At 39.7% G+C, this 56526-nt stretch carries 69 protein-coding genes and 2 other annotated features (1 of these 71 only partly in view); of the genes, 67 read left to right on the top strand and 2 right to left on the bottom strand.

The genetic code is table 11. The features are described 5' to 3' along the window. The 9 genes from radA to ACFP65_RS02610 all read left to right on the top strand — a co-directional run. Positions 1-1169, top strand: partial view of a DNA repair protein RadA gene (radA, locus tag ACFP65_RS02650; protein WP_379915635.1) — the 3' portion only. 202 nt of this gene lie to the left of the window's left edge; only the last 1169 of its 1371 coding nucleotides appear in the window; its start codon lies beyond the left edge, outside the window; its stop codon occupies positions 1167-1169. Positions 1170-1187: 18 nt separating this feature from the next. Beyond that, the gene (locus ACFP65_RS02645; RefSeq protein ID WP_379915633.1) at positions 1188-2297 is read left to right on the top strand and encodes a PIN/TRAM domain-containing protein; all 1110 of its coding nucleotides are present in this window, start codon (positions 1188-1190) and stop codon (positions 2295-2297) included. After that, positions 2279-2989 carry a 2-C-methyl-D-erythritol 4-phosphate cytidylyltransferase gene (gene ispD, locus ACFP65_RS02640; protein ID WP_379915632.1) on the top strand — a complete coding sequence of 237 codons (711 nt, stop codon included), beginning with the start codon at positions 2279-2281 and terminating at the stop codon, positions 2987-2989. The genes ACFP65_RS02645 and ispD overlap by 19 nt, the downstream gene beginning before the upstream one ends. A gap of 133 nt (positions 2990-3122) precedes the next feature. Beyond that, entirely contained in the window at positions 3123-4598 is a 1476-nt protein-coding gene (gene gltX / locus ACFP65_RS02635; RefSeq protein WP_379915630.1) for a glutamate--tRNA ligase, read from the top strand. Positions 4599-4604: 6 nt separating this feature from the next. Then, positions 4605-4832, top strand: a binding site (T-box leader). Between the two features lie 71 nt (positions 4833-4903). Continuing rightward, positions 4904-6325 carry a cysteine--tRNA ligase gene (gene cysS, locus ACFP65_RS02630; RefSeq protein ID WP_379915628.1) on the top strand — a complete coding sequence of 474 codons (1422 nt, stop codon included), beginning with the start codon at positions 4904-4906 and terminating at the stop codon, positions 6323-6325. Then, a complete protein-coding gene (locus ACFP65_RS02625) occupies positions 6325-6726 on the top strand; it encodes a Mini-ribonuclease 3 (RefSeq protein ID WP_379915626.1) in 402 nt (133 codons plus the stop codon). Before cysS ends, ACFP65_RS02625 begins: the two co-directional genes overlap by 1 nt. Before the next feature lie 207 nt (positions 6727-6933). Further along, complete coding sequence (rlmB, locus tag ACFP65_RS02620) at positions 6934-7659, top strand: 23S rRNA (guanosine(2251)-2'-O)-methyltransferase RlmB (protein WP_225744969.1); 726 nt, start codon at positions 6934-6936, stop codon at positions 7657-7659. A gap of 32 nt (positions 7660-7691) precedes the next feature. Continuing rightward, positions 7692-8237: an NYN domain-containing protein gene (locus tag ACFP65_RS02615; RefSeq protein WP_379915624.1), complete on the top strand. Its 546-nt coding sequence runs from the start codon at positions 7692-7694 to the stop codon at positions 8235-8237. A gap of 246 nt (positions 8238-8483) precedes the next feature. Then, positions 8484-9113 carry a sigma-70 family RNA polymerase sigma factor gene (locus ACFP65_RS02610; protein WP_379915622.1) on the top strand — a complete coding sequence of 210 codons (630 nt, stop codon included), beginning with the start codon at positions 8484-8486 and terminating at the stop codon, positions 9111-9113. A gap of 25 nt (positions 9114-9138) precedes the next feature. On the opposite strand, the gene ACFP65_RS02605 is transcribed toward ACFP65_RS02610, so the two are convergent. Beyond that, positions 9139-9666, bottom strand: coding sequence for a Gx transporter family protein (locus tag ACFP65_RS02605; protein ID WP_379915620.1), 528 nt, complete (start codon positions 9664-9666; stop codon positions 9139-9141). Between the two features lie 289 nt (positions 9667-9955). On the opposite strand from ACFP65_RS02605, the gene rpmG reads away from it, so the two are divergent. The 55 genes from rpmG (at position 9956) to ACFP65_RS02330 (ending at position 54397) form a co-directional block, all read left to right on the top strand. After that, positions 9956-10105, top strand: coding sequence for a 50S ribosomal protein L33 (gene rpmG, locus ACFP65_RS02600; RefSeq protein ID WP_225744946.1), 150 nt, complete (start codon positions 9956-9958; stop codon positions 10103-10105). A gap of 46 nt (positions 10106-10151) precedes the next feature. After that, entirely contained in the window at positions 10152-10328 is a 177-nt protein-coding gene (gene secE, locus ACFP65_RS02595; RefSeq protein WP_225744945.1) for a preprotein translocase subunit SecE, read from the top strand. A gap of 171 nt (positions 10329-10499) precedes the next feature. Further along, positions 10500-11054, top strand: a complete 555-nt coding sequence (gene nusG / locus ACFP65_RS02590; RefSeq protein WP_379915618.1) for a transcription termination/antitermination protein NusG — start codon at positions 10500-10502, stop codon at positions 11052-11054. Between the two features lie 150 nt (positions 11055-11204). Beyond that, complete coding sequence (gene rplK, locus ACFP65_RS02585) at positions 11205-11630, top strand: 50S ribosomal protein L11 (protein ID WP_225744943.1); 426 nt, start codon at positions 11205-11207, stop codon at positions 11628-11630. A gap of 137 nt (positions 11631-11767) precedes the next feature. Further along, positions 11768-12460 carry a 50S ribosomal protein L1 gene (gene rplA, locus ACFP65_RS02580; RefSeq protein WP_225744942.1) on the top strand — a complete coding sequence of 231 codons (693 nt, stop codon included), beginning with the start codon at positions 11768-11770 and terminating at the stop codon, positions 12458-12460. Between the two features lie 135 nt (positions 12461-12595). Beyond that, positions 12596-12733, top strand: a sequence feature (ribosomal protein L10 leader region). Between the two features lie 29 nt (positions 12734-12762). After that, positions 12763-13269 (top strand): 50S ribosomal protein L10, encoded by a 507-nt coding sequence (rplJ, locus tag ACFP65_RS02575; protein WP_225744941.1) that lies wholly within the window; start codon positions 12763-12765, stop codon positions 13267-13269. A 94-nt stretch (positions 13270-13363) separates the two neighbouring features. Continuing rightward, positions 13364-13729 carry a 50S ribosomal protein L7/L12 gene (gene rplL / locus ACFP65_RS02570; protein ID WP_225744940.1) on the top strand — a complete coding sequence of 122 codons (366 nt, stop codon included), beginning with the start codon at positions 13364-13366 and terminating at the stop codon, positions 13727-13729. Positions 13730-14002: 273 nt separating this feature from the next. Then, positions 14003-15187 carry an FtsW/RodA/SpoVE family cell cycle protein gene (locus tag ACFP65_RS02565; protein ID WP_379915615.1) on the top strand — a complete coding sequence of 395 codons (1185 nt, stop codon included), beginning with the start codon at positions 14003-14005 and terminating at the stop codon, positions 15185-15187. A gap of 311 nt (positions 15188-15498) precedes the next feature. After that, positions 15499-16641: an FtsW/RodA/SpoVE family cell cycle protein gene (locus ACFP65_RS02560; protein WP_379915613.1), complete on the top strand. Its 1143-nt coding sequence runs from the start codon at positions 15499-15501 to the stop codon at positions 16639-16641. A gap of 94 nt (positions 16642-16735) precedes the next feature. Beyond that, positions 16736-17221, top strand: a complete 486-nt coding sequence (locus ACFP65_RS02555; RefSeq protein WP_379915611.1) for an LURP-one-related/scramblase family protein — start codon at positions 16736-16738, stop codon at positions 17219-17221. Positions 17222-17536: 315 nt separating this feature from the next. Next, on the top strand, positions 17537-18829 hold the full coding sequence (locus tag ACFP65_RS02550; RefSeq protein WP_379915609.1) for a uracil-xanthine permease family protein: 1293 nt from the start codon (positions 17537-17539) through the stop codon (positions 18827-18829). 208 nt (positions 18830-19037) lie between these two features. Beyond that, entirely contained in the window at positions 19038-20402 is a 1365-nt protein-coding gene (gene fumC / locus ACFP65_RS02545) for a class II fumarate hydratase (RefSeq protein WP_379915607.1), read from the top strand. A 2-nt stretch (positions 20403-20404) separates the two neighbouring features. Then, positions 20405-21016, top strand: a complete 612-nt coding sequence (locus ACFP65_RS02540; protein ID WP_379915605.1) for a class I SAM-dependent methyltransferase — start codon at positions 20405-20407, stop codon at positions 21014-21016. A gap of 329 nt (positions 21017-21345) precedes the next feature. Further along, positions 21346-24951 carry a DNA-directed RNA polymerase subunit beta gene (rpoB, locus tag ACFP65_RS02535; protein ID WP_379915603.1) on the top strand — a complete coding sequence of 1202 codons (3606 nt, stop codon included), beginning with the start codon at positions 21346-21348 and terminating at the stop codon, positions 24949-24951. A 183-nt stretch (positions 24952-25134) separates the two neighbouring features. Next, positions 25135-28767, top strand: a complete 3633-nt coding sequence (rpoC, locus tag ACFP65_RS02530) for a DNA-directed RNA polymerase subunit beta' (protein WP_379915601.1) — start codon at positions 25135-25137, stop codon at positions 28765-28767. Positions 28768-29150: 383 nt separating this feature from the next. Continuing rightward, positions 29151-29561, top strand: coding sequence for a 30S ribosomal protein S12 (rpsL, locus tag ACFP65_RS02525; RefSeq protein ID WP_225744931.1), 411 nt, complete (start codon positions 29151-29153; stop codon positions 29559-29561). Between the two features lie 58 nt (positions 29562-29619). Then, positions 29620-30090 carry a 30S ribosomal protein S7 gene (rpsG, locus tag ACFP65_RS02520; RefSeq protein ID WP_225744930.1) on the top strand — a complete coding sequence of 157 codons (471 nt, stop codon included), beginning with the start codon at positions 29620-29622 and terminating at the stop codon, positions 30088-30090. Positions 30091-30227: 137 nt separating this feature from the next. Next, entirely contained in the window at positions 30228-32321 is a 2094-nt protein-coding gene (gene fusA, locus ACFP65_RS02515) for an elongation factor G (protein WP_379915598.1), read from the top strand. 133 nt (positions 32322-32454) lie between these two features. Beyond that, positions 32455-33639, top strand: a complete 1185-nt coding sequence (gene tuf / locus ACFP65_RS02510; RefSeq protein WP_225744928.1) for an elongation factor Tu — start codon at positions 32455-32457, stop codon at positions 33637-33639. Positions 33640-34060: 421 nt separating this feature from the next. After that, on the top strand, positions 34061-34369 hold the full coding sequence (gene rpsJ, locus ACFP65_RS02505; protein WP_072693478.1) for a 30S ribosomal protein S10: 309 nt from the start codon (positions 34061-34063) through the stop codon (positions 34367-34369). A gap of 32 nt (positions 34370-34401) precedes the next feature. Next, a complete protein-coding gene (gene rplC / locus ACFP65_RS02500; RefSeq protein ID WP_225744927.1) occupies positions 34402-35040 on the top strand; it encodes a 50S ribosomal protein L3 in 639 nt (212 codons plus the stop codon). A 26-nt stretch (positions 35041-35066) separates the two neighbouring features. After that, positions 35067-35690: a 50S ribosomal protein L4 gene (gene rplD, locus ACFP65_RS02495; RefSeq protein WP_379915595.1), complete on the top strand. Its 624-nt coding sequence runs from the start codon at positions 35067-35069 to the stop codon at positions 35688-35690. Then, a complete protein-coding gene (rplW, locus tag ACFP65_RS02490) occupies positions 35690-35983 on the top strand; it encodes a 50S ribosomal protein L23 (protein ID WP_225744925.1) in 294 nt (97 codons plus the stop codon). The genes rplD and rplW overlap by 1 nt, the downstream gene beginning before the upstream one ends. Before the next feature lie 53 nt (positions 35984-36036). Continuing rightward, positions 36037-36867, top strand: coding sequence for a 50S ribosomal protein L2 (gene rplB, locus ACFP65_RS02485; RefSeq protein ID WP_225744924.1), 831 nt, complete (start codon positions 36037-36039; stop codon positions 36865-36867). Between the two features lie 53 nt (positions 36868-36920). After that, the gene (gene rpsS, locus ACFP65_RS02480) at positions 36921-37196 is read left to right on the top strand and encodes a 30S ribosomal protein S19 (protein WP_225744923.1); all 276 of its coding nucleotides are present in this window, start codon (positions 36921-36923) and stop codon (positions 37194-37196) included. 21 nt (positions 37197-37217) lie between these two features. After that, positions 37218-37574 carry a 50S ribosomal protein L22 gene (rplV, locus tag ACFP65_RS02475; RefSeq protein ID WP_208559786.1) on the top strand — a complete coding sequence of 119 codons (357 nt, stop codon included), beginning with the start codon at positions 37218-37220 and terminating at the stop codon, positions 37572-37574. Positions 37575-37577: 3 nt separating this feature from the next. Then, entirely contained in the window at positions 37578-38234 is a 657-nt protein-coding gene (gene rpsC, locus ACFP65_RS02470; RefSeq protein WP_225744922.1) for a 30S ribosomal protein S3, read from the top strand. Positions 38235-38237: 3 nt separating this feature from the next. Further along, entirely contained in the window at positions 38238-38669 is a 432-nt protein-coding gene (gene rplP, locus ACFP65_RS02465) for a 50S ribosomal protein L16 (RefSeq protein ID WP_225744921.1), read from the top strand. Beyond that, positions 38659-38853 carry a 50S ribosomal protein L29 gene (gene rpmC, locus ACFP65_RS02460; RefSeq protein ID WP_208559780.1) on the top strand — a complete coding sequence of 65 codons (195 nt, stop codon included), beginning with the start codon at positions 38659-38661 and terminating at the stop codon, positions 38851-38853. The genes rplP and rpmC overlap by 11 nt, the downstream gene beginning before the upstream one ends. Positions 38854-38887: 34 nt before the next feature. Further along, entirely contained in the window at positions 38888-39151 is a 264-nt protein-coding gene (rpsQ, locus tag ACFP65_RS02455) for a 30S ribosomal protein S17 (RefSeq protein WP_379915591.1), read from the top strand. A gap of 77 nt (positions 39152-39228) precedes the next feature. Next, positions 39229-39597, top strand: a complete 369-nt coding sequence (gene rplN / locus ACFP65_RS02450; RefSeq protein ID WP_225744919.1) for a 50S ribosomal protein L14 — start codon at positions 39229-39231, stop codon at positions 39595-39597. 34 nt (positions 39598-39631) lie between these two features. After that, the gene (rplX, locus tag ACFP65_RS02445) at positions 39632-39937 is read left to right on the top strand and encodes a 50S ribosomal protein L24 (RefSeq protein ID WP_225744918.1); all 306 of its coding nucleotides are present in this window, start codon (positions 39632-39634) and stop codon (positions 39935-39937) included. Positions 39938-39964: 27 nt separating this feature from the next. Then, positions 39965-40504 carry a 50S ribosomal protein L5 gene (gene rplE, locus ACFP65_RS02440; protein ID WP_225744917.1) on the top strand — a complete coding sequence of 180 codons (540 nt, stop codon included), beginning with the start codon at positions 39965-39967 and terminating at the stop codon, positions 40502-40504. Between the two features lie 33 nt (positions 40505-40537). Further along, entirely contained in the window at positions 40538-40723 is a 186-nt protein-coding gene (locus ACFP65_RS02435) for a type Z 30S ribosomal protein S14 (protein WP_208559775.1), read from the top strand. Between the two features lie 35 nt (positions 40724-40758). Continuing rightward, positions 40759-41157 carry a 30S ribosomal protein S8 gene (gene rpsH, locus ACFP65_RS02430; protein ID WP_225744916.1) on the top strand — a complete coding sequence of 133 codons (399 nt, stop codon included), beginning with the start codon at positions 40759-40761 and terminating at the stop codon, positions 41155-41157. 31 nt (positions 41158-41188) lie between these two features. Beyond that, the gene (rplF, locus tag ACFP65_RS02425; protein WP_379915588.1) at positions 41189-41725 is read left to right on the top strand and encodes a 50S ribosomal protein L6; all 537 of its coding nucleotides are present in this window, start codon (positions 41189-41191) and stop codon (positions 41723-41725) included. A 205-nt stretch (positions 41726-41930) separates the two neighbouring features. Beyond that, on the top strand, positions 41931-42296 hold the full coding sequence (gene rplR / locus ACFP65_RS02420; RefSeq protein WP_379915585.1) for a 50S ribosomal protein L18: 366 nt from the start codon (positions 41931-41933) through the stop codon (positions 42294-42296). 22 nt (positions 42297-42318) lie between these two features. Beyond that, positions 42319-42822, top strand: coding sequence for a 30S ribosomal protein S5 (gene rpsE, locus ACFP65_RS02415; protein WP_225744913.1), 504 nt, complete (start codon positions 42319-42321; stop codon positions 42820-42822). A gap of 14 nt (positions 42823-42836) precedes the next feature. Next, complete coding sequence (gene rpmD, locus ACFP65_RS02410) at positions 42837-43016, top strand: 50S ribosomal protein L30 (protein ID WP_208559770.1); 180 nt, start codon at positions 42837-42839, stop codon at positions 43014-43016. 36 nt (positions 43017-43052) lie between these two features. Next, positions 43053-43493: a 50S ribosomal protein L15 gene (gene rplO / locus ACFP65_RS02405; RefSeq protein ID WP_225744912.1), complete on the top strand. Its 441-nt coding sequence runs from the start codon at positions 43053-43055 to the stop codon at positions 43491-43493. 3 nt (positions 43494-43496) lie between these two features. After that, a complete protein-coding gene (gene secY, locus ACFP65_RS02400) occupies positions 43497-44792 on the top strand; it encodes a preprotein translocase subunit SecY (RefSeq protein ID WP_379915582.1) in 1296 nt (431 codons plus the stop codon). A 132-nt stretch (positions 44793-44924) separates the two neighbouring features. Next, positions 44925-45569, top strand: coding sequence for an adenylate kinase (locus tag ACFP65_RS02395; protein WP_379915580.1), 645 nt, complete (start codon positions 44925-44927; stop codon positions 45567-45569). Positions 45570-45735: 166 nt separating this feature from the next. Next, entirely contained in the window at positions 45736-45954 is a 219-nt protein-coding gene (gene infA, locus ACFP65_RS02390; protein ID WP_072693455.1) for a translation initiation factor IF-1, read from the top strand. A 35-nt stretch (positions 45955-45989) separates the two neighbouring features. After that, complete coding sequence (gene rpmJ, locus ACFP65_RS02385; protein ID WP_034299928.1) at positions 45990-46103, top strand: 50S ribosomal protein L36; 114 nt, start codon at positions 45990-45992, stop codon at positions 46101-46103. A gap of 21 nt (positions 46104-46124) precedes the next feature. After that, positions 46125-46490, top strand: coding sequence for a 30S ribosomal protein S13 (gene rpsM, locus ACFP65_RS02380; protein ID WP_220727144.1), 366 nt, complete (start codon positions 46125-46127; stop codon positions 46488-46490). Positions 46491-46519: 29 nt separating this feature from the next. Beyond that, positions 46520-46921, top strand: a complete 402-nt coding sequence (rpsK, locus tag ACFP65_RS02375) for a 30S ribosomal protein S11 (protein ID WP_225744909.1) — start codon at positions 46520-46522, stop codon at positions 46919-46921. A gap of 61 nt (positions 46922-46982) precedes the next feature. Then, entirely contained in the window at positions 46983-47927 is a 945-nt protein-coding gene (locus ACFP65_RS02370) for a DNA-directed RNA polymerase subunit alpha (RefSeq protein WP_225744908.1), read from the top strand. Between the two features lie 27 nt (positions 47928-47954). After that, on the top strand, positions 47955-48374 hold the full coding sequence (gene rplQ / locus ACFP65_RS02365; protein ID WP_379915576.1) for a 50S ribosomal protein L17: 420 nt from the start codon (positions 47955-47957) through the stop codon (positions 48372-48374). 388 nt (positions 48375-48762) lie between these two features. Beyond that, positions 48763-49602, top strand: coding sequence for an energy-coupling factor ABC transporter ATP-binding protein (locus tag ACFP65_RS02360; protein ID WP_379915574.1), 840 nt, complete (start codon positions 48763-48765; stop codon positions 49600-49602). After that, positions 49578-50453 carry an energy-coupling factor ABC transporter ATP-binding protein gene (locus ACFP65_RS02355; RefSeq protein WP_379915572.1) on the top strand — a complete coding sequence of 292 codons (876 nt, stop codon included), beginning with the start codon at positions 49578-49580 and terminating at the stop codon, positions 50451-50453. Before ACFP65_RS02360 ends, ACFP65_RS02355 begins: the two co-directional genes overlap by 25 nt. Then, on the top strand, positions 50450-51247 hold the full coding sequence (locus tag ACFP65_RS02350; RefSeq protein ID WP_379915570.1) for an energy-coupling factor transporter transmembrane component T family protein: 798 nt from the start codon (positions 50450-50452) through the stop codon (positions 51245-51247). The genes ACFP65_RS02355 and ACFP65_RS02350 overlap by 4 nt, the downstream gene beginning before the upstream one ends. A 75-nt stretch (positions 51248-51322) precedes the next feature. Further along, positions 51323-52069, top strand: coding sequence for a tRNA pseudouridine(38-40) synthase TruA (truA, locus tag ACFP65_RS02345; protein ID WP_379915644.1), 747 nt, complete (start codon positions 51323-51325; stop codon positions 52067-52069). 30 nt (positions 52070-52099) lie between these two features. Next, the gene (locus tag ACFP65_RS02340) at positions 52100-52831 is read left to right on the top strand and encodes a nucleoside/nucleotide kinase family protein (protein ID WP_379915568.1); all 732 of its coding nucleotides are present in this window, start codon (positions 52100-52102) and stop codon (positions 52829-52831) included. Positions 52832-52920: 89 nt separating this feature from the next. After that, positions 52921-53823 (top strand): mechanosensitive ion channel family protein, encoded by a 903-nt coding sequence (locus tag ACFP65_RS02335; protein WP_379915566.1) that lies wholly within the window; start codon positions 52921-52923, stop codon positions 53821-53823. Between the two features lie 244 nt (positions 53824-54067). After that, positions 54068-54397: a hypothetical protein gene (locus ACFP65_RS02330; protein ID WP_379915564.1), complete on the top strand. Its 330-nt coding sequence runs from the start codon at positions 54068-54070 to the stop codon at positions 54395-54397. Between the two features lies 1 nt (position 54398). Here ACFP65_RS02330 and ACFP65_RS02325 read toward each other — a convergent pair whose 3' ends face one another. Next, a complete protein-coding gene (locus ACFP65_RS02325; RefSeq protein WP_379915562.1) occupies positions 54399-54701 on the bottom strand; it encodes a hypothetical protein in 303 nt (100 codons plus the stop codon). Between the two features lie 573 nt (positions 54702-55274). On the opposite strand from ACFP65_RS02325, the gene rplM reads away from it, so the two are divergent. The 3 genes from rplM to ACFP65_RS02310 all read left to right on the top strand — a co-directional run bounded on the left by rplM (position 55275) and on the right by ACFP65_RS02310 (position 56365). Then, a complete protein-coding gene (gene rplM / locus ACFP65_RS02320; RefSeq protein WP_379915560.1) occupies positions 55275-55718 on the top strand; it encodes a 50S ribosomal protein L13 in 444 nt (147 codons plus the stop codon). A 13-nt stretch (positions 55719-55731) separates the two neighbouring features. Then, entirely contained in the window at positions 55732-56124 is a 393-nt protein-coding gene (gene rpsI, locus ACFP65_RS02315; protein WP_208559754.1) for a 30S ribosomal protein S9, read from the top strand. 112 nt (positions 56125-56236) lie between these two features. Beyond that, positions 56237-56365 (top strand): hypothetical protein, encoded by a 129-nt coding sequence (locus ACFP65_RS02310; protein WP_379915557.1) that lies wholly within the window; start codon positions 56237-56239, stop codon positions 56363-56365. The last annotated feature ends 161 nt before the right edge of the window (positions 56366-56526 follow it).

Raw genomic sequence — 56526 nt, 5'->3', positions numbered from 1 at the left:
AAGAAGAACGCGTTAAAACGAAATTAGCTGAATTTAACAGAGTACTTGGTGGCGGTGTAGTGCCGGGATCACTGGTTTTGATCGGTGGAGATCCTGGGATTGGAAAGTCTACATTGCTACTGCAAGTTGCTGCACAATTGAATAACGGTGGAGGAACAGTTCTTTATGTATCTGGAGAAGAAAGTGCAAGTCAAATCAAGATGCGCGCAGAGCGATTAGAACTTCGAGGGACAGACTTTTATCTTTATGCAGAGACAGATTTGAGTATGATTCAAGATACGATTGAAAATATCAAGCCAGATTATGTAGTAATAGACTCCATCCAAACGATGCATCATCCTAAAATTGATAGTGCTTCGGGAAGCGTCTCTCAAGTTAGAGAGTCAACAGCTACACTCTTGCAGCTGGCTAAAATGAACAACATTGCGATTTTTATCGTTGGACACGTAACAAAAGAAGGAAATATTGCCGGGCCAAGAATGCTTGAACATATGGTGGATACGGTTTTGTATTTTGAAGGAGAACGGCACCATACTTTCCGTATCTTGAGAGCTGTGAAAAACCGGTTTGGATCTACCAACGAGATTGGGATATTTGAGATGAGAAATGGCGGTCTTGAAGAAGTACTGAATCCTTCTCAACTGTTCTTGGAGGAAAGATTAGCAGGCGCGACGGGGTCATCAGTCGTAGCTGCAATGGAAGGAACCAGACCTATACTGGTGGAGATTCAATCACTGATCTCGCCTACAGTATTCGGTAATGCTAAGCGAACAGCTAGCGGACTGGATTACTCTAGAGTCTCACTAATTATGGCTGTTTTAGAAAAAAGAGCTGGATTACTACTTCAAAATCAAGATGCTTACTTGAAAGCAGCTGGTGGTGTGAAATTAGATGAGCCAGCGATTGACCTTTCAATTGCGGTAAGTATCGCTTCTAGTTACAAAGAAAAAGAAACGCGAGCAACAGATTGTTTTATCGGTGAAATTGGCTTGACTGGAGAGGTCAGAAGAGTTTCTAAGATTGAACAGCGTGTTAACGAAGCCGCAAAACTCGGTTTTAAAAGAATTTTTGTTCCTAAAAACAATTTAGATGGATGGACTTTCCCTAAAGGGATTGAACTCATTGGATGCTCGACCATTTCAGAAGTCATAAAAAAAGCATTCAATTAACGATGAAAGGAGGATTTGATGATTACAAATTTGATTATATTAACACTCGTTTTAGTTGGAGGAAGTCTAGGCTATAATCTCTTTCCAGAGCTTATGGATTTTATTCCTTCGGTACCTGCATGGATCGCAAATCCTATTGTTGGGTTAATTCTTGGTGCAGCTATTTTTTACCTGTTATCTTTCCAAGTAATCAAACCGATTGAACGTTCAATTAAGAAAGTTGAGAGTTTTTTCAGCAAACTAAGTGTTGCTTATTTAATTTTTGGAAGCGTGGGTGCGATTATCGGACTTATTCTTGCTATTTTAATTAGTATTCCCCTCGCTGCACTGAATATGATTTTTGTTAGTAATGTTTTGCCGTTAATCCTGGCAGTTTTTTCGGCTTATTTTTGTTTCCAGATTGCTACATCCAGACGAGAAGAAATTCGCCGTCTCTTTACTAGAACTCAGAAACAAGAAGATAATGGGGTACTGGAGCGTAAAGAAGGCGATCCCTTTAGAAAATATAAAATTCTTGATACAAGCACCATTATAGATGGTCGAATTCTTGATGTTACAAAAGCAGGATTTTTAGAAGGTACCTTTGTGATTTCACAACATGTTTTGCAAGAGTTACAGTATATCGCAGATTCTTCAGATAGTCTGAAAAGAGTCCGAGGAAGAAGAGGACTAGATATTTTAAATGCTTTGCAAAAAGAAGAGAAGATTGAAGTGCAAATGGATGATAGTACCTTACCTGAATCAGATGAAGTGGATATGAAGCTTGTCCACTTAGCGAAGAAGATGGATGGCGTCGTTGTAACCAATGATTATAATCTAAATAAAGTAGCAGAATTTCAGAAAGTACCTGTATTAAATATTAATGAACTTGCCAATGCTGTAAAACCAGTTGTTATACCTGGTGAAACGATGCGCGTGATGGTCGTAAAGAATGGTACCGAAAGAAGTCAAGGTGTTGCTTATCTGGACGATGGGACGATGGTCGTGGTAGAAGAAGGACAACATTATATGAACAAATCTGTCAATGTTGTGGTTACAAGTGCCTTACAGACAAATGCCGGACGAATGATTTTTGCGAAAATGGAACATAGTCAAAAAGGAATCGATGATTGGAAAGAAACAAAATGAGAGAAACGTATGAAGTCATCTTACTAGGTGCTGGTTCAGGAGTGCGATTTGGAAGTCCAGAAAATAAAATTGTAGTGGAACTGAATCAGCGTCCAATATATGATTATTCGCTGAACCTTTTTCTAAAAGATCATCGATGTGAACACGTCTTATTTGTGATACAAGCTGAAGAACAAGTAGCAATGGAGAAACAGATCAAACAGCTCTATGGACAGTTACCTGAAAAACTTTCGTTTGTACAAGGTGGTTCCCAGCGACAATATAGTGTAGAAAAAGGATTAGCAGCATTACGTTTTCCTGAAGAAGGATATGTTTTTGTGCATGATGCAGCCAGACCGTTTATCGACTCAGAAATGATAGATCAGTTGTTTGAGACTGTGAAAGTGGATGAAGCCGTTCTGCTGGCGGTCCCTGCTAAAGATACAATCAAAGTTATTCGACATGGAGAAGTTCACCAAACACTTCATCGTCCAGTCATCTGGCAAGTTCAAACACCGCAAGCCTATAAAAGTGAATTGTTGATTCGTGCCTACCAGCAAGCAGCACAGGACGAATATCTTGGAAATGAAGAAGGCGAACTGGTTGAGAGAATCAATCACCCGGTAAAGGCGCTAGAAGGTAAAGATCATAATTTGAAAATTACAACTTCGACAGATTTTTTGATAGCAGAGGCGTTACTCAAGTATTTGTAGTAAAATAAGATAGATTAGGCTTGAATCATGAAAAGATACTGGGATTTAGCTTCTGAATGTAGCAATTTTTATCTAATCATGTTAAGTTTTAAAGAAGGAACAGCTAGTAGAGCTTTTAAAAAGGAGAGTCTATATGGATAAAAAAGTTCGTGTAAGATATGCACCAAGTCCAACAGGGCATTTGCATATAGGGAATGCGCGTACAGCATTATTTAATTACTTATTTGCCCGTCATCATGGCGGAGAAATGGTCATCAGAATTGAAGATACAGACACCAAAAGAAACGTAACAAATGGAGAACAAAGCCAATTAGATAACTTGAAGTGGTTAGGAATTGACTGGGATGAAAGTGCAGATGTAGGTGGACCTTACGCACCGTACCGCCAATCTGAACGTAAAGATATTTATGATCCACTGATTGAACAGTTACTTGCAAGCAACCATGCTTATAAATGTTATTGTACATCTGAAGAGTTGGAAGCAGAACGTGAAGCTCAACGTGCGCGTGGAGAAATGCCTCACTATAGTGGGAAATGTGCAAACCTTACCCCAAGTGAGCAAAAAGCCAAAGAAGATGAAGGGATCGTACCTGTCGTCCGTCTACGTGTTCCTAAAGGAAGCACATACACATTCGATGACATGGTAAAAGGGGACATCACATTTGAATCAGATTCAATCGGAGGAGATTGGGTTATTCGTAAGCGTGATGGTATGCCGACTTATAACTTTGCGGTTGCAGTGGATGATCACTATATGGAAATCTCTCATGTGTTAAGAGGAGATGACCACATTGCGAATACGCCAAAACAAATGATGGTTTATGAAGCGTTTGGCTGGGAGCCACCTGTTTTTGGTCACATGACTTTAATTATCAATAGTGAAACAGGTAAGAAACTAAGTAAACGTGATGAAACGATCTTGCAGTTTATTGAGCAGTATCGCGATTTAGGATATTTGCCAGAAGCTTTGTTCAACTTTATTACATTGCTTGGCTGGTCTCCTGTGGGTGAAGATGAATTGTTCTCACGCCAAGAATTTATTGATATGTTTGATCACAAACGCCTGGGAACTTCTCCGGCTGCTTTTGATTCCAAAAAATTGGAATGGATCAGTAATCAGTATTTCAAACAAGAAGACTTGGAGGAAGTGACACTTAAAGCTGTTCCTCATCTAGTTAAAGCAGGTTACCTTGAAGAGAACCCAACACCAGAAAAAAGTGAGTGGGTTAAGAAACTCATTGGTTTATATCACGAACAAATGAGCTATGCAGCTGAAATTACTCAACTTGCTACGCTGTTCTTTGAAGAAGATATTGAGTGGGATGAAGCGTCAAAAAAAGTATTGCAAGGTGAGGGCGTCTCTCAAGTTCTTGAGTCTTTCGTTAACCAGTTAAAAGAGGTTGAACCGTTCGAAGCAGATGAGATCAAAAAAGCAATTAAAGCTGTTCAGAAAGAAACCGGTATAAAAGGGAAGAACTTATTTATGCCTATTCGTGTTGCAGCAACAGGACAACAACACGGTCCTCAATTGAACGATGCGATTGAACTACTTGGAAGAGACCGTTCTATTGAACATGTTGAAAAAGCAAAAAGCTTACTATCAGAATAAATACAGCCAAAAATCAAGATAAGAAAAGTAGTTTGGAAGTAGTCCTCAGAAAGCCTGAATAGATGGGAACAGGTGGCGGACTTTCAAATGAAGTGCCTCTTTGAATTAAATCATCGAATCTGACTATTTAAGTAGATGATTTCGATTTATCTCCGTTAAAAGATAGAAAGGGAAAGGTCTTTTTCAAAGAGGCTTTCTGAAAAAAAGTGGAACCACGTATTTGGCGTCTTTTATAGAAGCTGAATGCGTGGTTTTTTGATAGACTGAATAGGAAATAAACAAGTAGGTTGGGAGGAGCCAGATAGATGATTGAGTTATATAACACATTGTCAAATCAGAAAGAACGGTTTGAGCCGCTTCAGGAAAATAAAGTAAGCATGTATGTTTGTGGACCCACTGTCTACAATTACATTCATATCGGAAATGCAAGAAGCACGGTTGCTTTCGACACGATCAGAAGATACTTTGAATACCGAGGATATGAAGTTAACTACGTATCGAACTTTACAGATGTTGACGATAAAATCATAAAAGCTGCTGAAGAGCTTAAGTTGACCGCTCCAGAAGTAGCGGATCGATTTATTGAAGCGTACTATGAAGATACAGAAGCATTACATGTGAAAAGAGCTACACATGCACCAAGAGTAATGGATAATATCCAGGAAATCATTCAATTTATTGAAGTGTTGATTGAAAAAGGATTTGCTTATCAAACAGGGGGAGATGTCTATTACCGGACAAGAAAGTTTGAAGGATATGGAAAATTGAGCGGTATATCAGTAGATGATTTGGAATTAGGTGCCAGTAATAGATTAGAAGAAGCAGAAAATATGAAAAAAGAAGATCCCCTTGATTTTGCGCTATGGAAATCAGTTAAAGGGGAAGAAATTAGTTGGACATCCCCATGGGGAAAAGGTCGTCCAGGTTGGCATATCGAATGCTCCGTGATGGCTACAAAATATCTTGGAAATACAATTGATATTCACGCAGGTGGACAGGATCTGACATTCCCGCATCACGAAAACGAAATTGCACAATCAGAAGCGAAAACTGGAGAACCTTTCGCGAAGTACTGGTTACACAATGGTTTCGTGACGATGAACGAAGAAAAAATGAGTAAATCACTTGGGAACTTTGTTTTGGTGCATGATCTTAAGAAAATTCATGATCCACAAGTATTGAGATTTTTCTTATCTACCGTACACTACCGTCATCCAATCAACTATACGGATGAGACAATTCATGAAGCGAAGTCTAATTTAACAAGAATTCAAACGGCTTATGCGAATGCCAGTCACCGTATTGAACAAGCAGAAGAATCTTTAGAAGATGATGCAAGCCAGATTCAAAAATGGAAAGACCTAGTTCAACAGTTTGAAAAACATATGGATGACGATTTCCAGGCACAAAATGGTATCACAGATGTCTATGAAATGATCAGAAACTTAAATGTCTACCTTGAACAAAAGCGAGTATCCAAAGAAGTTTTGACATTTGTTATGAAGCATTTAGAAGAAATTTTAGCTATATTTGGGATACAATTAGACTTAGTGATTGATACAGAACTTCTGGATAAAGAAGTTGAAGAGTTGATTGAAGAAAGAAATCAGTCTAGGAAAGATAGAAATTTTGCTAGAGCAGATGAAATCAGAGACTTGTTACAAGAAAAAGGCATTTTACTTGAAGATACACCGCAAGGCATTCGCTGGAAAAGGAAGGAATCCTAATGAAGGCGAAGGATGCAGAGTTACTGAACGGCCTGGCGCTTGCGTACATGGGAGATGCTGCGTACGAACAGTCGATAAGAGAGCATTTACTGACAAATGGCCAGACGAAACCAAATCAATTGCACCGCTTGGCAACGAATTATGTATCGGCCAAAGCCCAAGCTTGGTTGATTGATGAATTGATCGAAGAAGATCGTTTGAATGAAGTTGAAATAGAGTTTTACAAAAGAGGGCGTAATGCAAAAAGTTATTCCAAAGCCAAAAATACAGATGGATCAACTTATAATAAGTCTTCTGGATTTGAAGCTGTGATGGGATACTTGTATCTGACAAAACAAGAAGACAGATTACACGAATTAATAGAAGTATGTATAAAGAAAGTCGACAAGGCACTCGCTTAGTAAGGTGTCTTGAAAGGAGGAAGTCGCTTGCCTAAAAAACAAGGTGGTAAAAGACCAGATAGAAATAGATCTGATAAGAATAGACCCGACAGAAATAAGTTCGATAGAAATAAAGTAAAAGGATCTGGTGAACGTAAGCAGAACCGCATTCAGCCTAAGGTAGAACCAAAATCAGAAGTGATTGAGCAAGATATTGCTCAAGACGAAATGGTGATTGGAAGAATCCCGGCATTGGAAACCATCAAGTCAAATCGCGATATCAACAAAGTGTTTTTACAAGAAGGTTTATCAGGTGGTAAACTAAAAGACATTCAAGAAGAAGCTAAAAAACGTAAGATACAATTGAGTTTTGTTCCGAAAAGTAAATTAGATTTATTGAGTGATGGTGAGAACCATCAAGGCGTTCTTGTAGCAGCGAGTCCAGTCGCTTATGCTGAAATCGATGACTTATTCGCAGCTGCAGAAGCAAAAGACGAAGTACCGTTTTTCGTATTACTGGATGGAATTGAAGATCCACATAACTTAGGATCCATCATGAGAACCGCGGATGCCGCAGGGGTTCACGGGATTATAATTCCTAAACGCCGTGCAGTCGGGTTAACTTCTACTGTTGCAAAAGCAGCGACCGGAGCCATCGAACACGTACCAGTCGTACGTGTAACTAATCTTGTTCAAACCATTGAAGAATTAAAAGAACGCGGGTTGTGGATTTTCGGAACAGATATGGACGGAACGGATTATAGACGTTGGGAAGTAGATGCGCCGATTGGACTAGTCATCGGAAATGAAGGGAAAGGGCTGTCTCGTCTGGTCAAGGAAAAAGTAGACGAAACACTTACGATTCCTATGACAGGTCATGTGCAGAGTTTGAATGCAAGTGTGGCTTCCAGCTTATTGATGTATGAAGTATTCCGTAAAAGAAACGCCTTGTAAAGAAAGTTGAATCAGAGGAAGGGAGGCGCGCGATGAAAAAAGAACTGCTTTACGTAGATGGATATAACATGATTGGAGCTTGGCCAGAACTGGTAAAACTTAAAAGAATCGATAAAATGGCAGATGCAAGAGATCAATTACTTCATGAACTAAGTAACTATGCAAAGTATCAAGAGATAGAAATCAGAATCATATTTGATGCTCAGCTCGTTCCTGGGATTCAGCAAAGGTATGATAAGTACGATGTCGTTGTCATCTTTACAAGTGAAGGCGAGACTGCTGATAGCTATATCGAAAGAGCCGTTGGAGAAGAGAACTTATTGATTACGAACGTATCCGTAGCTACTTCTGATCTTGCAGAACAATGGATTGTTTTTCAAAAAGGTGCGGCTAGAAAATCAGCTATTGAATTATACAAAGAGCTAAACCGAGTCAAAAAGAATATTGCTTTAGATGCGACCTTATACAAAATGCAGCAGTATCGGCGTAACTCCCCTCTGAAAGAAGAAGACGAGAAAAGACTTAAAGAGTTTTATCAAAAACTAATTCAAAGTGAGCATCCAAGAGATTCTTTGTGAATGTGAATGAAATGTGAAAAAGAAGTCTTTGAAAAAGGCTTCTTTTTTTTGGAAAGCATTTATGAAAACGGATCAAAACAACGGATTTAAGAATTTCCTAATTCGTTGTATTTAAATATGGATAAATCAAGCAAAAAAGATTGAAAAATCTTCGTTAAAAACGAAAGAGTTATGGCAATATAATATTGTATAAGAACATTTCTCATCTAATATGAGCGTTCTATTACAGAAAGGGGCATTAAGACAATGCTGGATCAGCAAAACGGACAATTACATAAGAAGAGAATCAAATCAGAGGAGCATATCAATGAGACGTTAATCTTTATGGTACAACACGTCGACGAAAGTCGGTTCAGTGAATTGTTTGAAAGATGCAAACCCCTCTTTTACAGATCAATCAGAAAGAGATTTATTAGAGGATATGACCAAGATGATTTGTGGCAAGAAGCTTGCGAATGTTTTGTAGAAGCAACGAGAAAATATGAAAGAGACCGTGGCATGAGCTTTAGCCAATACGTCTCATTATGTTTGGATAATCATTTCAATCGACTGAGCAGATGGAACAACGCCTTGAAGAGAAAGTCTAATAAAGAGGCTCTATCACTAGATGGTATTGTTGAGCAAAAGGGCAATCAAGTGATGGGGACAGCTAAATCACTATCTCCATCAGAGTGGATTCTCATGCAAGAGTCTATGGCGGAGTACCAGGAAGCTTTATCTGGATTTGAGAAAATCGTCAGCATGCTTTATATGAGCGGCTATAGTTATGATGAAATTGCCACTAGTTTACGGTGTTCAAGAGAAAAAGCAATGAATGCGAAGCACAGATGCAGTCAAAAATACAAAGAATTATTTTTTAAAAAATCACTCACTTGAAAAAGTAGCTGCTTGTTTTAATCGGTCATTCCTCATACTGACGGCGAAAACGACGAACAATAGATGTTTTGTCCATCAAAAAATTCGCCGAAATTCCAATGGCAATTCCAGATAAGATGCCCATAAAAGACAGTACGGGCAAGTACAGAAGAACGGTCCATGTTTGAGCAATAAAGCTGGCAACAAATAGTTGACCTAAATTATGTAAAATACCACCAGTGGCACTTACTCCAATGATGCTGACTTTTTTACCACCAGTCGTTTTGACAAACACCATCCCTAAAAAGCTAAGTATAGCTCCAGCTGTACTGTAGAGGAGTGTGGAAATTGTACCACCTAACAAGGTAGTCATCAATAAACGCATGCCCACAACCTTCATACTATCTTTAAAAGGAAGGGTATAGATTGCAACAATGGTGATCAGATTGGCTATACCAAGTTTAGCGCCTGGAGCGAATGCAAAAGGAAAGGGAATACTCCTCTCTATAAGCCCTAAAATAACCGCTTGAGCGGAAAGTAAAGATATGTAAATAAGTTTTTGAGTTTTAGTCATAAATAAACGTCCTTCTAATAAGCTTTATGTAAGGCTATTGTGCCACAGATTAAAAGCTTCTTCTATAAAAAAATATAAATTAAAATAAACTTGATATGTTCGTATACATAAACGTTTGCTTTTAGACACAACTAATGTAGATATACATAAAATCAGACCCTACATAAGAAAAAGAGTCCAAAGTAGTGGTTGACTAACTTATTGATAAACAGTATTATTTAGATTGGTACGCAGTGAAGTTGCGTTTTAGAGCGACAGTGGGGAAAAAAGAAACGAGGAACAGAAAAATATGCAAAAGAAAATCGTCCTAGCCTGTACAGAGTGTGGTTCAAGAAATTACTCTAAAAATGGCGGCTCAAAAGTTCGAACAGAACGACTAGAAGTTAAAAAATATTGTAGTTATTGTTCAAAGCACACACTACACAGAGAAACTAAATAACCTTTAACAAATCAAGTGAATCAAATAGTATGGGAGGATGACACCGATGGGCAAAATCAAGAAGTTTTTCGGGGAAGTAAAATATGAATTACAAGAAACAACTTGGCCAACGAACAAAGAAATGCGGAAAAACACGTTAACTGTATTTGGAGTTGTAGCATTTTTCAGCGTTTTCTTTTTTGGAATAGATTCGATCATTACTTTTTTACTGAATTTGATTTAAAAAAGTTGAATGACTAAATGCAATAGATTATCATGCGTTTAAGTGATATAATGCGAATAGATTAAACGAAACGACTAAAACCTTCTTGATCGATAATACGTGCAGAAGGTTTTTTATTATGGTTTGGATCAATTGTGGAAAATCAGAAAAACAACAAAAAAGGAGAAAGACATGTCTGAAATTGAATTATCAAAAGCGTGGTACGTACTACACACTTACTCAGGTTACGAAAACAAGGTAAAACAGAATCTAGAATCTCGTGCGACAAGTATGGGAATGGAACACAACATTTTACAAGTATTGATTCCGGAAGAACAAACTTATGAGGAAAAAGATGGAGAAACAAAAGTCTCTACACATAAAACTTTCCCAGGATATGTACTCGTTGAAATGATTATGTCAGATGATGCTTGGTATATTGTTCGTAATACACCTGGTGTTACAGGATTTGTTGGTTCACACGGTGCAGGAAGCAAGCCTTCTCCATTGTTACCAGAAGAAGTGGACCAAATTTTACGTAGCATGGGTATCAATCCGCGTAAAGTAAATATGGATGTTGAAATTGGCGAACGTGTCAAAATTATCAACGGTGCCTTTTCAGGAATGGAAGGTACAATTACAGAAATCGAGTCTGAAAAAGGTAAAATTAAAGCACTAGTTGAAATGTTTGGTCGTGAAACAAACGCTGAACTTGACTACGATCAAATTTCTAAAGTGAAAAATTAAAAAAAGTTTGACAGGTAATCTTTGAAGGACTATAATATATCGGTACGCAAAATAGGCGATACGCATATTTTGTATGCAAAGAAATAGGTGGGAGAGGAAAACTATAACCTCATTTAACCACTCGCGAAACAAATCAAGGAGGTATGTCTCGTGGCAAAGAAAGTCGTAAACCTAGTCAAATTGCAGATTCCTGCAGGGAAAGCTAATCCAGCTCCTCCAGTAGGTCCAGCACTAGGACAAGCACAAGTAAATATTATGGGATTTTGTAAAGAATTCAACGCGCGTACTGCAGACCAAGCAGGAATGATTATTCCAGTTGTTATCTCAGTATACGAAGACCGTTCATTTACATTTATCACTAAAACACCACCAGCTGCAGTATTGCTTAAAAAAGCTGCCGGCGTTGAGTCTGGTTCTGGTGAACCAAACACTAAAAAAGTTGCATCTGTAACAAGTGCACAAGTTAGAGAAATTGCTGAAACAAAAATGGAAGACTTAAACGCTGCATCTGTAGAAGCTGCTATGCGTATGGTCGAAGGTACAGCTCGTAGCATGGGCTTCACTGTTGAAGGTTAATTAAAAACCTACAACTCTAAGCTCTTGCTGTCTCCGTAGTTGTAGATGTGAGTGGTTCTAAACAAATTACTCAATCACTTCTAAGGAGAACAAGTGGGAGGTTAAACCGTTAATACCACAACAAGGAGGAAATAATCATGGCGAAGAAAAGTAAAAAGTTTTTAGCTGCTCTGGAAAAAGTCAACAGAGAACAATTGTATGACGCTACTGAAGCACTAGAATTAGTTAAAGAAATCGACTACGCTGGATTTGATGCATCTGTAGAAGTTGCTTATCGTCTAGGAGTAGACCCTAAACAAGCTGATCAACAAATTCGTGGAGCAATGGTATTGCCACACGGAACAGGTAAAACTTCAACAGTTATCGTTTTCGCAAAAGGAGATCAAGCAAAAGCTGCACAAGAAGCTGGAGCTGACTTCGTTGGAGATAGCGATTTAGTTGAAAAAGTACAAGGTGGATGGTTCGAGTTCGACGTAGTTGTTGCAGCTCCGGACATGATGGCTGAAGTTGGTAAACTTGGACGTGTCCTTGGACCCAAAGGCCTTATGCCAAACCCTAAAACTGGTACAGTAACACCTAACGTAGCGAAAGCTGTTAATGATATCAAAGCTGGACAGGTTACTTATCGTGTAGACCGTCAGTCAAATATTCATGTTCCAATCGGAAGAGTTTCATTTGGCATCGACAAATTACAAGAAAACCTTTCTGCGATTCACGAAACAATCGTTAAAGCTAAGCCATCTAGTTCAAAAGGTGCTTATATTAAAAATATGGCTGTTGCAAGTACTTTTGGTCCTGGTGTTAAAGTAGACCAAACAACAGTAAAATAATAATAATCTCAACCTAAAAAAACCAATTAATTCTTGACCTGCGAGGTATAGCTTGCTATACTTATGCAGGTTAAGCAATTAACTGAACATTGATGAGTAAAAGTAAAGTGAATCTGTTTCTTAAATAAAACAGAAGAACGATGCTAGATTATACCGAAGACAGTATGTGGCGTAAGCCTTAATATCATACCGAGGATAACTGTGATGTATATTTACGTTAAACACACACAATCCCTCTTTGTCTACGGAGACATGGGGTTTTTTTATTGCCCTTTTACAATCGATCAGGAGGTGAAACATCAATGAGCAAAGCGAACATTTTAGCTAAAAAAGAAGAAATCGTTAAAGACATTACTAAAAAATTCGAAGACGCGGCTGCAGTAGTCGTAGTTGATTACCGTGGACTAACAGTTGAGCAAGTAACTGAGTTACGTAAACAATTACGTGAAGCTGGAGTTGAAATGCACGTATTGAAAAATACTATGCTACGTCGTGCCGCTGAAGCAGCAAACTTGAACGGTTTAGATGACGTCTTTAAAGGACCTACAGCAGTAGCATTCAGTAATGAAGAAGTCGTAGCGCCTGCAAAAATCATTGCAGAATTTGCGAAAGATGCAGAAGCTTTAGAAATTAAAGGTGGCGTATTGGAAGGTAAAGTAGCAACTGTTGCAGAAATCAACAAAATTGCGACACTACCAAGCCGCGAAGGACTACTTTCTATGCTATTATCTGTACTTCAAGCACCAGTTCGAAACACTGCCTTGGCAATCAAAGCAGTTGCAGAGAAAAAAGAAGAGGAAGCAGCGTAAGCTCATGTTCTATTATAGAACAGCCTGTTCTACAAATCATTTGGCACTATCATTTAATTAAAAACACAACTAATATACTGGAGGAAAATATAAAATGGCATTAGATATCGAAAAAATCATTGCTGACTTAAAAGAGTCTACAATCGTTGAATTAAACGACTTAGTTAGCGCAATCGAAGAAGAATTTGGCGTTGAAGCTGCAGCACCAGTTGCAGCAGCAGGAGCAGGAGCTTCAGAAGCTGCTGAACAAACTGAATTTACAGTTGAACTAGCAAGTGCTGGATCTGCTAAAATCAAAGTAATCAAAGCTGTACGTGAAGCTACTGGTCTTGGTTTGAAAGAAGCTAAAGCATTAGTTGATGGCGCTCCTTCTGCAATCAAAGAAGGCGTTTCTAAAGATGAAGCTGAAGAACTTAAAGCTAAAATCGAAGAAGCTGGCGGTTCTGTAGAAGTTAAGTAATAAACTTCTCAGTCGTTTGCTGAATCCTTTAAAGAGCACCGCCACCCTGAACCGGTTATGGTCAGAGTGGTCAGGTGCTCTTTTTTTATAGGAAAATTGCAAACCTTAAGAAATCTTTGCGTTTCTGTGGCTATTTTATGCTAAATGACTGCCATAGCTATGAATGGTGAAACGAATCTGTTAAAATGTTTCCTTGAAGAGTGTTACAAAAATATTTTTTGAATGTTAGATGCATACCAGAATCTGGATTAGAAAAAGGAGCATAAAAAACAAATGAGTGAAGATAAACACACAAATCGTATAGATTACGGGGTTATATTAAGCGTCATGCTACTAGCGTTGTTCAGTATTGCCATGATTTATTCAACAACCAGTTTAATGGCTGGCGAGGGCATGCGACAAACCATTATGCACACAATTTGGTACGCCTTGGGAACGATTGCGGTAGCTATCATCATGCAGTTTGACTCTGAGCAGTTATGGAAGATGACGATGATTCTTTACATTATTGGAATACTAGCGCTGATTGCTACACTTTTGTTTTATGACAGAGAATTGGCTGCTAAAACCGGTGGTAAATCGTGGATTAGGATCCCAGGAATAGGTACAATACAACCCGCAGAGGTTGCTAAGATTCCCTTTATCCTAATATTGGCCAAAACAGTTACAAAACATAATAGTTATTATACGAGTCATGAATATAGTAGTGATTTTAAATTACTGGGAAAAATCGCTTTATATTCAGCTCCGTATCTTGCACTTGTACTCAATGACTTGGGAACAGCTTTAGTGTATATGGCGGTATTAGTTGGAATTGTGTTGCTTTCAGGTGTAAAATGGCAGATTATTCTACCTACGTTTCTGGTAGTGATGTCTCTTGGGATAGGTTTGATTTTACTTGTAGTCTATAACAGAGAGTTCCTGATTAATCTAGGATTTAGTAACTACCAATTTGCACGAATAGATACTTGGCTAAATCCTCTTCAAAGTTCATCGGATGATGCATACCAAATCACTCAAGTGTTTAAAGCTATTGGATCTGGTGGAATTATAGGTAAGGGTTTAGGTGTAACAGAAGTCTATATTCCAGTTAGAGAGTCTGATATGATCTTTTCAACTGTTGGAGAGAATTTTGGATTCGTAGGTGGAGCCTTCTTAATATTGCTTTACTTTATACTCATCTATCACATGGTAAAAATCGTTTACGATACAAGAAACGAATTTTATGCTTACATTGCAACAGGTGTTATTATGATGATTGCTTTCCACGTATTGGAAAATATCGGAATGAGTATTGGTTTGCTACCAATGACAGGCATACCTTTACCGTTTATCTCTCAAGGAGGATCGGCCTTGCTTGGGAATATGATGGCGATAGGCTTGATCATGTCTATGCGTTTCCACCATAAGTCCTACTTTTTCTCTGGCGAGTCTGAAGAGTTCCATACAGGTTCGTAAAAGCGTTGGAGGGAATGCAAAACGACTTCTTGAAAGCGGCGAATGATTGATAGGATCCGGTAGGTGGAAAAGGAGCCGATAAAACGATTAACAAAAACGGCTCCTTTCTAATTGAACGGTATATCGATAGAGTATCGTCATTAGTCTTATATATTTTAAATAGAGTAAAAGGGTTCACATTGCTTCCTGAAGAATAGAGGGAGCTTTATCAAAAGCATTCAAAAGAAGTTTCCATTTAGACGAATGGTTATCAACGAAAAAAGTATAGAGAGGGGAGTGAAGGATCGATGTTCAAAGAGAGGATCAAGCACATGGATAAATATCTAGTGATTCCTTTTCTTATCTTAGCGCTGTTTAGTATCGTAATGGTCTACAGTGCCAGTAGTTATATGGGATTAAAGGATTACAATAATCCGCAATTCTATCTTGTAAGGCAGACTGCTTATGTCATCGGAGGACTGCTGTTTGCATTTATCGGTGCCTTTTTTCCGTTTCGACTCCTTAAGAAAAAGAAAGTCGTTATACTTGGTATCTTGTTGACGATTGTACTATTACTTATATTACTGATATTCGGAAGAGAGATTAATGGTGCGAAAAGTTGGATTGAATTGCCGTTTTTCAACGTACAGCCAGCAGAAATCGCCAAAGCAACCTGTATCTGGTACTTAGCTTACATTCTATCTAAAAAACAAAAGGTCATCGCTGATGATTTCTTGAATTCTATTATGGCCCCGAGTTTGCTAATCGGCCTAGTCGTGGCTTTAATCTTGATTCAACCAGATACTGGAGCAGCCGTCGTAATTGTTGCGATTAGTGCGATTATGATTTTTGCTAGTGGTGTATCTGCTAAAGTAGGGTTGATGCTCAGTGCTATGGGGACAGTCCTAGTTGCGGGCGTTTTAGAACTGGTCAGACACTTTGGAACGCATCTACCTTTTTTAAGAGGCTATCAGTATCAGCGTTTCCTGGCTTTTTGGGATCCTTTTGCTTTAGCGGATGGCGCTGGTCTTCAACTGGTTCAGTCTTATTATGCACTCAGTCGAGGTGGACTTTTCGGTGTAGGGATTGGAAATAGTGTTCAAAAAACAGGCTATTTACCAGAGCCATATACAGATTTCATCTTATCCATTACGGGAGAAGAATTAGGATTGTTTGGAATTTTGTTTGTGCTCGGTCTGTTTACCTTCATGATTTCTCGTATGTATCTCATCGGAATTCGTTCTAAAAAAAGTTTTGAGTCACTTATGTGCATCGGAATTGCGACAATGTTTTTTATTCAAGCGCTCATTAATATTGGTGGCGTAATTGGGTTGATGCCAATTTCTGGTATGACGTTTCCGTTGTTAAGTTACGGTGGATCGAGTATGTTGATTCTTTCCGGATCGATTGGATTGGTCGCCAACATTTCAGCCAGAGACAGCATTGAAAGAAGCAAAATTCAAGTGAATAAATAGAAAGGTTGGTCTCACTTCAGGAGATCGACCTTTTTATTTTTGAGCGTATGCTTATAATAGAGGTAGTATAAAAAACAAAATAGGGGGAAGTCAGATGAAGTATTTCATAAAACAAAAAGTTTTCTCGTTCAATAATCAGTTTTCTGTAAAGGATGAAACAGGACAAGCAGTGTACCAAGTTGAGGGGAAGATGTTGAGCTTAGGGAATAAGCTGCATGTATATAATATGGATAACGAAGAAGTTCTTTATATTGAACAAAAGCTTTTAAAGTTTCTTCCAGAGTATGATTTAGTTAAAAACGGAGAACAAGTCGCCACGGTCAAAAAAGCATTCAGATTTTTTAAAAATGATTATTCCATCTTAGGACCGGACTGGGATGTTGAAGGATCCATCATGGCACATGACTATGTGATCAAACAAAGAGGAACCGTGATTGCAGATATTAACAAAGAATGGTTATCCTGGGGAGATACGTACGCTATTGATATTCGAGATGAGAGTCAGACAGAATTACTGCTTGGTATTGTCATCGTCATCGATTGTGTTTTCTCAGCACAAAGAAACAACGGTGCTTCTTAGTGAGAGGGCGCTAACAATTACTTTTCAAAATTTGTCTTGCAAGGTTTGTAATTAATTGCTACAATGACAAAAGCAAAACTCCTTTAAAATTTATCCAGTGAGGTAAAAAAGGATGGAATAGCTCTACATAATTACATGCCTTTCGGGCGCCCGCTTTGAATTTCTGAGTTCAGAAATGAAGCGTATCACAGGGTGCAAGTAGAAGCAGGTGATTTCCATCTGATAAACGAGGTCCTTTTGCGTAAACGCAAAGGGTATTTTTTTGCAAAAAATTCTGGAAATAACCTATTCAAACTCAGGAAGGAACGATAACATATGGCAGTAGAAAAACAAACACTTATCCTTGATGTGGAGGACAAACCTGCTCTAACAACAGGCTTATTACTTAGTCTTCAGCACGTTTTTGCAATGTTTGGAGCAACGATTTTAGTCCCTATCTTACTAGGACTTCCGGTATCGGTCGCATTACTAGCGAGTGGAGTCGGAACTTTGATCTATCAAATTGCTACAAAAGCGAAAGTGCCCGTTTACTTAGGTTCTTCCTTTGCTTATATTGCGGCGATGCAAGTAGCTATTGAGCAAATGGGAGGAGACATCAGCGCAGCTCAGACAGGTATTGTCATGGTTGGTCTTGTCTATATCGTGATAGCAGGTGTAGTTAAAGTGATTGGAACAAACTGGATTGATAGACTCCTTCCACCAATTGTTATTGGACCCATGATTATGGTAATCGGTCTGGGGTTGGCTTCTAATGCTGTTTCAAACGCTGGACTTATAGCTGATTCTGATTGGAAAACGATTCTTGTAGCGGTTTCGACATTCTTAATTACGGCTTTCATCAACACAAAAGCTACAGGCTTTTTCAAGATCATTCCCTTTTTGACTGGGATTATCTTTGGCTATATCGTCGCTATCCTACTCGGTCTTGTCGATTTCACACCAATCATTGAAGCGAATTGGTTAGCAGTACCAGAAATTTACCTTCCATTTGAAAATGATCTGTTCAATTCCTATACCTTCTACTTTGGTCCGGAAACATGGGCCATCCTACCAATCGTGCTGGTTACAGTAGCGGAACACATTGGAGATCATACGGTACTTGGTAAGATTGTCGGACGTCCATTCCTGAAAAATCCAGGTCTTTCCAGAACTTTGATTGGAGACGGCGCAGCTACAGCTGTATCTGCGTTTTTTGGAGGACCAGCCAATACAACTTACGGTGAGAATACCGGAGTTATCGGTATGACAAGAATTGCTTCTGTATCAGTCATTCGAAACGCGGCTTTTATTGCAATCGGATTGAGCTTTTTTGAGAAGTTCACGGCACTGATCTCAACAATTCCCAATGCTGTATTAGGAGGTATGTCTATTCTACTTTATGGTGTTATTGCCAGTAATGGGTTAAAAGTCATGATTGAAGATAAAGTGGACTTCAATCAGTCGCGTAATTTAATCATTGCAAGTTCAATGCTCGTAATCGGTCTAGGTGGAGCGGTCCTGGATATCGCTGGATTCGTTACTTTGTCGGGGACGGCTTTAAGTGCGCTAACAGGGATTATACTAAACTTGATTTTACCACGCGAAGAATCTTTCAAAGCAAAAGTGTAAGGTTCTCCTAAAAAAATACTGAAAATGAGAAGAGGTGCGAGAGCGCCTCTTTTTATTGTTTCATATGAAATTTAAGAATATTTTTTGATTATTTTGATTATTACGGTAAAATATAAAGTGAATCGAAGATGAAGCTGATAGAAATAAAGACGTTGATCAGTAAATGATGACCTTAATCCAATCAATATACTAGAAAGTGTGTAAATAAATGAACCAAAGAACTGAAAGAGACGCAATCGGAACGGTAAAAATAGCTGCTGAGAAAAAATGGGGAGCGCAAACGCAGCGAAGTCTGGAAAATTTTCCCATCGGAAATGAGAAGATGCCGATCGAAGTGATTCAGGCTTTAGGGCTGGTCAAGAAAGCTGCGGCTTTGACGAATGCAGAGATCAGTCTTTTGGATACAAGTAAAGCAGAAGCGATTTCTGAAGTATGTGACGAGCTGGTTTGGGGAATGCTGAATGATGAATTCCCTTTATCTGTTTGGCAGACGGGTAGTGGAACACAAACCAATATGAACCTAAACGAGGTCATTTCCCATATTGCAAACGAGAAAAGAGCATCCGACCCAATACATCCGAATGATGACGTCAATAAAAGTCAAAGCTCAAATGATACCTTCCCGACAGCGATGCAAATAGCTGTTGTTTTAAAAGTTAAAGAGCGTTTAGTACCTGTGTTGGCAGAAGTTAAACAAACATTGAATAAACTTGCCGAGACGTATAAGGACACAATCAAAATCGGACGAACGCATCTTCAAGATGCAACACCGCTAACATTTGGACAAGAAATTAGTGGATGGATCGGTATGATTGAACGAAATGAAAAAATGATCGAAGAATCCATGAAATTGATGTACGATTTACCACTGGGTGGGACAGCTGTTGGAACAGGACTAAATGCTGAGCCAACGTTTTCTGGAAAAGCCATTCAAAAAATTACACGTTGGACAAATGAACCTTTTGCTCAGATGGAAAACAAATTTCATGGCTTGTCTAGTAAAGATAACTTTGTCTTCTTCCACGGTGCTCTAAAATCACTTGCGGCAAACGTCATGAAAATGGCAAATGATATTAGATGGTTAGCTAGCGGGCCACGCTCAGGATTTTCTGAGATTACTATACCCGCGAACGAACCAGGTAGCTCAATTATGCCGGGTAAAGTCAATCCCACTCAAGTAGAATCGTTGACGATGGTGTGCGTCCAAGTCATGGGGAATGATACAACCGTTGGCGTAGCTGCCTCGCAAGGAAACTTTGAACTGAACGTCTACATGCCGGTCATTATTTACAATACGATTCAGTCCATTACACTTTTAGCAGATGGTTTGCAGAGTTTCAATAAAAGGTGTTTAACTGGTCTAACAGCGAATGAAGAACAGATGCGTACTTATGTCGACCAATCACTTATGCTAGTCACTGCATTAGCACCGGTGCTTGGATACGACACGGCAAGTGCTCTAGCGAAGCAGGCGTTTGAAGAAAATAAAACATTAAAAGAAGTCGTCATGTCAGCTGAACTGATGAGTGAACAAGACTTTGATGACTATACAGATCCTAGAAAGATGGTTTAAACATGAGCGATCACTATTATACAAATGATCCACAGTCAAAAAGCAATCAACAGTCGTGGACAACGCAATTGAGAGGATTTGAATTCACATTTAATACAGATGCTGGAGTATTCTCAAAAGAAAAAGTTGATTATGGTTCCAAAGTGCTCCTCGATGCAGTGGACTTAACAGAATTTCCAGAAGGTTCACTGCTAGATGTTGGATGCGGATATGGACCGATTGGGTTAACACTAGCAAAACTTGATCAAAGTAGAACAGTTGAAATGGTCGACATCAACGAACGTGCGCTTGCGCTTGCGGAGAAAAATGCCGTAACGAACGGCGTAGGCAATGTTTCGATACATGCGTCTTCTTTGTATGAAAATATAACGCATCAAGAGTTTGCAGGAATCTTTTCAAATCCGCCGATAAGAGCAGGGAAAGAAACGGTTCATAAAGTACTGGAAGAAGGGATTGATTATCTGACAGTGGGAGGCTACTTGGTGATTGTTATCCAGAAAAAACAAGGGGCACCAAGTGCACAGAAGAAAATGTCAGAAGTATTTGGAAATGTAGAACGGATTGCGCTAGACAGAGGGTACTGGATTTTAAGATCTCAAAAAGTATCTTTATAGAGGATAGAAAAAAGAACAAGCGATTAGAAGAAGGATGTTCGAAGTATGAAAATATGCTTGACACCCTTCTATTTGTCGTGTAAACTAAGTAGACGCTAAACAATGTATACAGTGGAGCGCTATGCGAAATATTGTCCGTATAGGGTTTTGAATGCTAAACAAAAGAACGTGAGAATGAAATCTATCGATTCTTCACATATCTTTTGTATTTTTTTTGGTCTAAAACAGGAAAACAAGCGATGATTTAAACGAATCGTCATAATTGTAACCTAAATGTAATATTTAGATCGGATGAAATCATTAGTCTATACATTGAATATTAACGAGGGGTGAAGAGGTTGGCAGGCCATAATGTGAATTACGGTAAACACCGTATAAGAAAAAGTTTTTCACGAATCAACGAAGTGCTGGAACTCCCGAATTTGATCGAAATACAGACAGATTCATACGAATGGTTTTTAGAGGATGGATTGAGAGAGATGTTCAAAGATATCTCACCAATCGAAGATTTTTCTGGAAATCTTTCACTGGAGTTTACAGATTACAAACTACAACAACCAAAATATACAGTAGATGAAGCGAGACAACATGATTCAAACTACTCTGCTCCACTGTATGTTAAATTACGCTTGATCAACAAAGAAACAGGGGAAGTTAAAGAACAAGAAGTATTCTTTGGCGATTTCCCTCTAATGACTGAACAAGGTACATTTATTATTAATGGTGCGGAACGTGTTATCGTTTCTCAGTTAGTTCGTTCACCAGGTGTTTATTTCAGCCCTAAAGTTGAAAAGAATGGTATGGAAGGTTTTGGAGCAACAGTTATCCCGAACCGTGGAGCGTGGCTAGAATATGAGACAGATTCTAAAGGTTTGTCTAACGTTCGTATTGACCGTACACGTAAGATTCCATTAAGTGTCTTGGTACGTGCGTTAGGATTCGGATCAGATGATGAAATCATGGATCTTTTCGGAGCCAACGAAAGCCTTAAAGCTACATTAGAAAAAGATGTTCACAAAAATAGTGCGGACTCTCGAGTAGAAGAAGCATTGAAAGATGTTTACGAACGTCTACGTCCAGGTGAGCCGAAAACAGCAGACTCATCAAGAAGTTTACTGACAACTCGTTTCTTTGATCCTAAGCGTTACGATCTAGCTCGAGTAGGACGTTATAAAATCAATAAAAAACTAGACCTTAAAATTCGTTTGATGGGATTGACTTTAGCAGAAACATTAGTAGATCCTGAAACAGGAGAAATTCTAGCTAAAGAAGGCACAGTCGTTACACGTGATGTAATGGATAATCTTGGAGAGCACATCGATAACGGTCTTGGTGGCATTACAATCCACCCTTCAGATGAAGGAGTTGTACCTGAGCCGATTGATCTTCAAGTCGTTAAAGTATACTCGCCAATCGATTCTGACCGTGTCATTAACATTATTGGAAATGCAACACCTGACCGTGAAATCAAATACGTGATTCCTGCGGACATGATTGCTTCAATGAGTTATTTCTTCAACCTTCAAGAAGGTGTTGGCGAAACAGATGACATTGACCACTTAGGTAACCGTCGTATTCGTTCTGTTGGTGAATTACTACAAAACCAATTCCGTATCGGATTATCTCGTATGGAACGTGTTGTACGTGAGCGTATGTCTATTCAAGACACATCTACAACAACACCTCAACAATTGGTTAACATTCGTCCAGTCGTTGCGTCGATCAAAGAGTTCTTTGGATCTTCTCAACTATCTCAATTCATGGATCAAACGAATCCACTTGGAGAGTTAACACACAAGAGACGTCTATCTGCACTTGGACCCGGTGGTTTGACACGTGACCGTGCTGGATATGAAGTTCGAGATGTTCACTATTCTCACTATGGTCGTATGTGCCCGATCGAAACGCCTGAGGGACCGAATATCGGTTTGATCAACAGTTTATCGACATACGCTAAAATTAATGAATATGGATTTATCGAAACACCTTACCGTAAAGTAGATCGTGAAAACTTACGTGTAACGGATGAGATTCACTATCTGACAGCAGACGTGGAAGATTTGTATGTTGTAGCTCAGGCTAATGCACCACTTAATGCGGACGGTACATTTACAAACGATATCGTTCTTGCACGTACGAAAAATAAAAACGAAGAGATCGATGTAACGAAAGTTGATTACATGGATGTATCTCCGAAACAAGTTGTTTCTGTAGCAACTGCAAGTATTCCTTTCTTGGAAAACGATGACTCTAACCGTGCCTTGATGGGTGCAAACATGCAACGTCAAGCAGTACCTTTGATGCAACCAGAAGCACCACTTGTTGGTACAGGTATCGAACACCTTGCTGCCCGTGACTCTGGAGCTGCGATCATTGCGAAACATGACGGAGTCGTTGAGTATGTGGATGCAAAACAAGTTCGTGTTCGTAGAGAAGATGGAACATTAGATAAATACAATATTGCGAAATTCAAACGTTCAAATGCTGGAACATCTTACAACCAGCGCGCGTTGGTAAGTAAAGACGAAAAAATAGACAAGGGAGACATCTTAGCAGATGGTCCGTCTATGGAAAATGGAGAAATGGCTCTTGGCCGTAACCCACTGATCGCCTTTACAACATTCGACGGTTATAACTTTGAAGATGCGATCATCATGAGTGAACGTCTGGTTAAAGATGATGTATACACGTCTATTCATATTGAAGAATTTGAATCAGAAGCCCGTGATACAAAACTTGGACCTGAAGAAATCACACGTGAATTACCAAACGTCGGAGAAGATGCATTAAAACATCTTGATGACCGCGGAATTATTCGTATCGGTGCAGAAGTAAAAGACGGAGACATCCTAGTTGGTAAAGTAACGCCTAAAGGTGTATCTGAATTATCTGCAGAAGAAAAACTACTACACGCAATCTTTGGAGAAAAAGCACGTGAAGTTCGTGATACATCTCTACGCGTACCACATGGTGGCGGCGGAATTGTACACGACGTTAAAATCTTTACACGTGAAGCTGGAGACGAATTATCACCAGGCGTTAACTTCTTGGTTCGTGTATTCATCGTTCAAAAACGTAAAATCAACGTTGGAGATAAGATGGCGGGTCGTCACGGAAACAAAGGGGTTATCTCACTAATCCTTCCTGAAGAAGATATGCCATTTATGCCAGATGGAACGCCAGTAGATATTATGCTGAACCCACTTGGTGTACCATCACGTATGAATATCGGTCAAGTTATCGAACTTCATATGGGTATGGCTGCACGTAAACTGGGTATCCACATTGCATCTCCAGTATTCGATGGAGCGCATGAAGAAGATATCTGGGAAACCATCAAAGAAGCAGGCATGGATGATGATGCGAAGACTGTCTTGTATGATGGACGTACAGGTGAAGAGTTCGACAACAAAGTATCTGTCGGCGTTATGTACTACATCAAACTAGCTCACATGGTCGATGATAAATTGCACGCTCGTTCAACTGGACCTTACTCTCTTGTTACACAACAACCATTGGGTGGTAAAGCACAGTTTGGTGGACAACGTTTCGGAGAGATGGAAGTTTGGGCACTGGAAGCTTATGGTGCTGCTTATACGCTACAAGAGATTCTGACATACAAATCAGATGATGTAGTGGGTCGTGTGAAAACATACGAAGCTATCGTTAAAGGCGAGCCAATTCCACGTCCAGGTGTACCAGAATCATTCCGAGTACTTGTAAAAGAGTTACAGTCACTAGGACTAGACCTTAAAGTACTTGATAAAGAAAGCTCAGCAATCGACCTTCAAGATACAGAAGAAGATGACGATTACGGCAACGTAGATTCTTTAGAAGAAATGAAAAAAGAACAAGACATCAAACGTGCTGAAGAAGCACAACAACGTGCTGACGAAGAAGCATTGACTGAAACGCAAGAACAAGAAACAGAGTAACTCGTTTTAAAAGAATCACCATAGAAGGGTAAGACAAGCTGAGTAGTTTAGATACGTGGAGGCCACCTCTAAAATGATACGAATCATTTTGAGCTGGCCTTGCCCCGTTCTCTCGACTGCCTAGCACCGTCTTGTTCTGGAGCTTTAGGGCAGCTCACAATCTAATAAAGGGAGGTCGCCCCTTTGATCGATGTTAATAATTTTGAAAGTATTCAAATTGGATTAGCTTCACCAGACAAGATCCGTAGCTGGTCTTTTGGAGAAGTTAAAAAACCAGAAACAATCAATTACCGAACACTTAAACCTGAAAAAGATGGACTATTTTGTGAAAGAATTTTTGGACCAACCAAAGATTACGAATGTTCTTGTGGAAAATACAAACGAGTGCACTATAAAGGCATCGTCTGTGACCGCTGTGGCGTAGAAGTCACTAAATCTAAAGTACGTCGTGAACGTATGGGACATTTAGAACTTGCTGCACCAGTAACACACATCTGGTACTTTAAAGGTATTCCAAGTCGAATGGGTCTTGTACTTGATATGAGTCCTCGTGCACTGGAAGAAATCATCTATTTTGCATCTTATGTTGTAACAGATGCTGGTGATACACCACTTGAGAAAAAACAACTAATGACTGAACGCGAATACCGTGAGCGTCGTGCACAGTATGGAAATGATTTCCAAGCTGAAATCGGAGCTGAAGCAATCAAAACATTATTAAACGATGTTGACCTTGTGGAAGAAGTTGCAGAACTCAAAGAGCTTTTACAGTCAGCAACTGGACAAAAACGTACGAGAGCGGTTCGCCGTCTAGATATCTTAGAAGCTTTCCGTAACTCTGGTAACCACCCATCATGGATGGTTATGGATGTTGTTCCTGTTATTCCTCCTGAACTTAGACCGATGGTTCAACTTGAAGGTGGACGTTTTGCAACAAGTGATTTAAATGACCTTTACAGACGTGTAATCAACCGTAACAACCGTCTGAAAAGATTATTAGACTTGAATGCACCACACATCATTGTTCAAAACGAGAAGCGTATGCTACAAGAAGCGGTAGATGCTTTAGTAGATAACGGTCGTCGTGGACGTGCTGTAACTGGACCAGGTAACCGTCCTCTTAAATCTCTTTCGCATATGCTTAAAGGAAAACAAGGACGTTTCCGTCAAAACTTACTAGGTAAACGTGTAGATTATTCTGGACGTTCCGTTATCGTAGTAGGACCAAGCCTTAAAATGTATCAATGTGGGCTTCCAAAAGAAATGGCAATCGAACTCTTCAAACCTTTCGTAATGAGAGAACTTGTTGCAAGAGACATTGCAAACAATATTAAAAATGCTAAACGTAAAGTAGAGCGTTTGGATGAAGAAATCTGGGAAGTTCTTGAAGATGTTATTCGTGAGCACCCAGTTCTTCTTAACCGAGCACCTACATTACACCGTTTGGGAATTCAAGCTTTTGAACCAATCTTAGTAGAAGGAAAAGCGATTCGTCTTCACCCATTAGTATGTGAGGCATACAATGCCGATTTTGATGGGGACCAAATGGCGGTTCACGTACCTCTAAGTGATGAAGCCCAAGCAGAAGCTCGTATTTTAATGCTTGGTGCTCAAAATATCTTGAACCCTAAAGATGGTAAGCCAGTTGTAACACCATCTCAGGATATGGTTTTAGGTAACTACTACCTGACTATGGAAGATGCAGAACGCGAAGGCGAAGGCATGATCTTCTCAAGCACGTCTGAAGCGATTCAAGCTTACCAAAGTGGTTATGTACATTTACACTCACGGGTAGGGATTCACACATCAGCTATCCAAAACAAACCATTCACAGAATGGCAAAAAGACAAGTACTTGATTACAACTGTCGGAAAATTGATCTTTAACGAGATTATGCCTGCAGAGTTCCCGTACTTGAATGAACCAACGCAAGTTAACCTTGAGAAACAAACACCAGATCATTATTTTGTTGCTTATGGTACCAACATTCCTGAGCACATCAAAAATCAAGAAATCGTTAAACCATTCAAGAAAAATAACTTAGGAAATGTAATCGCGGAAGTCTTCAAACGTTTCCACGTTACAGAAACTTCTAAAATGCTCGATCTTATGAAAAACCTTGGATACAAATATTCAACTAAATCAGGGATCACTGTAGGTATTGCGGATATTTCCAACCTAAAAGAAAAAGAAGAAATTCTTGAAAAAGCACATGAGCAAGTAGATCGCATTGATGCTTCTCACAGACGTGGTCTGATTACAGAAGAAGAACGTTATACTTCAGTTATCAATGTCTGGACTAAGACAAAAGATCTTATCCAAAACCACTTAATGAACTCATTGGATCCACATAACAACATCTTTATGATGAGTGATTCAGGAGCTCGTGGTAATATTTCCAACTTTACCCAATTAGCTGGTATGCGTGGATTGATGGCCGCTCCAAGTGGACGTATCATGGAATTACCGATTACTTCTAACTTCCGTGAAGGACTTTCAGTTCTTGAGATGTTCATCTCTACCCACGGTGCTCGTAAAGGTATGACGGATACGGCTCTTAAAACAGCCGATTCTGGTTACTTGACTCGTCGTCTAGTAGATGTTGCACAAGATGTCATCATCCGTGAAGACGATTGTGGAACAAAACGTGGACTTCTTGTTACAGCAATCAAAGATGGTAACGAAGAAATCGAACCACTTGAAGACCGCATTATCGGACGTTACGCTCGTAAAACAGTTAAGCATCCTCAAACTGGTGCAGTAATGGTTGCAGAAAACGAATTGATTACAGAAGATCTTACAAAAGAAATCATTGAAGCAGGAATTGAAGAAGTTACGATTCGTTCCGTATTCAACTGTAATACAAATCACGGTGTATGTAAGAAATGTTATGGTCGTAACTTAGCAACTGGCCGTAAAGTAGAAGTTGGAGAAGCAGTTGGAACAATTGCTGCTCAATCTATCGGACAACCAGGTACTCAGTTGACAATGCGTACATTCCATACCGGTGGGGTTGCCGGAGACGATATTACACAAGGTTTACCTCGTGTACAAGAGATCTTTGAGGCACGTCACCCTAAAGGACAAGCGATGATCACTGAAGTTACCGGAGAAATTGCATCAATCGATGAAAATCCATCTGAACGTACTAAAGACATTGTAGTTAAAGGTGCAACGGATACACGTACCTATACACTACCAATCAATGCGCGTCTTCGTGTTAAAGAAGGAAGCTTTATCGAACGTGGAGATGCCTTTAATGATGGTTCAGTAGATCCTAAAGAATTATTGGCCGTTAGTAATGTACTCAAATTACAAAATTATTTATTACAAGAAGTTCAAAGAGCCTACCGTAGCCAAGGGGTAGAAATCGGAGATAAACACGTTGAAGTTATGGTTCGTCAGATGCTACGTAAAGTACGCGTACTGGATCCAGGTGACACAACAATTCTTCCAGGTAACTTGATGGATATTCACGATTTCAAAGATCAGAACAAAGCGACATTATTATCAGGTGGACTACCAGCGACTGCTCGTCCTGTTTTACTGGGTATCACAAAAGCATCACTTGAAACGAATAGTTTCTTATCAGCTGCTTCGTTCCAGGAAACAACACGAGTGTTAACAGATGCTGCCATTCGTGGTAAAAATGATCAACTGATCGGATTGAAAGAGAATGTTATTATCGGTAAGAGAATTCCAGCCGGAACAGGCATGAAAGTCTATAACCAGATAAAACCAAAAAGTGTCGGCGTTGTAAGCGAAAATGTTTACAGCATCAATGATGAAATTAGTTCATCAACTATCGAAGAATAAAACAGTGATGAGACGAGCGGGAAACAGTATCCCGCTCGAAACTCGTCTTTATATAAAAAAAGTCAATCAGGATGTTGACAGCCCATTCTAGACGTGGTACTATTCTAGAGGTGCTTTTGTGTACAGATTCCTGTTCTAGATCGTTTAAGCTCGATAGAGTCAACAGTCGTTCAGACTGGAATACAAGAGCCGTTAATGTACCGCACAATTAGGTACAGTTCCTCAATATTAGATTCTAGACATTGCGTCTTAAGCTGATATAGAGTGGATGAATATTATCGCTAACGAAGCGATACTTTCTTTTGCTCAAAGAAGAACCGCCTGGATGTGTGGGTCTAGAAAAACCATTATTCATAAGAAAATCCGGAAGGAGGAAACAGAAAATGCCTACTATTAATCAATTGATTCGTAAACCTCGTAAATCAAAGATCGTTAAATCTGAATCACCAGCATTGAACAGAGGATATAACACTCAGAAACGTAAACAAACAACTGTATATTCTCCACAAAAACGTGGTGTTTGTACTCGTGTAGGAACAATGACTCCTAAGAAACCAAACTCTGCGCTACGTAAATATGCTCGTGTTCGTTTATCTAACATGATTGAAGTAACTGCATACATTCCAGGAGAAGGACACAACTTGCAAGAACACAGTGTTGTCTTGCTTCGTGGAGGACGTGTAAAAGATTTACCGGGAGTTCGTTACCACATCGTTCGTGGTGCGCTTGATACTGCTGGAGTTACTGATCGTAAACAAGGCCGTTCTAAATACGGTACTAAAAAACCTAGCTAAAGCGGGTTAACTAAAAAAATAAACTTTTAAATTACACTCTATGAAAGGAGGAATTTACATGCCTCGTAAAGGTCCTGTTACAAAACGTGACGTGTTACCAGATCCAATTTATAATTCTAAATTAGTTTCTCGTTTAATCAACCGTTTAATGGTTGACGGAAAACGTGGAAAAGCTTCTACAATTTTATATGATGCATTCGCTGCTATCAAAGAACAAACTGGAAATGATCCAATCGAAGTGTTTGAAGAAGCATTGAAGAACATCATGCCAGTTCTTGAGGTTAAAGCTCGCCGTGTTGGGGGTTCTAACTACCAAGTACCAGTAGAAGTACGTCCTGATCGTCGTACGACACTAGCATTGCGCTGGTTAGTAAGCTACGCTCGTCTTCGTGGAGAAAATACCATGGAAGATCGTCTAGCTAAAGAAATCATGGATGCAGCTAACAACACTGGAGCATCTGTTCGTAAACGTGAAGAAATGCACCGTATGGCTGAAGCTAATAAAGCTTTCGCTCACTACCGTTGGTAATATAAATCAGGAATGTGTTCAGCAGAGGTTGTTTCTTGTTTTCAAGAAACAATGCTTACTGACTCATTCTTTTATGCTGTATAACCGATTCATGTATATACATGAACTGAATGAATTAAAGAGAGGTGTAGAGACAAGTGGCTAAAAGAAAGTTCCCTCTAGAAAAAACACGTAATATTGGTATTATGGCGCATATCGATGCGGGTAAAACTACTACTACTGAACGTATTCTTTATTATACTGGTCGTATCCACAAAATTGGTGAAACACACGAAGGTGCTTCGCAAATGGACTGGATGGAACAGGAACAAGAACGTGGAATTACAATCACTTCAGCAGCTACAACTGCTCAGTGGAATAATCACCGCGTAAACATCATCGATACACCTGGTCACGTGGATTTTACCGTTGAGGTAGAACGTTCACTACGTGTACTTGATGGTGCCGTTGCAGTACTAGATGCACAATCTGGTGTAGAGCCTCAAACTGAAACAGTTTGGCGTCAAGCTACAACTTATGGTGTTCCTCGTATCGTATTCGTAAATAAAATGGATAAACTAGGTGCAAACTTCTTAGATGCTAACCATTCTATGCATGACCGTCTTATGGCTAATGCTCATCCTATCCAGTTACCAATCGGTGCTGAAGATGACTTTAGCGGAATCATTGACTTGGTTCGTATGAAAGCTTTCATGTATGGTAATGACTTGGGAACTGAAATTTCTGAAGAAGAAATTCCAGCTGACCACATGGAATTAGCAGAAGAATGGCGTACTAAATTAGTTGAAGCTGTTGCTGAAATGGATGAAGATCTAATGATGCAATACCTTGAAGGAGAAGAAATCTCTGAAGAGCAACTAAAAGAAGGTATCCGTAAAGCAACATTGAGCGTTGAATTCTACCCAGTTTTAGTAGGATCAGCATTCAAAAATAAAGGTGTACAATTGCTATTAGATGCGGTTGTTGACTACCTTCCTTCTCCACTTGACGTTCCTGCAATCCAAGGACACGCTCAAAGAGATCCAGAAGAAGTCATCGAACGTACTGCTGGCGATGACAAACCTTTCTCAGCATTAGCATTTAAAGTTATGACTGACCCTTATGTAGGTCGTTTGACATTCTTCCGTGTATACTCTGGTACTCTTGAGTCTGGATCATACATCTTGAATGCAACAAAAGACTCTCGTGAGCGTGTAGGTCGTATCCTGCAAATGCACGCAAACTCTCGTGAAGAGATTCCTGAAGTATTCTCTGGAGATATCGCTGCAGCAGTTGGATTGAAAGATACAACTACTGGTGACACTTTATGTGACACTGACAGTCCGGTTATCCTTGAATCAATGGACTTCCCTGATCCAGTTATCCAAGTAGCGATTGAACCTAAATCAAAAGCTGACCAAGATAAAATGGGTATTGCGTTGCAAAAACTAGCGGAAGAAGATCCTACTTTCCGTGCTGAAACAGATCAAGAAACTGGAGAAACACTAATTTCTGGTATGGGTGAGTTACACTTAGACATCATCGTTGACCGTATGAAACGCGAATTCAAAGTTGAAGCTAACGTTGGAGCTCCTCAAGTATCTTATCGTGAAACATTCACTAAACAAGTACAATCAGAAGGTAAATTTGTTCGTCAGTCTGGTGGTAAAGGTCAATTCGGTCACGTATGGATTGAATTTACTCCAAACGAAGAAGGAGCAGGTTTCGAATTTGAGGATGCTGTTGTCGGTGGGGTTGTTCCACGTGAATACATTCCTGCAGTTAAAGCTGGACTAGAAGCTTCTCTAGATAACGGAGTATTAGCTGGATATCCATTAGTGGATGTTAAAGCGAAACTTTATGATGGTTCTTATCACGATGTCGATTCAAATGAAACGGCATTTAAAGTAGCAGCTTCGCTTGCACTTAAAAATGCAGCTCAAAAAGCTGGTGCAGTAATTCTTGAGCCAATCATGGCTGTAGATGTTACAGTTCCTGAAGATTACATGGGTGATATCATGGGTCACATTTCTGCACGTCGTGGAAATATTGAAGGTTCTGAACAACGTGGTAACTCAATGATCGTTAGAGGAATGATTCCTTTAGCTGAAATGTTTGGTTATGCAACTACACTACGATCTGCTACTCAAGGACGTGGAACATTCTCTATGCAATTTGACCACTATGATCAAGTGCCTAAGAGTATTGCTGAAGAAATCATCAAGAAAAATGGCGGTTCTGGCGCAGAATAATTTATTCTGTGCAACCGCTCAAACTGATTGATTAATGAATCATTAATCGGTATAATTATATGTGATAAAATGGTTTGAAGACTATGTTCTCATACCAATTAAAGGAACACAATCTAAGGAGGAAATGTTTAAAATGGCTAAACAAAAATTTGACCGTACGAAACAACATATGAACATTGGTACAATCGGACACGTTGACCACGGTAAAACAACTTTAACTGCTGCAATCACTACTGTATTATCTAAAAAAGGATATGCAGAAGCACAAGCATACGACAGCATTGACGGAGCTGCAGAAGAAAAAGAACGTGGAATCACTATCTCTACTTCTCACGTTGAGTATGAAACTGATACTCGTCACTATGCACACGTTGACTGCCCAGGTCACGCGGATTACGTTAAAAACATGATCACTGGTGCTGCTCAAATGGACGGAGCTATCTTGGTAGTTTCTGCTGCTGATGGCCCAATGCCTCAAACTCGTGAGCACATCTTGCTTTCACGTCAAGTAGGTGTTCCATACATCGTTGTTTTCTTAAACAAGGTTGATATGGTTGATGATGAAGAATTACTAGAATTAGTTGAAATGGAAGTTCGTGACTTATTATCTGAATACGAATTCCCAGGCGACGACATTCCTGTAGTTGCTGGATCAGCACTTAAAGCTCTAGAAGGCGACGACGCTTACGAGCAAAAAATTCTTGATCTTATGGAAGAAGTAGATAACTACATTCCAGCTCCAGAACGTGACGCTGACAGACCATTCATGATGCCAGTTGAGGATGTATTCTCAATTACTGGACGTGGAACGGTTGCAACTGGACGTGTTGAGTCTGGTAAAGTTTCTGTTGGTGACGAAATTGAAGTTATCGGTATTAAAGATACTGCTAAAACAACTGTTACTGGTGTTGAAATGTTCCGTAAATTGTTAGATTACGCTGAAGCGGGAGATAACATTGGAGCACTTTTACGTGGTATGTCACGTGATGACATCGAACGTGGACAAGTACTAGCTAAACCAGGTTCAATTACTCCACATACTGTTTTTGACGCTGAAGTTTATGTTCTTTCAAAAGAAGAGGGTGGACGTCACACTCCATTCTTCACTAACTACCGTCCTCAGTTCTACTTCCGTACAACTGATGTAACTGGTATTGTTGAATTAAACGAAGGTACTGAAATGGTTATGCCTGGAGACAACACAACTATGAAAGTTAGCCTTATTGCACCAATCGCTGTAGAAGACGGAACTAAATTCACTATTCGTGAAGGTGGCCGTACTGTTGGAGCGGGCGTTGTAACTAAGATCGTAGAATAATTTTTATTCTTTCGATATTCGCTTAACAATTAAATGGAGCGTCATTTCGGATTCGTCCGAAGTGACGCTTTTTTATTTCAATGATAATAAAGAATATGGGTATATACTATAGAAGAAACACGTTCAAACAGCATGTTAGAAAAAGAAAAAGTATCGTAAAAAAGAAATCTTCCTTTTTTATAAAATATTTTAAAAAAGGCTTGCTTCTTTATTGTATTGTATGTATACTTGTATAGGTGTCTGCGAGGTACTTATTTTTGTGCGAATCAGAATGATTTAGTGCAAGAGGGGTAATAACTTCAGATCCAGGGCTTTGAAGCGAGAGGTTGCGACACACCCGGGTGCATTGCCATGGTGGGTGAGTTGGAAAAATTTTCGTGGAGCTAGGTTTATTTTTTAAATAAGCGAAGGAGGGAAAAACATGGCAAAACAAAAGATTCGTATTCGTTTGAAAGCATATGAACACCGTGTGCTTGATCAATCTGCTGACAAAATTGTAGAAACGGCAAAAAGAACTGGGGCAACTGTTTCAGGTCCAATTCCATTACCTACAGAACGTAAATTGTATACAATTATCCGTTCACCGCATAAATACAAAGATTCACGTGAGCAATTCGAAATGCGCACACACAAACGTCTAATCGACATCGTGAACCCAACACCGAAAACAGTTGATGCTTTAACTAAGCTAGACTTACCATCAGGTGTGGACATCGAAATCAAATTATAATACTAAAAAAATCATATAACGGAGGTGTACTCATGACCAAAGGAATCTTAGGTAAAAAAGTCGGAATGACACAAATTTTTAGCGAAACAGGAGAATTAGTTCCTGTAACAGTAATCGAAGCAGCTCCTAACGTAGTTTTACAAGTTAAAACAATGGCAACTGACGGTTATAACTCAGTTCAATTAGGATTCGACGACAAACGCGAAGTACTATCAAACAAACCGGCACAAGGTCATGTTAAGAAAGCTAACACGACTCCTAAGCGCTTCATTAGAGAATTACGAGATGCTGAGCTTGGAGACGTCGAAGTAGGAAACGAAATTACAGTAGCAACATTCGCAGAAGGCGACATTGTGGATGTTACTGGGACTTCAAAAGGTAAAGGATTCCAAGGTGTTATCAAACGCCACGGACAATCACGTGGGCCTGAAACTCACGGATCTCGTTATCACCGTCGTCCTGGTTCAATGGGTGGCGCATCTGATCCATCACGCGTATTCCCTGGTAAGAAATTAGCAGGACGTATGGGTGGGGACACAGTAACTGTTCAAAACCTTGAAATTGTACGTGTTGACGCTGAGCGTAACGTATTATTAATTAAAGGTAATGTACCAGGAGCTAAAAAATCACTTATTCAAATCCAATCTGCACTTAAAGCAGGAAACAAGTAATAGATTAGGAAGGGAGGACAAGCAGAATGCCAACTGTAGCGTTATACAAACAAGATGGAACGCAAAATGGTGAAGTAACATTAAATGATGCAGTCTTTGGTATCGAACCAAACGAAAGTGTCGTATTTGATGCAATTACCATGCAACGCGCTTCTTTAAGACAAGGAACACACGCGGTTAAAAACCGTAGTGCAGTACGAGGCGGTGGACGTAAACCGTGGCGTCAAAAAGGAACTGGACGTGCTCGTCAAGGGTCTATCCGTTCACCACAATGGCGTGGAGGTGGAGTAGTCTTCGGACCAACACCACGTTCATATGGCTATAAATTACCGAAAAAAGTTCGTCGTTTAGCGATTAGATCAGTACTTTCAACTAAAGTAGCAGATCAAGAGTTAGTCGTAGTAGATGGTTTGAACTTTGACGCACCAAAAACTAAAGAGTTCAGAGCTGTTCTAACAAACTTAGATGCTGGCAAAAAGGTCTTAGTAGTGTTGGAAAACGACAATGAATTTGCAGCGCTGTCAGCTCGCAACCTTCCAGGGGTAAAAGTTGTTGCACCAAACAACGTATCTGTACTGGACGTAGTTGCTCATGACAAGCTCATCTTAACGAAGGCTGCTCTGGAAAAAGTAGAGGAGGCACTTCAATAATGAATGCACGTGACGTAATTTTACGCCCGATCATCACTGAAGCTTCTATGAATGCTATGGACGATAAAAAGTACACATTCGAAGTAGATGTTCGCGCTAAGAAAACTACAGTAAAACAAGCAATCGAAGAAATCTTCGATGTTAAAGTGAAAAAAGTAAACATCATCAACACTGCTCCAAAACCAAAACGTATGGGTCGTTACATGGGCTATACTAAAAAACGTCGTAAAGCAATTGTTACTTTAACGACTGAATCGAATGATATTACTATCTTCGGAGAAGAAAACGAATAAGCACTTACTTCTAAATAAGTAAGTCATATGATTATTACAAGGAGGGAATTTGCGTGGCGATTAAAAAGTACAAACCTACCACAAACGGACGTCGTAACATGACTGGGTCAGATTTCGCTGAAATCACAACTAGCACACCAGAAAAAACTTTGCTAGCTCCAAGCCCAAAACGTGCTGGACGTAACAACAAAGGTAGAATCACTGTCCGTCATCAAGGCGGCGGCCACAAGCAAAGATACCGTATTATTGATTTCAAACGTCAAAAAGATGGCGTTCGCGGTATTGTAAAAACAGTTGAGTATGATCCAAACCGCTCAGCAAACATTTCATTGATCCAATACGAAGATGGTGTTAAAACTTACATTTTAGCTCCTAAAGGTATCGAAGTTGGACAAAGCATTATGTCTGGTGAAGATGTAGATATCAAAGTTGGTAATGCACTTCCACTAGCAAACATTCCTGTTGGTTCTGTTATCCACAACATCGAGTTGAAACCTGGTAAAGGTGGACAATTAGCTCGTTCAGCTGGAACTTCTGCTCAAATCCTTGGTAAAGAAGGAAAATACGTATTAGTACGTTTGAGATCTGGAGAAAGCCGTCTGATTCTTGCTAGCTGCCGTGCAACACTTGGTTCAGTTGGTAACGAACAACACGAATTAATTAACATTGGTAAAGCCGGTCGTAACCGTTGGAAAGGCAAACGTCCTTCAGTTCGTGGATCTGTAATGAACCCGAATGATCACCCACACGGTGGTGGTGAAGGTAAAGCTCCAATCGGACGTCCAAGTCCGATGACTCCATGGGGTAAACCTACTCTTGGTAAGAAAACACGTAATGGTAAGAATCGTTCAGATAAACTTATCGTTCGTCGTCGTAAAAAGTAATTTAAAACTTAAATGAAGAAAATTCAGGATTTATCCTGGAAGGAGGGCAATACATGAGCCGTAGTTTGAAAAAGGGACCTTTCGTCGATGCTCATTTGATGAAAAAAGTTCGTGAACTTGGTGAAGACAACAAACGTGTTATCAAAACATGGTCACGTCGCTCAACGATCTTCCCGAACTTTGTAGGTCACACCATTGCCGTATATGATGGAAGAAAACACGTGCCAGTTTATGTTCAAGAGGACATGGTTGGTCACAAACTTGGTGAATTCGCACCAACAAGAACATACCGTGGACACGGTAAAGATGATCGCACAACTAAACGTTAATAGCGAAGGGAGGAAATTTCCATGGCAGAAACAGTAACAGCCGCAAAAGCAACTGCTCGTACAGTTCGTATTGCACCTCGTAAAGCTAGATTAGTAGTCGATACTATTCGTGGTAAAAGTGCTGCAGAAGCTATTTCTATCCTTCGCTTCACTAACCGCGGAGCATCTGAAGAGGTAGAAAAAGTTTTAATGTCAGCAATTGCGAACGCTGAGCATAATTATGATATGGATATAGAAGAATTATTTGTAAGTGAAGCCTATGTCAACGAAGGAGCTACTTTAAAAAGATTCCGTCCGCGCGCAAAAGGTGCAGCTTCAAGAATCAACAAACGTACTAGCCACATTACAGTAGTGGTATCAGAGAAGAAGGAGGGGTAATCTGTGGGACAAAAAATAAACCCTAATGGTATGCGTGTTGGCGTCATCCGTGATTGGGACGCTAAATGGTATGCAGAAAAAGACTTTGCGGACACATTGCTAGAAGACTTAGCTGTTCGTGAATATATTGCAGAAAAATTAAGCACTGCTTCAGTTTCACGTGTTGAAATCGAACGTGCTGCAAACAGAATCAACTTGTCAATTCATACTGCTAAACCAGGTATGGTAATTGGTAAAGGTGGATCAGAAGTTGACTCATTAAGAAATAAATTGAACAGTATGACTGGCAAACGTGTTCACGTCAATATTGTTGAAATTAAAAGACCTGATATGGATGCTACTTTAGTAGCTAAAAGTATCGCTGAACAACTTGAAAACCGTATCTCATTCCGTCGTGCTCAGAAACAAGCAATTCAACGTACAATGCGTTCTGGTGCTAAAGGAATCCGTACTATGGTCTCAGGTCGTTTAAATGGGGCAGACATGGCCCGTAACGAAAGCTTTTCTGAAGGAACAGTTCCATTGCACACTATCCGTGCTGATATCGATTTTGCTAACGAAGAAGCAGATACAACTTACGGTAAAATCGGCGTAAAAGTATGGATCTACAAAGGAGAAGTTCTTCCAGGAAAGACTCAGAACATGAAAGGAGGAAAATAATCAATGTTAGTACCAAAACGTGTAAAACACCGTCGTGAATTCCGTGGTAAAATGCGAGGAGAAGCGAAAGGTGGAAAAGAAATTGCTTACGGTCAATACGGCTTACAAGCAGTTGACTCAACTTGGATCACAAGTCGTCAGATAGAGTCTGCTCGTATCGCTATGACACGTTACATGAAACGTGGTGGGAAAGTATGGATTAAAATCTTCCCTCACAAACCGGTGACAGCTAAAGCAATTGGTGTACGTATGGGTTCCGGTAAAGGAGCTCCTGAGGGCTGGGTAGCACCCGTAAAACGTGGTAAAATCATGTTTGAAATCGGTGGCGTATCTGAAGAAGTAGCCCGCGAAGCATTGCGTTTAGCTTCACACAAACTACCTGTTAAAACTAAGGTAGTAACTCGTGAAGAAAGTGGTGACTCACATGAAGGCTAATGAATTAAAAGGCTTATCCACTACTGAATTAATTGAAAAAGAAGCAGAGTACAAAGAAGAATTATTCAACTTGCGCTTTCAGTTAGCAACAGGACAACTAGAAAACACATCGCGCATCAAAGATGTCCGTAAAAACATCGCACGTGTCAAAACAGTTTTGCGTCAAGCTGAATTAGTTAAGTAATCGTGCCTGATCTGTATTCAAAGGAGGCTGGAAAATGGCTGAACGTAATAACCGTAAAGTGTATCAAGGAAGAGTTGTTTCTGACAAGATGGATAAAACTATCGTTGTAGAAATTTCTACGCAAAAACAACACCAAAAATACCAAAAACGTATGAAATATTCAACAAAATTCAAAGCTCATGACGAGAACAATGTTGCTAAAACAGGCGATATCGTTAGTATCATGGAAACTCGTCCATTATCTAAAGATAAACGATTCCGTTTACTAGATGTGGTTGAAGAAGCAGTAGTATTATAGAAATAAAATGTAGTGCTAGCCTAACAGGCTACGCAGCGAAGAATATATCTTCGTGAGTTTGAAAGGAGGATCCTAACGTGATTCAAACAGAAAGTCGAATGAAAGTTGCTGACAACTCTGGTGCACGCGAAGTACTTGTTATTAAAGTATTAGGCGGATCAGGTGCAAAGACTGCTAATATCGGAGACGAAGTAGTTGTAACTGTTAAACATGCAACACCAGGCGGCGTTGTTAAAAAAGGTGAAGTTGTTCGTGCGGTTATCGTTCGTACAAAATCAGGAGCTCGTCGTTCAGACGGTTCATATATTAAATTTGACGAAAATGCTTGTGTTATTATTCGTGAAGACAAAGCACCACGTGGAACACGTATCTTCGGACCAGTTGCTCGTGAATTGCGTGAGAATGACTTTATGAGAATTGTTTCGTTAGCTCCGGAAGTTCTTTAATTCCGACAAATGTCATAAGGAGGTGCGCTAGAGAATGTTTGTAAAATCAGGAGATAAAGTTAAAATTTTAGCTGGTAAAGACAAAGGTAAGCAAGGTACGATCAAAACAGCTTTACCAAAACAAAACAAAGTAATCGTTGAAGGTATTAATATCATGAAGAAACATACCCGTCCTACAGGTATGGGCCAAGAAGGCGGAATAGTCGAGATTGAAGCGCCTATTCACGTATCCAACGTTCAATTGATTGATCCTAAAACAGATGAACCTACAAGAGTAGGATATAAATTCGAAGATGGTAAGAAAGTACGTTACGCTAAGAAATCAGGCGAAACACTTTAATATAGTAGGGAAGGAGGGCATTCATAAATGACACGCCTTAAAGATAAATATCTTAATGATGTACGTCCATCATTAGTTGAAAAATTTGAGTATAATTCAGTTATGCAAGCACCAGTTGTAGACAAAATCGTCTTAAACATCGGTGTTGGTGACGCTGTATCAAATACTAAAAATCTAGACAAAGCTGTAGAAGAATTAACGCTTATTTCAGGACAGAAACCAATTGTTACTCATGCTAAAAAATCTATCGCTGCTTTTCGTTTACGTGAAGGTATGCCAATTGGTACTAAAGTAACTTTACGTGGTGAACGTATGTATGATTTCTTGGACAAATTAGTAACTGTTTCTCTACCTCGTGTACGTGACTTCCGTGGAGTTAGCAAAAATGCTTTCGACGGACGTGGAAACTACACGCTAGGTGTTAAAGAGCAACTGATCTTCCCAGAGATCGACTATGATGATGTTGATAAAGTTCGCGGAATGGACATCGTTATCGTTACAACGGCTAATACAGATGAAGAAGCTCGTGAATTACTTGGACAATTGGGAATGCCGTTCCAAAAATAACCACGACACCTTATTAGGAGGGAAAATGTAGAAATGGCTAAAAAATCGATGATTCAAAAGAATAAAAAACCAGCCAAGTTTTCGACTCGTGAGTATACTCGTTGTGAACGTTGTGGACGCCCACATTCAGTATATCAACAATTTAAATTGTGCCGTATTTGCTTGCGTGAGCTAGCTTATAAAGGACAAATTCCAGGCTTGAAAAAAGCAAGCTGGTAAAAATAGAAAACTTGTCACAAAGGAGGATATAACGAATGGTCATGACAGATCCTATCGCAGATTTCTTGACTCGTGTACGTAATGCTAATAATGCTCGTCATACGAAAGTAGAAATTCCTGCTTCAAACATTAAAAAAGGTATGGCCCAAATCCTGAAAAATGAAGGATTCGTAAAAGATATCGAATTCGTGGAAGATGACAAACAAGGAATCGTCCGCATTTTCTTGAAATATGGTCAAAATGACGAACGCGTTATTACTGGCTTGAAACGTATTTCAAAACCAGGATTACGTGTCTACGTAAAAGCAGAAGAAATGCCAAAAGTATTGAACGGTTTAGGAGTTGCGCTTGTTTCTACGTCTGAAGGCGTTGTAACTGATAAAACTGCTCGTTCTAAAAACATCGGTGGAGAAGTCCTCGCGTACGTTTGGTAATAAACATAAAGAATGAAGGAGGTGCCGTACTTTGAGTCGTATCGGAAATAAACCTATTACTATTCCAGAAGGTGTAGAAATCGACCTTAACGGAACAGAAATCACAGTTAAAGGTAAAAATGGCGAGTTATCACGTACATTAAGCCCAGTTATTTCAATTAACATTGAAGATAACGTAATGACATTTACAAGACCTGATGAATCTAAAGCAAGCCGTACTATCCATGGAACTACACGCGCTGTCGTGAACAACATGGTAGAAGGTGTTACTGAAGGATTCCAGAAAACACTTGAGTTAATCGGTGTTGGTTACCGTGCACAATTGCAAGGTAAAACATTAGTATTAAACGTTGGTCTTTCACACACAGTTGAATTCGAAGAAATCGAAGGCTTAACTGTTGAAGTTCCATCAAATACTACTGTAGTAGTTAAAGGTGCTAACAAAGAAAAAGTTGGCGCATTAGCTGCAAACATTAGAGCTATTCGTCCCCCTGAGCCATATAAAGGTAAAGGAATTCGTTACCAAGGCGAGCAAGTTCGTCGTAAAGAAGGTAAAACAGGTAAATAATGCATTCAAGTCGAACACAAACTTGGAATGTCTAAAATCAGTTGCAGATCATACCCTGCGTATGATCTTACTGCTCGGTTTGAAACTATTCCGACGTATTTCTGTGTCAGTTAGCTGACATCAGTCATTAAATCGTTCGACTTAACTTTGCGTTGACCTGAAGAACACAATACTCAATTTGAACTGAGTAATTAACTATGAAGAGGTGACAATTGTGATTACAAAACCAGATAAAAATAAGTTACGCCAAAAAAGACACAAACGTGTCCGTAGAAATCTTTCTGGTACTGCAGCGCGCCCACGTTTGAACGTATTCCGTTCTAATAAACACATCTATGCTCAAGTAATTGATGACGTAGAGGGTGTAACGCTCGCAAGTGCATCTACTTTGGATACTAATGTTTCAGGTGATTCTAAAGTTGCTTTAGCTGCAGCTGTTGGAAAATTAGTAGCTGAACGTGCAAGTGAGAAAAACGTTACAGAAGTAGTATTTGATCGTGGTGGATATCAATATCACGGGCGTGTTAAAGCATTAGCTGACGCAGCTCGCGAAAACGGACTAACATTCTAGAGTAAAGGAGGAGTTAAGGTACATGACAACTCATATTGATGCAGCAAAATTAGACATTGAAGATCGCGTAGTAGAAATTAACCGCGTAACTAAAGTTGTTAAAGGTGGACGTCGTCTACGTTTCGCAGCGCTAGTAGTCGTTGGAGACAAAAATGGACATGTAGGATTCGGTACTGGTAAAGCACAAGAAGTTCCTGAAGCAATCCGTAAAGCGATTGAAGCAGCTAAAACTAACCTTGTAGAAGTACCAATGGTCGGAACTACATTACCTCACGAAGTTATCGGACGCCACGGTGGCGGAAATATCATCATGAAACCAGCCGTAGCCGGTTCTGGTATTTCTGCTGGTGGACCTGTTCGTGCCGTACTGGAATTAGCTGGTGTACAAGATGTTTCATCTAAATCAGTTGGATCTAGTTCTCCAATCAACATGGTTCGTGCAACTATCGATGGTATTAGTCAATTAAAACGCGCTGAAGAAGTTGCAAAACTTCGTGGCAAATCTGTAGAAGAATTACTTGGATAAGGAGGGATGACACAATGGCAAATCTAGAAATTACTTTAAAGCGTAGTTTAATTGGTCGTCCTCAAAACCAACATCAGGTAGTTAAATCTTTAGGTCTTAGAAAAACAAACTCTTCTGTTGTAAGACCAGATAATGATGCAGTCAGAGGCGCAATCAAGAAAATCGCTCATTTAATTGACGTAAAAGAAGTTTAGTAAGTCTAAGTTTAACTAAAGGAGGTGCCAAGATTTATGAAACTTCATGAATTAAAACCTGCAGAAGGTTCTCGTAAAACACGTAACCGTGTTGGACGTGGTTCGTCTTCTGGTAATGGTAAAACATCAGGTCGTGGTCAAAAAGGACAAAAAGCTCGTTCAGGTGGTGGAACTCGTCTAGGGTTCGAAGGTGGACAAACTCCATTATTCCAAACATTACCAAAACGTGGGTTCACAAACTACAACCGTAAAGAATTCGCGATCGTTAACTTAGATTCATTGAATCGTTTTGACGCAGATACAGAAGTAACTCCAGAATTATTGATTGAAACAGGTGTTGTTAAAAACAAAAAATCCGGTGTGAAAGTATTGGCGAAAGGAAACGTTGATCGCAAACTTACTGTTAAAGCACACAAGTTTTCAACTGCTGCGAAAGAAGCGATTGAAGCTGCCGGTGGATCAGTAGAGGTGATCTAATTTATGATCGAGCTGATTAAAGGTGCTATTAAAGAAAAAGATGTTCGAACACGAGTGTTGTTCACTCTTGGAATTTTAGTTGTATTTCGTTTAGGTACCCATATAACGGTTCCTGGCGTAAATGCAAATGCACTTAACGATTTGTCTTCAACAGGTTTATTTAACTTATTGGATACATTCGGTGGGGGAGCCTTAGGGAGTTACTCAGTTTTCGCTCTAGGTGTTTCACCATACATCACGGCTTCGATCGTGGTTCAGCTTCTTCAAATGGATGTCCTTCCGAAATTCAAGGAATGGGCAGAACAAGGAGAAGTTGGTAGAAAGAAGCTTAATCAGGTAACTCGCTATTTAACAATTGTATTAGCTTTCTTCCAAGCTATGGGGATCTCTTACGGATTCAATGCATTGACTGAATTTGGATTGGTAAACAATCCAGGGCCTTCAACATACATTGCTATCGCAATTATGCTGACTGCAGGAACGATGCTTGTAATGTGGCTGGGTGAAATGATTACAGTGCATGGTTTCGGAAACGGAACATCGCTGATCATTTTCTCAGGTATCGTTGCACGTCTTCCAGAAGATATCGTTCAATTCTACAATATACAAATTCGTAATGCTGGTGATGAAATCGTTCAAAGTCTCTTGTTTACTCTTGGAGTAATCATTGCTATGATCGTACTCGTTATCGCTGTAACCTATATGGAGAATGCTAAACGCAATATACCTGTACGTTATTCTAAACGTGCAAGTGAAACAAAAGACGGTGCAGTATTGCCGCTTAAAGTCAACTCAGCAGGTGTTATCCCGGTTATCTTTGCGAGTTCATTCTTATCAACTCCTCAGATTATCCTAGGATATTTTGCTTCAAGTCATCAGAATGCTGGATGGTTTAAATTCTTGAATGGTATATTCAATCTACAAGAACCAGCTGGAGCTGCTTTGTATCTTCTGTTGATCGTCGTATTTACGTACTTCTATGCGTTTATTCAGGTAAATCCTGAAAAAGCTGCTGAAAATCTTCAGAAACAAAATGGTTATATCCCTAGTATTCGTCCTGGTAAAGCCACGGAAGAATATCTTGGATACATGCTGATCAGACTGAGCACGGTTGGTGCTTTGTATTTAGGCGTCATATCTATACTTCCTATAATAGCTTCAGCGCTTTGGAATCTTCCTAGCTCACTTGCTTTAGGTGGTACAAGTCTACTAATCGTAGTCGGAGTAGCACTTGATTCAATGAGACAACTAGAAGGACTACTCAGTAAAAAAAGCTATCAAGGATTTATTCAAAGATAAAGTTGAATCTTTTATCCTTTGTACGAAAATAGACGATTTGCCCCATAGGTATTTATAGCCTCATCGATGGGTAAATCGATCTTTTTTTCCTAAAAATGTAAAAGTTAGGAATTAGTCAAGGAGGAAACAACCATGAATCTGATTCTTTTAGGCCTTCCGGGCGCAGGGAAAGGAACTCAAGCTTCACGTATTACAGAAACCTACGGGATACCTCATATATCCACAGGCGACATGTTCCGTGCAGCGATGAAAAACGAAACACCCTTAGGCAAGGAAGCTAAAAAGTTTATAGATGCTGGAGACCTCGTACCTGACGAAGTGACCAATGGTATCGTGAAAGAGCGTCTTGAAGAAGCTGATGCTCAGAACGGGTTCTTATTGGATGGCTACCCGCGTACGTTGAATCAAGCAGATGCTTTGAAAAAAGCACTTAGCAGCTCTGGTCGTGCCTTGGATGATGTGTTGTACATTAAAGTCGACAGAGATATCCTTATGGAACGTCTAACCGGTCGCTTCATCTGCTCTAATTGTGGAGCAACGTATCACAAACTGTTCAATTCAACGAAGGTTGAAGGAACATGTGATCAATGTGGCGGTCATGATTTTTATCAGCGTGAAGATGATAAACCAGAGACTGTTGAAAGACGTATCGAAGTAAATGAAGCACAGACAAAAGAGCTTGCTGCATATTACGAAGAAGAAGGAATCGTAAGAAATATCAACGGAGAACAAAATCCGGATTCTGTATTTGAAGATATTCGAAATATTTTGAAATAGTCATATAAAAAGAGCTTGCAACAGCTTTTTTTGCGTGGTATAATATTTCGAGCGTCGTGTTGGCATGACGGTTAAACAAAACATTTATAATCAAGAAAATGTGAGAGCAGTCTGCCCTCACAATTTCATGCGTACAAAAGAGAGTCATTGAAGGAGGAAACTCGACATGGCAAAAGACGATGTTATTGAGATTGAAGGAAAAGTACTAGAAACCCTGCCAAATGCAAGTTTTAAAGTTGAACTTGAAAATGGTCACGAAATTCTAGCACATGTTTCGGGCAAAATTCGTATGAATTATATCCGTATTCTACCTGGAGATAAAGTAACTGTTGAAATGTCTCCATATGATTTAACTCGTGGACGCATTACGTATCGATTCAAATAACTTAAGACTCCGTAAAACCAAGGAGGGAAAGTTTCATGAAAGTAAGACCATCAGTCAAAAAAATGTGTGACAAATGTAAAGTGATTCGTCGTAACGGCCGTGTAATGGTTATCTGCGAGAATCCTAAACACAAGCAACGTCAAGGTTAATAAAAGAGGAGGTGCTCATATATGGCTCGTGTAGCAGGAGTAGATATTCCACGTGATAAACATGTGGTAATTTCATTAACTTATATTTATGGTATTGGTAAAACAACTTCTAAAGGTATTTTAGAAGCTGCAGGTGTTCCAGAAGAAACTCGCGTACGTGAATTGACAAATGATCAATTGGACGCGATCCGTGCTGAAGTAGACAAACTTAAAATTGAAGGTGACCTTCGTCGTGAAGTAAACCAAAACATTAAACGTTTGATTGAAATCGGATCATACCGTGGTATTCGTCACCGTCGTGGTTTGCCAGTTCGTGGACAAAACACTAAAAACAACGCTCGTACTCGTAAGGGTAAAGCAGTAGCAATCGCTGGGAAGAAAAAATAATTACCTAAAGTTAGGAGGTCAATATACGTATGGCTAAAGCAAATAGACCCGCAGCACGTTCTCGTAAAAAAAGAGCTAAAAAGAATATTGAACACGGAGTGGCTCACATCCGTTCAACATTCAACAACACAATCGTAATGATTACTGATGTTCATGGTAATGCAATTTCATGGTCTTCAGCAGGATCTTTAGGATTCAGAGGTTCTAAGAAATCAACTCCATTTGCTGCTCAAATGGCTGCAGAAGCAGCTGCAAAAGGTTCAATGGAAAATGGTATGAAATCAGTTGAGGTTACTGTTAAAGGACCTGGTTCTGGTCGTGAAGCTGCAATTCGTTCATTACAAGCAACAGGTTTAGACGTAACTGCAATTCGTGACGTAACTCCGGTACCACACAACGGATGTCGTCCTCCAAAACGCCGTCGCGTTTAATAGTAGTGACATTTAAAAAATATTGCGTGAACTGAACGTTTTGAAAGGGGTAAACGACTAGATGATCGAAATTGAAAAACCGGTAATAGAGACAGTTGAGATCAGTGAGGATGGAAAATTCGGTAAGTTTATTGTAGAACCACTTGAACGTGGCTATGGTACAACTCTAGGGAACTCTCTACGCAGAATTCTTTTATCATCCTTGCCAGGTGCTGCCGTCACAAACATTCAGATCGATAGTGTTTTACATGAATTCACAGCGATCGATGGGGTAGTAGAAGATGTGACTGCCATCATCTTGAACTTGAAAAAACTTGCACTTAAGTTGTATTCTGATGAAACGAAAACGATTGAGATAGATGTTGAAGGACCAGCAACTGTAACAGCAGCTGACATTATTTATGACAGTGATGTTGAAATAATGAACCCAGACCTTTACATTTGTACAGTTTCCGAAGGCGGACATTTGCATGCTCGTATGGAAGCTCAAAAAGGTAGAGGATATGTTCGCGCTGAACACAACAAACATGAAGATATGCCAATTGGTGTACTGCCGGTTGATTCGATTTATACCCCAATCAGCCGTGTGAATTATCATGTAGAAGATACTCGTGTAGGAGAGAAAAACCAGTTCGACAAGTTAACGCTTGACGTATGGACTGATGGATCAATCTCACCTGAGGATGGCGTGAGTTTAGCGGCGAAAATCATGACAGAACATTTAAATATCTTTGTTAACTTGACAGAAGAAGCTCGTGAAGCTGAAATCATGGTTGAAAAAGAAGAAACTCAGATGGAAAAAATGCTTGAGATGACTATCGAAGAGCTTGATTTATCTGTACGTTCTTACAACTGTTTGAAGCGCGCTGGCATTAACACTGTTCAAGAGCTGACAAATAAAACAGAACCAGAAATGATGAAAGTCCGTAACTTAGGACGCAAATCACTGGAAGAAGTAAAATACAAACTGGGTGAGCTTGATTTAGGCTTACGCGAAGAAGAATAATCTTGTAGTTAAGGAGGGTTTCGACTAATGGGCTATCGTAAATTAGGACGCACTAGTTCTCAACGTAAAGCATTGCTACGTGATCTAACGTCTGACTTAATTATTAACGAGCGTATCACTACGACTGAAACTCGTGCAAAAGAAGTATCTAAAATGACTGATAAAATGGTTACTTTGGGTAAACGTGGAGACTTGCACGCACGTCGTCAAGCAGCAGCGTTTGTTCGTAATGAATTAGCAACTGTTTCAGAAACTGAAGAAGAAATCGTAGTACAAACAGTATTACAAAAACTGTTTAATGATTTAGCTCCTCGTTTCGCTGAGCGTAACGGTGGATATACTCGTGTTTTAAAAACAGAACCTCGTAGAGGAGATGGCGCACCAATGGCTATCTTAGAATTCGTGGTTAGAGCAGAAACTGCTGAAACTGAAGCAGAAGAAGCTTAATTTAATTCATAAAAAAAGAATTTAACCAAATTCACTTTTGGATGTATGATGGGCGTTATGATGATGGAACTTGTTTCCAAGTGTCTAGCTCAAGTTTCTCCCTTAGGACGTGTTCCTTTGGGAGGACCATATATCGTTTAAAGTGTTTTTTTTGTATCTTTTTTTAAGTCTATTGACCTGCTGCTGAAGAAATCATGTAGATAAGTCCACATACATACATAGAATAAGAAACAAGGTTTGTTTGAGTCGTTGATTTTTGGTAACCTTGTACCATTGAAGACTGTCAAGACACCTTGAAATAAGGTATAATAGCTAAGTGTGTCTGATATTAAAAGAGTGGAATCCTATTCCAACTCGAACTCACTACTCAAAGATAGAGGTTAAAACAATGAGTGAAATCATAAAAATAAATCATATTTCTTATAAATATACGGATGAACAGACCCAAAATGCTTTGAACGACGTTTCTTTCACGATCGATAAAGGAGAGTGGATTGCAGTTATTGGGCCAAACGGTTCTGGTAAGTCAACACTTGCGAAGACCATCAATGGATTGATTGAACCGAGGAGTGGAGATGTCCTCGTGGGAGATCTGGAATTGAATGAACAAAATATTTGGTCGATTCGTGAAATGGTCGGAATGGTCTTTCAAAACCCAGATAATCAGTTTGTTGGATCCACTGTCCAGGATGATGTTGCTTTTGGGCTAGAAAACTTAGGCGTTCCAAGAAATGAGATGGTCGAACGTGTACGCGATGCGCTAGATAAAGTAAATATGCTGGAGTTCGCTGAACGTGAACCGGCTCGTCTTTCTGGTGGACAGAAACAGCGTGTTGCCATTGCTGGAATCGTTGCATTACGTCCGGATATTATGATTCTAGATGAAGCGACGAGTATGCTAGATCCCAAAGGACGCGACGAAGTACTGAGAACAGTAAAAGAAGTGAAAGAAAAAGAGAACTTAACGGTAATATCCATTACACATGATATTGATGAAGCAGCCTCTGCTAATCGTATTCTGGTAATGAAAGCTGGAGAACTCATCAAGGAAGGTACGCCGGAGGAGATCTTTTCTTATGGAGATCAGTTGATTGAGATGGGACTAGACCTTCCGTTTCCGGAAAAACTGAAGTCTTCTCTTAAAGACATCGGAATCACAGTACCGACAGATTATCTAACGGAGGAAGGCATGGTGGACTGGTTATGGACATACGGTTTGAAGAAGTAGGCTATACGTATCAGAAAGGGACGCCTTTTCAAAGCCGTGCTTTATATGATATCAATCTGTCTATAAATGATGGGAGCTTCACTGCGCTAGTCGGTCATACCGGTAGTGGGAAATCGACAGTGCTTCAGCACCTGAATGCGTTGAAGAAGCCGACTGAAGGCTCCATTACGATTGGAGAAAGAGTCGTTACGCCTTCAACCGATAATAAAGGGTTGAAAGCTCTGCGTAAAAAAGTCGGTATTGTGTTTCAGTTCCCTGAGGCTCAGTTATTTGAAGAAACGATTGCAAAAGATATTGCCTTCGGCCCGAAAAATTTTGGGATTAATGAAAAAGAAGCCGTTGAACGAGCACGAGTGCTTTTACCTCAAGTCGGCTTGGATGAAAGTTTTATGGAACGTTCTCCCTTTGATTTATCTGGTGGACAGATGCGACGGGTAGCGATTGCTGGTGTGCTGGCGTTAGAGCCTGAAGTGCTGGTTTTAGATGAGCCAACTGCTGGACTGGATCCTCAGGGACGCAAAGAAGTGATGGATATGTTTTATAACTTGTATAAGACTAAAGGATTAACAATTGTGCTGGTCACGCACCAAATGGACGATGTGGCGCAATACGCGGATCATATGGTCGTGCTTGAAAAAGGAACAGTTAAAAAAGAAGGGACGCCTAGAGAGTTGTTTAAAGAGTCTGAGTGGTTGACCAGTATGCAGCTTGGTGTGCCTTCTACCGTTGCTTTTGCGCACCAATTAGAATCTCGGTTCGGCTGGACATTTGATTTATTGCCAATGACGACAGATGAGCTTGCTGCTCAAATTAAAACGAAGTTAGTTAGAAATGAAGGTGAAGGGCTATGATGGATAAACTGATTTTCGGTCGGTATATTCCCGGCGATTCACTGATTCACAGATTGGATCCCAGAACAAAACTAATGGGTGCGATGTTTTTCATCATCATTATTTTTCTCGCTAATAATCTATGGACTTATCTGGCATTAGCTATTTTTGTAGGCTTAGCGGTTAGTTTGTCACAGATTTCTCTGAAGTTCTTTATCAATGGGGTCAAGCCGCTTTTATGGCTAATACTGTTTACAGTGATCTTACAGGTACTGTTTACAAGTGGGCAGACGATCTTTTTCAGATGGGGACCGATTATCTTGTCTCAAGAAGGCCTGATTAATGGTGGATTCATCTTTATGAGATTCGTACTGATCATCTTTATGTCGACATTACTAACGCTAACGACGATGCCCTTATCTTTGTCAGATGCGATTGAGTATCTGTTGAGACCTTTTGGTAAAGTAGGTGTTCCTGTTCATGAGATTGCGCTAATGTTGTCAATTGCGTTACGTTTCGTACCGACACTGATGGATGAGACCGAGAAGATCATGAATGCACAACGCGCACGTGGAATTGATTTCGGTGAAGGCAATGTCTATCAACAAATGAAATCAATTGTACCTTTGCTGATACCGCTATTTGTGAGCTCATTTAACCGCGCTGAGGAGCTTGCAACAGCGATGGAGGCTAGAGGATATAAAGGTGGCGAAGGGCGTACAAAGTACCGTCAGTTGAACTGGCAGACAAAAGACTCGCTTGCTATGGGCACAATTGGCTTGCTTGTGGTTGTACTGATATTATTTAGAACTTAAGGTGGGAGAGGATAAGGATGCAGGTCTTTATCCTTTTTCTGTATAAAAAAGTAAAGGAAGCTGTTGGAGTTGGAAATGACAAGATATAAATTAAAGCTAGCGTATGATGGAACCCATTTTTCAGGGTTTCAAGTGCAGCCAAATAAAAGAACGGTGCAAGGAGAAATTGAAAAGGCGCTGCACACCATGTCTAAAGGTCGTTTCGTGCGCATCAAAGGAGCCGGAAGAACCGATGCAGGTGTCCATGCTAGAGGACAAGTCATTCATTTTGACTACCCAAAAGCTATTCCAGCTGACGGGATGCTGCGTGCGTTAAATGCACTGAGTCCAGATGATATCGTAGTGTTTGAGTCGGATATCGTTGATGATCAGTTTCATTCTCAGTATCTGGCTAAAGGAAAAACTTATCAGTACCGTGTAGACAATCATAAACTAGAAGATCCATTTACACGCTTATACGCGCACCACCATCCATTTATAATGGATCTGGAGCGGACAAAGCTAGCCTTGAAGTACTTAGAAGGAACGCATGATTTCACGAGTTTTGCTTCTGCTCAGTCAGATAAGGACGATAAAACGAGAACCATTTATGAAGCAAGTGTTGAAATCGATGAGCGAACGGAGGAGTGGGTCTTTACGTTCCGTGGCAATGGCTTTCTCTACAATATGATTCGGATTATTGTCGGAACGGTCTTGCAAGTTGCGGATGGTAGAAGACCGGTAGAAGATATTCCTAAAATCATTGAAGCGAAGGACCGTACAGTCGCAGGACCAACGGTTGCACCTAAAGGACTCTGTATGATAGAAGTGTATTACGACTGAAAGTGAGTATGGAAGAAAGAAGGTTTCGAGATGCGGATGATGATTAACGGACTGGAAGTGGATGTCGATTATTCAAAACAAGAAAGAGAAGAAGTATTGAATCCATTACTAAAACAGATAAGCTCAATCAGACAAGAAAAAGGAGAGCGTATCATCGTTTACCTTGCGGCTCCGCCAGGTACGGGGAAGACAACCTTAAGTCAATTTTTGGAACTAGCGTACAAAGAACTAGATAGTCCTTATTCTTTTCAGTCGATTTCAATCGATGGCTTTCATCATAAAGCGGCTTATCTGGAAAAAACGGCGGTCACAATAGAAGGGCAACGGACGTATTTAAAGAATATCAAGGGAAGTCCAGAGTCCTTTGACCTCCATTCGCTTAAAAAGCACCTCTTGGGACTTAAAGAAGAATCGGTGAGTGAGTGGCCGATTTATGACCGGAAGCTTCATGACGTCAGTAATGAGCATATACAAGTGGATGCAGAAATTGTGCTCATTGAAGGAAACTGGCTTCTTTTAAATGAAGATGGATGGAGAGATTTGAAAGTAACTGCAGATTTAACGTTGTTTATTGAGGCTGAGGAAGACATGCTGAAACCGAGATTGATCAACCGTAAAATCATGGGTGGCTTAAACCGAGAAGCTGCAACAGTATTTTACGAAAGTAGCGACCGCAAAAATGTGATTAGAGTACTGGAGCATCATAGTGAACCGGATGTAAAATTAAAGATGATGAGTGATGGTAGCTTGAAGTGGGGGTAATCAGAGGCTTTCGATTGGCATCATACTCCTTTGAACTGTTAGTATTGTAGTGAAAATGAATCTGGAATGATCAGAAAGGGATTTTTACTATGAGAGAATGGATCAACCACTATACAGAAGCTTATCCATTGATTGCCAATATCCTGATCTTTGCAGTGATTATCGTGTGTCTATTGATGATCAGAAAATTTGCATTGAATCGGTTATACAAACGATTCAATGAATCAGAGAACTGGTATGTGACACGAAAACTGGCCAAATGGCTGACCAACGTGGTTTTGGTGATTGCCTTTGTCTATATATTTGGAACTGACTTGAGTGGATTTACGACCGCTATTGGTCTTGCGGGAGCCGGAATCACTTATGCTTTAAGAGAAGTCATCGTGAGTTTTGCCGGATGGTTTGCGATTATGTTCGGTGACTTTTTTAAAACAGGAGACCGGGTACTGCTAGGAGGAACGAAGGGCGATGTTGTTGATATCGGTCTTTTGCGGACAACTTTGATGGAAATGGGTGAGTGGGTAGAAGGAGATCAGTATACTGGACGAATTGTTCGAGTAGCCAACAGTTATATCTTTACGTCTCCTGTCTACAACTATACAGCTGATTTCAAGTTCTTGTGGGATGAAATCCATATTCCGATTCGCTTCAAGTCAGATATCGAACTCGCTAGAAAACTAGTATTAGAAATTGCGGAAAAAGAGATTGGAACCTATAACGCCAAGGCCGAGGAAGATTGGGGCAATATGAAGCGTCGATACCGTATTGAGAATGCTTCACTCGAGCCACAAGTGTTTATTTCTTTTGACGACAACTGGATTACATTAAGTCTGCGGTATATCGTGGATACAAGAAAGCGACGCATCAGCAGAGATCATATTTTTATGTCTATCCTTGAGCGTTTTGGAGAGTATGAAGACAGAATTGAACTCGCATCTGAGACATTTGAAATTGTTCATGAGGAAATACCTAAAGAGGAACGAAATAGCTAGTCATAAGTTTCGGTCACAGAACATAAATAAAGCGATCTGGAAGGCGAGAAATCCGCAGCTTCCAAATCGCTTTTTTAAGCTTCGTTAAATGATCCGTTCTATACTTTTGCACCATAATAACAGAAACAGTACTTCTTTTTTGGTGTACTTGTAAGAACTTAAACTCTGTAGGATTGGACACTACCATTTTAGCTAAAGTAGATTATACTGTACATAACATAAATTCGTTAAAGGTGGTTCAAAGATGCAAATGTTTATAGGGATGTCAACGAGTAGCAATAGTAATCTATCTGAGCTTGGTATTGTCTTGATCTTGCTAGCAGTCGTTGTGGGATTCAATTTGCTGTACAGTGTGTTTTTAAAGAACAAAGTTAAATCAGAGACGTATCTTTTATTGAATTCTTTTTTATTAGTGATCGCAGCGGGCACACTCCTCTTTCAGAGTGGCGTACTCATTGACAGATTCGGTATATCGGGGGACGGATGGTCAACACTGGTGTTTCTGTTCATTTTTGTTTTAGGTGTGATTCATTTATTTGTACACGAACGAGATGCAAAGCGAAAGCGACAGTAGGCTAATTGACCTGATTGACCTTGTAATAGAATCCAAGTGACCCCAAGTCGATATAAAAATAAGAGACAACGTATTGTATATCTTCTGCATAGTAACCAACCATTTCAGCGGGTACAATAATCTTTTGAGGTCGTAGATTAGAATCAACGGGAGAAGCAGCGTTTATATTATAGTATGACGTATTTCTATCTGTTACCGTAAAAGAATACTCTTGACCTGATTTTACTAAATTGGGAACGACGGATGTTACACCGATTGTTCTATCTATAGCCGTAGAGAATATTGAGATAACCAAAAATGGCACAATGAAAGAGGTTATCCTTAAGGAGATCTTTTTCCAGAAACTAAAATGTTTACTCAAAATATATAACCGTATAAAAAAGAAGATCAGTGCGAGACATAAAACAAATCCTCCATAATACGTTAGATTTTCGAGCATGCCTACATCATTAAATCGGGAATAGATGTATCCAAAAGAAAACATCACCAGAAGTATTGCCAAAATAAACATAGTAGTGAAAGAGCATTTGAAAGGTTTATGCATGATTAAACTCCATTCTGTAAAAGCAATCATTTGATTTTATATATATCGTTAGTATACTCGAGAAAACTGATAAGAGCTTATCTTTTTTAAAACAAGAGCGGCTTTTTTATTTTGAAGTATTTTTCAAATAGAGTTGACTTATCTTTGTATTCGGGGTATTATGTTAGATGGTATTGTTTGCCACCATGATAAGCCCCGGAAACTTGTTAGGTCACAAACAAAACGAAGCTCTGATCGAGAAAGTTCTGGTACTATTCACAAGACTAAATACATTAGAGCAAGATTGAAATCACAATAACTGAAATCGAAAATGAATTTATGGAGGTCAAGATCGTGCGTACAACTTTTATGGCGAATGAAAGCAACATCGAGCGTAGATGGTTTGTAGTTGACGCTACTGATATCCCATTGGGACGTCTTTCAGCAGTCGTTGCATCTATTCTTCGCGGAAAAAACAAACCTACGTATACACCACACGTCGACACTGGCGATAACGTAATCGTAGTAAATGCTGAGAAAATTAAATTAACAGGTAACAAAGCTAGTGACAAGATTTATTCTCGTCACTCAGGATTCCCAGGTGGATTGAAACAAGTATCTGCAGGAACTCTACGTGCTGAAAAACCTGAAAGACTAATTGAATTGTCTATTAAAGGAATGCTTCCGCATAACTCTTTAGGACGTACTCAAGTTAAAAAATTACACGTATACGCTGGTCCAGAGCACAAGCACCAAGCTCAACAACCAGAAACACTAGACATCACGAACTTAATTTAAGGAGGGACATTCATTGGCTCAAGTACAATATTTCGGAACTGGCCGTCGTAAAAACTCTACAGCTCGAGTAATCATGACTCCAGGTTCTGGTAAAATCACATTCAACGGTAAAGATATTACTGAATATTTAAACTTTGAACACTTGCACCTAATCGTAAGACAACCACTTGCTCTTACTGATACAGTTGAAAGCTATGACATTAAAGTCAACGTTCATGGTGGAGGATTCGCAGGACAAGCAGGCGCTGCTCGTCACGGAATCTCTCGTGCACTATTAACAGTAGACCCAGATTTCCGTGGAGCTCTTAAAGCGGCTGGACTATTAACGCGTGACCCTCGTATGGTTGAGCGTAAAAAACCAGGTCGTAAAAAAGCCCGTAAATCACCACAATTCTCAAAACGTTAATTTTTGGATCTATTGCGAATTTATTCGCTTACGGATACAATACAGAACGAAGAAAAAGCATTGGCATCTTGCTGATGCTTTTTTCTTTTATCAATAAAGGCGGTGGAAAACAATGAGTCCAAAAGAAAAAATGTTGGAAATTATTAAGAACAAACAAAGTGGCGGAAAAGCCGAATACAACCGTACACCTAAAAATGACCAAAAATATATGCGAAAAGCTCCAGTTATTCATAAGAAATAACGGAGCAAGTTAGAATTCGATCTATTATAGGACGCTTTCCTTTTGGGAAGTGTCTTTTTTTGGTTCTATGTCAATTAGCGTTGGTGAAGAATAAAGCTAGAAAATAATCGTACTTGGAAGAGAACAGATAGTTAGCTTATGCTGCTATGTGTTCTCTTTCT

Origin of the sequence: Marinilactibacillus sp. GCM10026970, from assembly GCF_042660675.1 — a bacterium.
GTDB lineage: Bacteria > Bacillota > Bacilli > Lactobacillales > Carnobacteriaceae_A > Marinilactibacillus.
This window is presented reverse-complemented; position numbering and strand designations above follow the sequence as displayed.

What these genes read in the sequence shown, in the direction of transcription:
- ACFP65_RS02645 (WP_379915633.1), top strand. Translation starts at nt 1,188, where the DNA reads ATGATTACAAATTTGATTATATTAACACTCGTTTTAGTTGGAGGAAGT.
- gltX (WP_379915630.1), top strand. Translation starts at nt 3,123, where the DNA reads ATGGATAAAAAAGTTCGTGTAAGATATGCACCAAGTCCAACAGGGCAT.
- cysS (WP_379915628.1), top strand. Translation starts at nt 4,904, where the DNA reads ATGATTGAGTTATATAACACATTGTCAAATCAGAAAGAACGGTTTGAG.
- ACFP65_RS02625 (WP_379915626.1), top strand. Translation starts at nt 6,325, where the DNA reads ATGAAGGCGAAGGATGCAGAGTTACTGAACGGCCTGGCGCTTGCGTAC.
- rlmB (WP_225744969.1), top strand. Translation starts at nt 6,934, where the DNA reads ATGGTGATTGGAAGAATCCCGGCATTGGAAACCATCAAGTCAAATCGC.
- ACFP65_RS02615 (WP_379915624.1), top strand. Translation starts at nt 7,692, where the DNA reads ATGAAAAAAGAACTGCTTTACGTAGATGGATATAACATGATTGGAGCT.
- ACFP65_RS02610 (WP_379915622.1), top strand. Translation starts at nt 8,484, where the DNA reads ATGCTGGATCAGCAAAACGGACAATTACATAAGAAGAGAATCAAATCA.
- ACFP65_RS02605 (WP_379915620.1), bottom strand. Translation starts at nt 9,666, where the DNA reads ATGACTAAAACTCAAAAACTTATTTACATATCTTTACTTTCCGCTCAA.
- rpmG (WP_225744946.1), top strand. Translation starts at nt 9,956, where the DNA reads ATGCAAAAGAAAATCGTCCTAGCCTGTACAGAGTGTGGTTCAAGAAAT.
- secE (WP_225744945.1), top strand. Translation starts at nt 10,152, where the DNA reads ATGGGCAAAATCAAGAAGTTTTTCGGGGAAGTAAAATATGAATTACAA.
- nusG (WP_379915618.1), top strand. Translation starts at nt 10,500, where the DNA reads ATGTCTGAAATTGAATTATCAAAAGCGTGGTACGTACTACACACTTAC.
- rplA (WP_225744942.1), top strand. Translation starts at nt 11,768, where the DNA reads ATGGCGAAGAAAAGTAAAAAGTTTTTAGCTGCTCTGGAAAAAGTCAAC.
- rplJ (WP_225744941.1), top strand. Translation starts at nt 12,763, where the DNA reads ATGAGCAAAGCGAACATTTTAGCTAAAAAAGAAGAAATCGTTAAAGAC.
- rplL (WP_225744940.1), top strand. Translation starts at nt 13,364, where the DNA reads ATGGCATTAGATATCGAAAAAATCATTGCTGACTTAAAAGAGTCTACA.
- ACFP65_RS02565 (WP_379915615.1), top strand. Translation starts at nt 14,003, where the DNA reads ATGAGTGAAGATAAACACACAAATCGTATAGATTACGGGGTTATATTA.
- ACFP65_RS02560 (WP_379915613.1), top strand. Translation starts at nt 15,499, where the DNA reads ATGGATAAATATCTAGTGATTCCTTTTCTTATCTTAGCGCTGTTTAGT.
- ACFP65_RS02555 (WP_379915611.1), top strand. Translation starts at nt 16,736, where the DNA reads ATGAAGTATTTCATAAAACAAAAAGTTTTCTCGTTCAATAATCAGTTT.
- ACFP65_RS02550 (WP_379915609.1), top strand. Translation starts at nt 17,537, where the DNA reads ATGGCAGTAGAAAAACAAACACTTATCCTTGATGTGGAGGACAAACCT.
- fumC (WP_379915607.1), top strand. Translation starts at nt 19,038, where the DNA reads ATGAACCAAAGAACTGAAAGAGACGCAATCGGAACGGTAAAAATAGCT.
- ACFP65_RS02540 (WP_379915605.1), top strand. Translation starts at nt 20,405, where the DNA reads ATGAGCGATCACTATTATACAAATGATCCACAGTCAAAAAGCAATCAA.
- rpsL (WP_225744931.1), top strand. Translation starts at nt 29,151, where the DNA reads ATGCCTACTATTAATCAATTGATTCGTAAACCTCGTAAATCAAAGATC.
- rpsG (WP_225744930.1), top strand. Translation starts at nt 29,620, where the DNA reads ATGCCTCGTAAAGGTCCTGTTACAAAACGTGACGTGTTACCAGATCCA.
- tuf (WP_225744928.1), top strand. Translation starts at nt 32,455, where the DNA reads ATGGCTAAACAAAAATTTGACCGTACGAAACAACATATGAACATTGGT.
- rpsJ (WP_072693478.1), top strand. Translation starts at nt 34,061, where the DNA reads ATGGCAAAACAAAAGATTCGTATTCGTTTGAAAGCATATGAACACCGT.
- rplC (WP_225744927.1), top strand. Translation starts at nt 34,402, where the DNA reads ATGACCAAAGGAATCTTAGGTAAAAAAGTCGGAATGACACAAATTTTT.
- rplD (WP_379915595.1), top strand. Translation starts at nt 35,067, where the DNA reads ATGCCAACTGTAGCGTTATACAAACAAGATGGAACGCAAAATGGTGAA.
- rplW (WP_225744925.1), top strand. Translation starts at nt 35,690, where the DNA reads ATGAATGCACGTGACGTAATTTTACGCCCGATCATCACTGAAGCTTCT.
- rpsS (WP_225744923.1), top strand. Translation starts at nt 36,921, where the DNA reads ATGAGCCGTAGTTTGAAAAAGGGACCTTTCGTCGATGCTCATTTGATG.
- rplV (WP_208559786.1), top strand. Translation starts at nt 37,218, where the DNA reads ATGGCAGAAACAGTAACAGCCGCAAAAGCAACTGCTCGTACAGTTCGT.
- rplP (WP_225744921.1), top strand. Translation starts at nt 38,238, where the DNA reads ATGTTAGTACCAAAACGTGTAAAACACCGTCGTGAATTCCGTGGTAAA.
- rpmC (WP_208559780.1), top strand. Translation starts at nt 38,659, where the DNA reads ATGAAGGCTAATGAATTAAAAGGCTTATCCACTACTGAATTAATTGAA.
- rpsQ (WP_379915591.1), top strand. Translation starts at nt 38,888, where the DNA reads ATGGCTGAACGTAATAACCGTAAAGTGTATCAAGGAAGAGTTGTTTCT.
- rplX (WP_225744918.1), top strand. Translation starts at nt 39,632, where the DNA reads ATGTTTGTAAAATCAGGAGATAAAGTTAAAATTTTAGCTGGTAAAGAC.
- rplE (WP_225744917.1), top strand. Translation starts at nt 39,965, where the DNA reads ATGACACGCCTTAAAGATAAATATCTTAATGATGTACGTCCATCATTA.
- ACFP65_RS02435 (WP_208559775.1), top strand. Translation starts at nt 40,538, where the DNA reads ATGGCTAAAAAATCGATGATTCAAAAGAATAAAAAACCAGCCAAGTTT.
- rpsH (WP_225744916.1), top strand. Translation starts at nt 40,759, where the DNA reads ATGGTCATGACAGATCCTATCGCAGATTTCTTGACTCGTGTACGTAAT.
- rpsE (WP_225744913.1), top strand. Translation starts at nt 42,319, where the DNA reads ATGACAACTCATATTGATGCAGCAAAATTAGACATTGAAGATCGCGTA.
- rpmD (WP_208559770.1), top strand. Translation starts at nt 42,837, where the DNA reads ATGGCAAATCTAGAAATTACTTTAAAGCGTAGTTTAATTGGTCGTCCT.
- rplO (WP_225744912.1), top strand. Translation starts at nt 43,053, where the DNA reads ATGAAACTTCATGAATTAAAACCTGCAGAAGGTTCTCGTAAAACACGT.
- secY (WP_379915582.1), top strand. Translation starts at nt 43,497, where the DNA reads ATGATCGAGCTGATTAAAGGTGCTATTAAAGAAAAAGATGTTCGAACA.
- ACFP65_RS02395 (WP_379915580.1), top strand. Translation starts at nt 44,925, where the DNA reads ATGAATCTGATTCTTTTAGGCCTTCCGGGCGCAGGGAAAGGAACTCAA.
- infA (WP_072693455.1), top strand. Translation starts at nt 45,736, where the DNA reads ATGGCAAAAGACGATGTTATTGAGATTGAAGGAAAAGTACTAGAAACC.
- rpmJ (WP_034299928.1), top strand. Translation starts at nt 45,990, where the DNA reads ATGAAAGTAAGACCATCAGTCAAAAAAATGTGTGACAAATGTAAAGTG.
- rpsM (WP_220727144.1), top strand. Translation starts at nt 46,125, where the DNA reads ATGGCTCGTGTAGCAGGAGTAGATATTCCACGTGATAAACATGTGGTA.
- rpsK (WP_225744909.1), top strand. Translation starts at nt 46,520, where the DNA reads ATGGCTAAAGCAAATAGACCCGCAGCACGTTCTCGTAAAAAAAGAGCT.
- ACFP65_RS02370 (WP_225744908.1), top strand. Translation starts at nt 46,983, where the DNA reads ATGATCGAAATTGAAAAACCGGTAATAGAGACAGTTGAGATCAGTGAG.
- rplQ (WP_379915576.1), top strand. Translation starts at nt 47,955, where the DNA reads ATGGGCTATCGTAAATTAGGACGCACTAGTTCTCAACGTAAAGCATTG.
- ACFP65_RS02360 (WP_379915574.1), top strand. Translation starts at nt 48,763, where the DNA reads ATGAGTGAAATCATAAAAATAAATCATATTTCTTATAAATATACGGAT.
- ACFP65_RS02355 (WP_379915572.1), top strand. Translation starts at nt 49,578, where the DNA reads ATGGACATACGGTTTGAAGAAGTAGGCTATACGTATCAGAAAGGGACG.
- ACFP65_RS02350 (WP_379915570.1), top strand. Translation starts at nt 50,450, where the DNA reads ATGATGGATAAACTGATTTTCGGTCGGTATATTCCCGGCGATTCACTG.
- truA (WP_379915644.1), top strand. Translation starts at nt 51,323, where the DNA reads ATGACAAGATATAAATTAAAGCTAGCGTATGATGGAACCCATTTTTCA.
- ACFP65_RS02340 (WP_379915568.1), top strand. Translation starts at nt 52,100, where the DNA reads ATGCGGATGATGATTAACGGACTGGAAGTGGATGTCGATTATTCAAAA.
- ACFP65_RS02335 (WP_379915566.1), top strand. Translation starts at nt 52,921, where the DNA reads ATGAGAGAATGGATCAACCACTATACAGAAGCTTATCCATTGATTGCC.
- ACFP65_RS02330 (WP_379915564.1), top strand. Translation starts at nt 54,068, where the DNA reads ATGCAAATGTTTATAGGGATGTCAACGAGTAGCAATAGTAATCTATCT.
- ACFP65_RS02310 (WP_379915557.1), top strand. Translation starts at nt 56,237, where the DNA reads ATGAGTCCAAAAGAAAAAATGTTGGAAATTATTAAGAACAAACAAAGT.